61 protein-coding genes and 1 other RNA gene (2 of these 62 cut by a window edge) are annotated in these 57,438 nt (G+C 47.6%); 22 read left to right on the top strand and 40 right to left on the bottom strand.

All coding sequences use genetic code 11. The features are described from left to right. From P402_RS0110130 to P402_RS0110150, 5 genes are all read right to left on the bottom strand, one after another. Window positions 1-413: the 5' portion of a hypothetical protein gene (locus tag P402_RS0110130; RefSeq protein WP_026828576.1), read on the bottom strand. The gene continues 472 nt to the left of window position 1, outside the view; the window shows 413 of its 885 coding nt (coding positions 1-413); it begins with the start codon at window positions 411-413; its stop codon lies beyond the left edge, outside the window. A gap of 146 nt (window positions 414-559) precedes the next feature. Next, complete coding sequence (locus tag P402_RS0110135) at window positions 560-760, bottom strand: hypothetical protein (RefSeq protein ID WP_026828577.1); 201 nt, start codon at window positions 758-760, stop codon at window positions 560-562. Between the two features lie 27 nt (window positions 761-787). Next, complete coding sequence (locus P402_RS0110140; protein ID WP_026828578.1) at window positions 788-1,054, bottom strand: hypothetical protein; 267 nt, start codon at window positions 1,052-1,054, stop codon at window positions 788-790. A 21-nt stretch (window positions 1,055-1,075) separates the two neighbouring features. Next, window positions 1,076-1,492, bottom strand: a complete 417-nt coding sequence (locus P402_RS0110145) for a hypothetical protein (protein ID WP_026828579.1) — start codon at window positions 1,490-1,492, stop codon at window positions 1,076-1,078. 74 nt (window positions 1,493-1,566) lie between these two features. Further along, window positions 1,567-2,505: an SMI1/KNR4 family protein gene (locus P402_RS0110150; protein ID WP_026828580.1), complete on the bottom strand. Its 939-nt coding sequence runs from the start codon at window positions 2,503-2,505 to the stop codon at window positions 1,567-1,569. Between the two features lie 171 nt (window positions 2,506-2,676). Here P402_RS0110150 and P402_RS0110155 point away from each other — a divergent pair, with 171 nt between their 5' ends. Both P402_RS0110155 and P402_RS0110160 read left to right on the top strand, forming a co-directional pair. Continuing rightward, window positions 2,677-3,582 carry an EamA family transporter gene (locus P402_RS0110155; protein ID WP_026828581.1) on the top strand — a complete coding sequence of 302 codons (906 nt, stop codon included), beginning with the start codon at window positions 2,677-2,679 and terminating at the stop codon, window positions 3,580-3,582. 14 nt (window positions 3,583-3,596) lie between these two features. Continuing rightward, window positions 3,597-4,061: a hypothetical protein gene (locus P402_RS0110160; protein ID WP_026828582.1), complete on the top strand. Its 465-nt coding sequence runs from the start codon at window positions 3,597-3,599 to the stop codon at window positions 4,059-4,061. Between the two features lie 83 nt (window positions 4,062-4,144). Here P402_RS0110160 and P402_RS0110165 read toward each other — a convergent pair whose 3' ends face one another. From P402_RS0110165 to P402_RS0110175, 3 genes are all read right to left on the bottom strand, one after another. Further along, window positions 4,145-4,621, bottom strand: coding sequence for a glutathione peroxidase (locus P402_RS0110165; RefSeq protein ID WP_026828583.1), 477 nt, complete (start codon window positions 4,619-4,621; stop codon window positions 4,145-4,147). A 74-nt stretch (window positions 4,622-4,695) separates the two neighbouring features. Further along, a complete protein-coding gene (locus P402_RS0110170) occupies window positions 4,696-4,914 on the bottom strand; it encodes a hypothetical protein (protein ID WP_026828584.1) in 219 nt (72 codons plus the stop codon). 94 nt (window positions 4,915-5,008) lie between these two features. Further along, the gene (locus P402_RS0110175; RefSeq protein WP_026828585.1) at window positions 5,009-5,308 is read right to left on the bottom strand and encodes a hypothetical protein; all 300 of its coding nucleotides are present in this window, start codon (window positions 5,306-5,308) and stop codon (window positions 5,009-5,011) included. Between the two features lie 157 nt (window positions 5,309-5,465). Here P402_RS0110175 and P402_RS0110180 point away from each other — a divergent pair, with 157 nt between their 5' ends. Both P402_RS0110180 and P402_RS0110185 read left to right on the top strand, forming a co-directional pair. Then, entirely contained in the window at window positions 5,466-6,437 is a 972-nt protein-coding gene (locus tag P402_RS0110180; protein WP_026828586.1) for a DUF2268 domain-containing protein, read from the top strand. Window positions 6,438-6,487: 50 nt separating this feature from the next. After that, on the top strand, window positions 6,488-6,925 hold the full coding sequence (locus tag P402_RS0110185) for a hypothetical protein (protein ID WP_026828587.1): 438 nt from the start codon (window positions 6,488-6,490) through the stop codon (window positions 6,923-6,925). A 291-nt stretch (window positions 6,926-7,216) separates the two neighbouring features. On the opposite strand, the gene P402_RS0110190 is transcribed toward P402_RS0110185, so the two are convergent. The 5 genes from P402_RS0110190 to P402_RS0110210 form a co-directional block, all read right to left on the bottom strand. Beyond that, window positions 7,217-7,945, bottom strand: a complete 729-nt coding sequence (locus P402_RS0110190) for a GntR family transcriptional regulator (RefSeq protein ID WP_026828588.1) — start codon at window positions 7,943-7,945, stop codon at window positions 7,217-7,219. 82 nt (window positions 7,946-8,027) lie between these two features. Next, window positions 8,028-9,449, bottom strand: a complete 1,422-nt coding sequence (locus P402_RS0110195; RefSeq protein ID WP_026828589.1) for a glycoside hydrolase family 1 protein — start codon at window positions 9,447-9,449, stop codon at window positions 8,028-8,030. 29 nt (window positions 9,450-9,478) lie between these two features. Beyond that, entirely contained in the window at window positions 9,479-10,816 is a 1,338-nt protein-coding gene (celB, locus tag P402_RS0110200) for a PTS cellobiose transporter subunit IIC (protein ID WP_026828590.1), read from the bottom strand. Window positions 10,817-10,831: 15 nt separating this feature from the next. Further along, entirely contained in the window at window positions 10,832-11,161 is a 330-nt protein-coding gene (locus P402_RS0110205) for a PTS lactose/cellobiose transporter subunit IIA (protein ID WP_034769915.1), read from the bottom strand. Between the two features lie 5 nt (window positions 11,162-11,166). After that, window positions 11,167-11,463 carry a PTS sugar transporter subunit IIB gene (locus P402_RS0110210; RefSeq protein ID WP_026828592.1) on the bottom strand — a complete coding sequence of 99 codons (297 nt, stop codon included), beginning with the start codon at window positions 11,461-11,463 and terminating at the stop codon, window positions 11,167-11,169. Window positions 11,464-11,610: 147 nt separating this feature from the next. On the opposite strand from P402_RS0110210, the gene P402_RS16745 reads away from it, so the two are divergent. Further along, entirely contained in the window at window positions 11,611-13,404 is a 1,794-nt protein-coding gene (locus tag P402_RS16745) for a type I phosphomannose isomerase catalytic subunit (protein ID WP_051525150.1), read from the top strand. Window positions 13,405-13,872: 468 nt separating this feature from the next. On the opposite strand, the gene P402_RS0110225 is transcribed toward P402_RS16745, so the two are convergent. The 3 genes from P402_RS0110225 to P402_RS0110235 are packed head-to-tail and all read right to left on the bottom strand — an operon-like array spanning window position 13,873 to window position 15,595. Beyond that, window positions 13,873-14,424, bottom strand: a complete 552-nt coding sequence (locus P402_RS0110225) for a hypothetical protein (protein WP_026828594.1) — start codon at window positions 14,422-14,424, stop codon at window positions 13,873-13,875. A gap of 47 nt (window positions 14,425-14,471) precedes the next feature. After that, a complete protein-coding gene (locus P402_RS0110230; RefSeq protein ID WP_026828595.1) occupies window positions 14,472-14,945 on the bottom strand; it encodes a GNAT family N-acetyltransferase in 474 nt (157 codons plus the stop codon). Between the two features lie 35 nt (window positions 14,946-14,980). After that, the gene (locus P402_RS0110235) at window positions 14,981-15,595 is read right to left on the bottom strand and encodes an SMI1/KNR4 family protein (RefSeq protein WP_026828596.1); all 615 of its coding nucleotides are present in this window, start codon (window positions 15,593-15,595) and stop codon (window positions 14,981-14,983) included. A 161-nt stretch (window positions 15,596-15,756) separates the two neighbouring features. Between P402_RS0110235 and P402_RS0110240 the strand changes: the two genes are divergently transcribed. Both P402_RS0110240 and P402_RS0110245 read left to right on the top strand, forming a co-directional pair. Further along, the gene (locus P402_RS0110240; protein WP_026828597.1) at window positions 15,757-16,077 is read left to right on the top strand and encodes a hypothetical protein; all 321 of its coding nucleotides are present in this window, start codon (window positions 15,757-15,759) and stop codon (window positions 16,075-16,077) included. A 60-nt stretch (window positions 16,078-16,137) separates the two neighbouring features. Then, window positions 16,138-17,343 carry a hypothetical protein gene (locus P402_RS0110245; protein ID WP_026828598.1) on the top strand — a complete coding sequence of 402 codons (1,206 nt, stop codon included), beginning with the start codon at window positions 16,138-16,140 and terminating at the stop codon, window positions 17,341-17,343. A 370-nt stretch (window positions 17,344-17,713) separates the two neighbouring features. Here P402_RS0110245 and P402_RS0110250 read toward each other — a convergent pair whose 3' ends face one another. Further along, on the bottom strand, window positions 17,714-18,859 hold the full coding sequence (locus P402_RS0110250; protein WP_026828599.1) for a THUMP domain-containing class I SAM-dependent RNA methyltransferase: 1,146 nt from the start codon (window positions 18,857-18,859) through the stop codon (window positions 17,714-17,716). A 109-nt stretch (window positions 18,860-18,968) separates the two neighbouring features. Then, window positions 18,969-19,342, bottom strand: an RNA gene (gene rnpB / locus P402_RS16875) — RNase P RNA component class B. A gap of 134 nt (window positions 19,343-19,476) precedes the next feature. On the opposite strand from rnpB, the gene P402_RS0110255 reads away from it, so the two are divergent. Then, window positions 19,477-19,920 (top strand): hypothetical protein, encoded by a 444-nt coding sequence (locus P402_RS0110255; protein WP_234944590.1) that lies wholly within the window; start codon window positions 19,477-19,479, stop codon window positions 19,918-19,920. A gap of 56 nt (window positions 19,921-19,976) precedes the next feature. Here P402_RS0110255 and P402_RS0110260 read toward each other — a convergent pair whose 3' ends face one another. The 4 genes from P402_RS0110260 to P402_RS0110275 form a co-directional block, all read right to left on the bottom strand. After that, on the bottom strand, window positions 19,977-21,320 hold the full coding sequence (locus tag P402_RS0110260; RefSeq protein WP_026828600.1) for a S8 family peptidase: 1,344 nt from the start codon (window positions 21,318-21,320) through the stop codon (window positions 19,977-19,979). Window positions 21,321-21,380: 60 nt separating this feature from the next. After that, window positions 21,381-21,797 carry a hypothetical protein gene (locus tag P402_RS0110265; RefSeq protein WP_026828601.1) on the bottom strand — a complete coding sequence of 139 codons (417 nt, stop codon included), beginning with the start codon at window positions 21,795-21,797 and terminating at the stop codon, window positions 21,381-21,383. 59 nt (window positions 21,798-21,856) lie between these two features. Next, the gene (locus P402_RS0110270) at window positions 21,857-22,549 is read right to left on the bottom strand and encodes a hypothetical protein (protein ID WP_026828602.1); all 693 of its coding nucleotides are present in this window, start codon (window positions 22,547-22,549) and stop codon (window positions 21,857-21,859) included. 68 nt (window positions 22,550-22,617) lie between these two features. After that, the gene (locus P402_RS0110275) at window positions 22,618-23,613 is read right to left on the bottom strand and encodes a potassium channel family protein (RefSeq protein ID WP_051525151.1); all 996 of its coding nucleotides are present in this window, start codon (window positions 23,611-23,613) and stop codon (window positions 22,618-22,620) included. Between the two features lie 69 nt (window positions 23,614-23,682). On the opposite strand from P402_RS0110275, the gene P402_RS0110280 reads away from it, so the two are divergent. The 3 genes from P402_RS0110280 (at window position 23,683) to P402_RS0110290 (ending at window position 25,148) form a co-directional block, all read left to right on the top strand. Further along, window positions 23,683-23,910, top strand: coding sequence for a DUF1659 domain-containing protein (locus tag P402_RS0110280; protein ID WP_012370146.1), 228 nt, complete (start codon window positions 23,683-23,685; stop codon window positions 23,908-23,910). A 34-nt stretch (window positions 23,911-23,944) separates the two neighbouring features. Next, the gene (locus tag P402_RS0110285; protein WP_012370145.1) at window positions 23,945-24,151 is read left to right on the top strand and encodes a DUF2922 family protein; all 207 of its coding nucleotides are present in this window, start codon (window positions 23,945-23,947) and stop codon (window positions 24,149-24,151) included. A gap of 97 nt (window positions 24,152-24,248) precedes the next feature. Continuing rightward, complete coding sequence (locus P402_RS0110290) at window positions 24,249-25,148, top strand: hypothetical protein (RefSeq protein ID WP_012370144.1); 900 nt, start codon at window positions 24,249-24,251, stop codon at window positions 25,146-25,148. A 146-nt stretch (window positions 25,149-25,294) separates the two neighbouring features. On the opposite strand, the gene P402_RS0110295 is transcribed toward P402_RS0110290, so the two are convergent. Then, window positions 25,295-25,717, bottom strand: coding sequence for a hypothetical protein (locus P402_RS0110295; protein WP_026828604.1), 423 nt, complete (start codon window positions 25,715-25,717; stop codon window positions 25,295-25,297). Between the two features lie 356 nt (window positions 25,718-26,073). Between P402_RS0110295 and P402_RS0110300 the strand changes: the two genes are divergently transcribed. The 3 genes from P402_RS0110300 to P402_RS0110310 all read left to right on the top strand — a co-directional run bounded on the left by P402_RS0110300 (window position 26,074) and on the right by P402_RS0110310 (window position 28,270). Further along, the gene (locus P402_RS0110300) at window positions 26,074-26,757 is read left to right on the top strand and encodes a lytic transglycosylase domain-containing protein (RefSeq protein WP_026828605.1); all 684 of its coding nucleotides are present in this window, start codon (window positions 26,074-26,076) and stop codon (window positions 26,755-26,757) included. A 14-nt stretch (window positions 26,758-26,771) separates the two neighbouring features. After that, the gene (locus P402_RS0110305) at window positions 26,772-27,353 is read left to right on the top strand and encodes a DUF1643 domain-containing protein (RefSeq protein WP_026828606.1); all 582 of its coding nucleotides are present in this window, start codon (window positions 26,772-26,774) and stop codon (window positions 27,351-27,353) included. Between the two features lie 119 nt (window positions 27,354-27,472). Further along, window positions 27,473-28,270, top strand: coding sequence for an SMI1/KNR4 family protein (locus P402_RS0110310; RefSeq protein ID WP_026828607.1), 798 nt, complete (start codon window positions 27,473-27,475; stop codon window positions 28,268-28,270). 183 nt (window positions 28,271-28,453) lie between these two features. Here the strand turns inward: P402_RS0110310 and P402_RS0110315 are convergent, their stop codons facing one another. The 8 genes from P402_RS0110315 to P402_RS0110350 all read right to left on the bottom strand — a co-directional run bounded on the left by P402_RS0110315 (window position 28,454) and on the right by P402_RS0110350 (window position 40,140). Further along, complete coding sequence (locus tag P402_RS0110315) at window positions 28,454-30,829, bottom strand: glycoside hydrolase family 31 protein (protein ID WP_026828608.1); 2,376 nt, start codon at window positions 30,827-30,829, stop codon at window positions 28,454-28,456. 158 nt (window positions 30,830-30,987) lie between these two features. Then, entirely contained in the window at window positions 30,988-32,511 is a 1,524-nt protein-coding gene (locus P402_RS0110320; protein ID WP_026828609.1) for a cardiolipin synthase, read from the bottom strand. Window positions 32,512-32,614: 103 nt separating this feature from the next. Next, on the bottom strand, window positions 32,615-33,739 hold the full coding sequence (locus tag P402_RS0110325) for a GTP-binding protein (protein ID WP_026828610.1): 1,125 nt from the start codon (window positions 33,737-33,739) through the stop codon (window positions 32,615-32,617). Between the two features lie 154 nt (window positions 33,740-33,893). Beyond that, window positions 33,894-34,763 carry an alpha/beta fold hydrolase gene (locus P402_RS0110330; protein WP_026828611.1) on the bottom strand — a complete coding sequence of 290 codons (870 nt, stop codon included), beginning with the start codon at window positions 34,761-34,763 and terminating at the stop codon, window positions 33,894-33,896. Between the two features lie 15 nt (window positions 34,764-34,778). After that, on the bottom strand, window positions 34,779-35,225 hold the full coding sequence (locus P402_RS0110335; protein WP_026828612.1) for a DinB family protein: 447 nt from the start codon (window positions 35,223-35,225) through the stop codon (window positions 34,779-34,781). After that, complete coding sequence (locus P402_RS0110340; RefSeq protein ID WP_026828613.1) at window positions 35,218-35,733, bottom strand: GrpB family protein; 516 nt, start codon at window positions 35,731-35,733, stop codon at window positions 35,218-35,220. The genes P402_RS0110335 and P402_RS0110340 overlap by 8 nt, the downstream gene beginning before the upstream one ends. Window positions 35,734-35,822: 89 nt before the next feature. Then, window positions 35,823-38,540, bottom strand: a complete 2,718-nt coding sequence (locus tag P402_RS0110345) for a bifunctional 2',3'-cyclic-nucleotide 2'-phosphodiesterase/3'-nucleotidase (RefSeq protein ID WP_026828614.1) — start codon at window positions 38,538-38,540, stop codon at window positions 35,823-35,825. A gap of 205 nt (window positions 38,541-38,745) precedes the next feature. Then, window positions 38,746-40,140 carry a hypothetical protein gene (locus tag P402_RS0110350; RefSeq protein WP_026828615.1) on the bottom strand — a complete coding sequence of 465 codons (1,395 nt, stop codon included), beginning with the start codon at window positions 40,138-40,140 and terminating at the stop codon, window positions 38,746-38,748. A 162-nt stretch (window positions 40,141-40,302) separates the two neighbouring features. Here P402_RS0110350 and P402_RS16475 point away from each other — a divergent pair, with 162 nt between their 5' ends. Further along, window positions 40,303-41,340, top strand: coding sequence for a phosphotransferase (locus P402_RS16475; protein ID WP_051525152.1), 1,038 nt, complete (start codon window positions 40,303-40,305; stop codon window positions 41,338-41,340). A 155-nt stretch (window positions 41,341-41,495) separates the two neighbouring features. Here P402_RS16475 and P402_RS0110360 read toward each other — a convergent pair whose 3' ends face one another. After that, window positions 41,496-42,254 (bottom strand): MBL fold metallo-hydrolase, encoded by a 759-nt coding sequence (locus P402_RS0110360; RefSeq protein WP_026828616.1) that lies wholly within the window; start codon window positions 42,252-42,254, stop codon window positions 41,496-41,498. 117 nt (window positions 42,255-42,371) lie between these two features. On the opposite strand from P402_RS0110360, the gene P402_RS0110365 reads away from it, so the two are divergent. Then, window positions 42,372-42,782 (top strand): Lrp/AsnC family transcriptional regulator, encoded by a 411-nt coding sequence (locus P402_RS0110365; RefSeq protein ID WP_026828617.1) that lies wholly within the window; start codon window positions 42,372-42,374, stop codon window positions 42,780-42,782. 96 nt (window positions 42,783-42,878) lie between these two features. Here P402_RS0110365 and adhE read toward each other — a convergent pair whose 3' ends face one another. Next, window positions 42,879-45,473, bottom strand: a complete 2,595-nt coding sequence (adhE, locus tag P402_RS0110370; RefSeq protein ID WP_026828618.1) for a bifunctional acetaldehyde-CoA/alcohol dehydrogenase — start codon at window positions 45,471-45,473, stop codon at window positions 42,879-42,881. A 333-nt stretch (window positions 45,474-45,806) separates the two neighbouring features. On the opposite strand from adhE, the gene P402_RS0110375 reads away from it, so the two are divergent. The 5 genes from P402_RS0110375 (at window position 45,807) to P402_RS0110395 (ending at window position 51,117) form a co-directional block, all read left to right on the top strand. Further along, window positions 45,807-46,358 carry a beta-class carbonic anhydrase gene (locus P402_RS0110375; RefSeq protein WP_026828619.1) on the top strand — a complete coding sequence of 184 codons (552 nt, stop codon included), beginning with the start codon at window positions 45,807-45,809 and terminating at the stop codon, window positions 46,356-46,358. A 150-nt stretch (window positions 46,359-46,508) separates the two neighbouring features. Continuing rightward, window positions 46,509-47,831, top strand: a complete 1,323-nt coding sequence (locus P402_RS0110380) for a Na+/H+ antiporter family protein (protein WP_026828620.1) — start codon at window positions 46,509-46,511, stop codon at window positions 47,829-47,831. A 206-nt stretch (window positions 47,832-48,037) separates the two neighbouring features. Continuing rightward, on the top strand, window positions 48,038-48,631 hold the full coding sequence (locus P402_RS0110385) for a DedA family protein (RefSeq protein ID WP_026828621.1): 594 nt from the start codon (window positions 48,038-48,040) through the stop codon (window positions 48,629-48,631). 58 nt (window positions 48,632-48,689) lie between these two features. After that, window positions 48,690-49,559, top strand: coding sequence for a hypothetical protein (locus tag P402_RS0110390; RefSeq protein WP_026828622.1), 870 nt, complete (start codon window positions 48,690-48,692; stop codon window positions 49,557-49,559). Window positions 49,560-49,752: 193 nt separating this feature from the next. Continuing rightward, window positions 49,753-51,117, top strand: a complete 1,365-nt coding sequence (locus tag P402_RS0110395) for an amino acid permease (RefSeq protein WP_026828623.1) — start codon at window positions 49,753-49,755, stop codon at window positions 51,115-51,117. 47 nt (window positions 51,118-51,164) lie between these two features. Here the strand turns inward: P402_RS0110395 and P402_RS0110400 are convergent, their stop codons facing one another. The 3 genes from P402_RS0110400 to P402_RS0110410 form a co-directional block, all read right to left on the bottom strand. Then, window positions 51,165-51,932 carry an ABC transporter permease gene (locus P402_RS0110400; protein WP_026828624.1) on the bottom strand — a complete coding sequence of 256 codons (768 nt, stop codon included), beginning with the start codon at window positions 51,930-51,932 and terminating at the stop codon, window positions 51,165-51,167. Between the two features lies 1 nt (window position 51,933). Next, window positions 51,934-52,851, bottom strand: a complete 918-nt coding sequence (locus tag P402_RS0110405; RefSeq protein WP_026828625.1) for a daunorubicin resistance protein DrrA family ABC transporter ATP-binding protein — start codon at window positions 52,849-52,851, stop codon at window positions 51,934-51,936. Window positions 52,852-52,973: 122 nt separating this feature from the next. Then, a complete protein-coding gene (locus P402_RS0110410; RefSeq protein ID WP_026828626.1) occupies window positions 52,974-53,795 on the bottom strand; it encodes a transporter substrate-binding domain-containing protein in 822 nt (273 codons plus the stop codon). Window positions 53,796-53,998: 203 nt separating this feature from the next. On the opposite strand from P402_RS0110410, the gene P402_RS0110415 reads away from it, so the two are divergent. Then, window positions 53,999-54,640 carry an SDR family oxidoreductase gene (locus tag P402_RS0110415; protein WP_026828627.1) on the top strand — a complete coding sequence of 214 codons (642 nt, stop codon included), beginning with the start codon at window positions 53,999-54,001 and terminating at the stop codon, window positions 54,638-54,640. Window positions 54,641-54,686: 46 nt separating this feature from the next. Here the strand turns inward: P402_RS0110415 and P402_RS0110420 are convergent, their stop codons facing one another. From P402_RS0110420 to P402_RS0110435, 4 genes are all read right to left on the bottom strand, one after another. Next, window positions 54,687-55,715 (bottom strand): YhgE/Pip domain-containing protein, encoded by a 1,029-nt coding sequence (locus tag P402_RS0110420; protein ID WP_026828628.1) that lies wholly within the window; start codon window positions 55,713-55,715, stop codon window positions 54,687-54,689. Between the two features lie 72 nt (window positions 55,716-55,787). Continuing rightward, on the bottom strand, window positions 55,788-56,210 hold the full coding sequence (locus P402_RS0110425) for a MarR family winged helix-turn-helix transcriptional regulator (RefSeq protein ID WP_026828629.1): 423 nt from the start codon (window positions 56,208-56,210) through the stop codon (window positions 55,788-55,790). A gap of 156 nt (window positions 56,211-56,366) precedes the next feature. Further along, window positions 56,367-56,996, bottom strand: a complete 630-nt coding sequence (locus tag P402_RS17190; protein WP_026828630.1) for a hypothetical protein — start codon at window positions 56,994-56,996, stop codon at window positions 56,367-56,369. Between the two features lie 86 nt (window positions 56,997-57,082). After that, window positions 57,083-57,438, bottom strand: the 3' portion of a protein-coding gene (locus P402_RS0110435; protein ID WP_235188863.1) for a nuclease-related domain-containing protein. 385 nt of this gene lie beyond the right edge of the window; 356 of the gene's 741 nt are visible here — the last part of the coding sequence; its start codon lies beyond the right edge, outside the window; the stop codon is at window positions 57,083-57,085.

The following is a 57,438-nucleotide window of genomic DNA, read 5'->3' on the forward strand; positions in this document are numbered from 1 at the left end:
TTTAACTTTTTATTTACTTTTTTATCCTTATTCACTATTTCTATATTTATTTTTCTTTGAACAATTACCACGTTATCTATAATTGCAACAAACCCAAGATCAATAAGTAATATTAGAAAACCAAAGAATTGGAAGCATAGTAATTCAGTTTTTATAGCCTTTAAAAACATTAATACAGCAATAAGTAATAATGTTATAAACAATATAAAAATCAAATAACCTAAAAGTCCACCCTTTTTAATAGTATAGAATTTTCTTGACTTCCCTTTCTCAATTCCTTTTTTGAACCTTTTTCTATATAGAGCCCTTAAGTTTTGTACCTTACTCCATATGGTATTTATAATTTTTAAAACTATATATGATGTTAAGTGTAATAGTATAACAAATGCTATTATTGAAATGAAAATAAACAAATCTTGATCTCCTCTACTGCTTACTTAAGTGTCTTCATCCAAAAAGTCCGATGAAATGCTCCTTTAAATGGAAGCCATCGGACTTTTTTCTATTGTTTGTTAAATAGCTTTACTTCAGTTGATTCTCAAAGAATTCATGTTACTTTTCAAATCCGTTTCTTACTTCGCTCATATCCCATGACCCAACCATGCAAGATCATTCCAATGATTCCCCATCCCATCATAACGAGCCCGACAAGTGTCAGAGTGATCTTTAAAAACAGCCCCATTTCAGTAACCGATAAAAAATGCATGAATACGATACCGGCCACCGTCAGCATCACTAAAGCAGGAAAATTCTTAATCATTTTGTTTCACTCCTTTAAAAGCTATCTTCATTCTGTCGGCTTTTCAGCTTCTAGTGCTGCTCGTTTTTGTGCTTCTTGTTTAAAGTCCTCATTCCACCAACCGCCGATCAAGAACGTACATCCCACAATCAGCGCGATGACCGGGAAGTAGATCAAATGATATTCTTCGAGTGCCTCTCCATCAAACTTTGGTGACAGTTCGATATAGGCGCTATACATCTGAACGATTAAAAACAAGAAAAAGCTGACAATCAATGACCATATTCCATAGCGGTAACTTGGATTCTTCCACATTTTTATTCCTCCTGGATTGAATTAGTTTAATCTGATTTCTTTATCGCCACCTGCGCTTTCACCTTTATCGTCACGAACAATATAGTCAATGTCATACACACCCGCTGGAATGACACCGGCTTTGACTTTTCTCTTCAGCGTCACCGTTTTATGCGGTTGCACTTCTTTCGACAACCGTTTCGGCTCCACCTTTTCGTACGAGTCATAGACGACTTTTTGCGAATCGTGCTTTCGGACCTTGACGTTGAGCAGATGACCGGCACGAGAGGCGACTTTTACCGGATAATCGCCGGTATTGGTCAGTTTGTATTCAAATACAAACCCGTCTTTGACACTTCCTGTGTACCCCGTTTCGATCGTCTGACTACTCGGTTTCATATCGAGGGACATGCATCCGGCTAAACTGAATAACAACGGAATAATCAGTAGTTTTTTCATTCCCATTCCTCCTTTTCGCATTCGTTTCAAAAGAGTTGAAGAAATGAAGGTGCTCTTTGAACGTAATGCTTTGCTTATTCCCAACCCGGTAATGGACGCGGTAAGTCGTTCACAAAGGCTTGATACCCGTCATACTGCATGATTTGGGTTTGCGGATGTTCTACACGTTTCGCGATCTGTTCACCGGATGCATCTTCACTTTCCCAAAGTGGTGCTTCTTTTTGGAACACATTGATTTCTGTAAAACAGAACTGTGGTTCCTCCAAAGTACTTATAAGAGAACGATGCACCTGTTTCATCGTATCGTAGTCAGATTGCCACCATAAATCAGGTTTTCCATTTTCATATGTATAGAAAGAAACAATAAAACCTCCCCGGCGGTAAATCGGATACTCGATTTCGATCCGGACCCGTTCCTCGGATGCAATCGGTACACCCGCCTGTACCTGTTCGGTGTCTTCTTCGACATAGTAATCGTCTTCCCGGACATCGAAGCTGTTGAATTCCCAGTACATATCACCTTGCGCGATGATCGACCGTTCAAGGAATGTCCCGAAGTTTTGACCGATAGCATCGGTGTCCTCGGTTGACCCTTCGTGATACTTCCAGTACATGTAGGGTGTATCTTCGGTTTTTGCATGATCCGTATGAATCAGAAGATATCCTTCGTTCACTTCTCCGATGATCCAGTAATGATCATAGTCTTCATCGATCAGACCGTCTTCCTTGGCTTCGATCGTCTTTTCCATCACCTCTTCGAGCGGATGTAAGACCAGCCCTTCGTCACCTAACATAAACAGTTTCGCTCCGTCATGCAGTTCAAGAAAAGTCTGATATTCGCTCGGTAACGGTTGCTTGAACTCGGCTTCGAACGCTTGAAGTGTTTCCGGTTTGACCGGTTTTGGCAGATGGAACGTGGCTTGACCGATTGAATTGTAACTTCGCTGGATGAACGTCGATCCATGGCTGATTTTCTGTTTGAGTCCATCGAGGACAACTGCGATTTGATTCATCATATCCATCCTTTTGTTTCTCTATGTATGAGCAGTCTTACCTCATCTTCATTTAGTCTACCATTTTACCAATAATTTGGTCGATTTTTCCTTCCAGTTTCTGTGGCATTCTTTTTCTAATCAAAAATGATCCTCAAACAGTATCTATGTCTATTAATCCGGAGGTAAACCATGCAAAAACAGTCTTCGATGTTGCTGATTTTACTGGCGGCGATGCTCTGGGGAACAACCGGCACGTCACAAGCCTTTGCGCCGGAAGCCGCTCATCCGATTGCGATTGGCGCCGTCCGCTTGGCGGTCGGCGGATTATTTTTACTCAGTCTCGTCTTATTGACGGGAAAGTTGACGCTGAAAGACTGGCCGCTGCCAACGATTTTTCTTGCTGCGCTCAGCATGGCCGCCTATCAGCCGTTGTTCTTTTCCGCTGTCCTCATGACCGGTGTCGCCGTCGGAACGGTCGTCGCAATCGGCAGTGCGCCGATTTTTTCCGGATTGATTGAATGGATTGTCTTAAAAAATCGACCGGGCACGATTTGGTGGCTGTCGACATTGCTTTCGATTGCCGGTTGTTTACTGTTGGTCATGAATCAGGCATCCGTTTCAGTCAATCCATTCGGGATCGTGCTCGCACTCGGTGCCGGCATGTCCTTTGCCATCTACACGTTTGTCAGCCGGGACTTAGTGAAAACACACCCTCCGCTATCCGTCGTCGCGGTCGTGTTTACACTCAGCGCTCTCTTGTTATCGCCACTGTTATTCCTGTTTGATCTGTCATGGGTGTTCAGTCTGCGCGGTGCCGGCATCAGTCTCCATCTTGGTGTCCTTGCAACAGGTGTTGCCTACTTGTTGTTTGCACGAGGTCTTGCGCACGTTTCGTCATCGACAGCCGTCACGCTGTCGCTTGGTGAACCGTTGACCGCTGCTTTACTCGGCGTCTTTGTCCTCGGGGAAACGCTCAGTCTGTTATCGTGGGTCGGCATTTCGCTTTTATTCTGCGGTATCGGACTACTCGTCTGGTCGTCGCGTTCGACACGTCAGTCGGACATACTCGAACTCGCCAAGGAAAAACACTCTTAAGGAGGGAATCAGTCATGCATATCACATTCGAGAAACTGACGTACCGGGAAGACTATCAAATTGCACTTGATCACTTTATAATCGATCGGGCCAATGGCAATCGATTAACGTTTTACTTCCGCGGTCATACGGACGAAACCATGATTATCAGCGGTGATTACGCCTGCAATTATTTTGAACTGTCGTTTGAAGCAGACAGCGTCCTGCTTCGATCGTCGGATTTGCATGAACTGGATGACGGGGTGGAGTTTAATACGGTTCCGCTCGTCCTGTATAAGGATTCGGCACTCCTGACTTTTGCGACGGCCTGGATGGGGCTGAAGCGGGACCCGTCGCGAGACTGGACGCATTACGCCATTCGAGCCTTCGAACAGGACTTTCATATCCTGTCCCCGCGTCCGCCCGTTTTTACGGACCTCGGTCATAAGATGAGTGACTATATCGTTAAACAGACGTTTGATCCGCCAACGAATATTTGATAAAAAAAAGCCCTACCTCGCCAAAGGTAGGGTGATGCGACTCGTCCCGCCCGACGGCTTGCGCCGGACGGGACGTGGTTTAATTATACATAGCGCACCAGTGTTATTTCAATCGTCTGGATCGAATCAACCGGCGCAAACCGTTTGACGACCCGCCCTTGACGATCGACGAGAAACTTCGTGAAGTTCCACTTGATGTTCGACGACAATAGTCCACCCTGCTGCTGCTTTAAATACGTATACAACCGGTGTTCTGCCGGGCCGTTGACGTCAATCTTCTGAAACATCGGAAACGTCACACCGTAATTCCGCTGGCAAAACTGCATCGTTTCTTGCTGATCGGCAAATTCCTGATTGTTGAACTGGTCACACGGAAATCCAAGGACCTTGACGCCTTGATCGGCATACTTGTCGTACAACCGTTGCAAATCCCCAAACTGACCGACAAGTCCGCATTTACTGGCTGTATTGACGATGAGAAGTACCTCTCCGGCGTAATCCTGCAAGGAAATGGTCTGTCCGGTTGCGTCTTTCACCTCGATCTCATAGAGCGATGGCATCCCGTCGCACCCCCTTTTCTGTCAGTATACGCCGCTGAAAAAGCTCCGTCTTTTTTGAACACGCAACCAGTTGCTTACCAGATGGATTCTTCCCGGCCACTCAGCTTAATGACAAACGGCATGATCAATAGAAAAAACAGGCTGACGTATCCGAGTGACAGGTAATGTTGCGTATCTTTTGAAAGATACTGCTTCTTGCCGCAGTTCGGGCAGTCCTTGCCGTGGTTTGCAAAACCGACAGCCAGTACGTCCTTTGTTTTCCACTTGTAGTCGCAATTTGTACATCGTACCATCTCATCATCCCCTTTCCTCTTTTTACCTGTTTCTTTAAACAAAGGTTTCATAATTATGATGACTGGTTGAGAAATGTTAATCGGCGAAACATGCTCATTCCTTAGATTTAAAGCTTCTCCCCACTTCCTGAAATGCTTTGATCCAATCTCGAAAATCGTCGTCTACATGAAAATACTCGTCCGGGCTATTTTGCAAATCCATTCCATAGACTGTCGTTAGACAACGAAAGACGGCCAACTCCTCCTTCGTCAATGGCCTGCCTTCTTTCTCTTCCATCCACTCCAAATCCGCCATCCGTTCATATGCCCACTCGGCTACTTCCTCTCGTGTCAGTTGTTTTTCCAGGACCTGTTCCAGTTTTTTTATCACTTCATCGATTTGAATAGTTCTCATGTCAGCATCTCCTAATTAAATAATCATATGAATAATTCAGGGATTAAATCCTTTTATTTTTATGGTATAATTTTACATATGATGTTCTGAACTTTATCCTTATCGATCAACAAGAACATTCATAAGTCTAACGAATTCGAAATGGAGGTCATTCCCTTTGAAAAAAATAATCGCTCCTTTACTTTGTATCCCGTTCCTGCTGTTAGCAGCCTGTACAGACGAAACAGAAAAAACAGTGACGCACTCCGAAAGTAAAAAATTTAAACCGGAAACCGTAAAGATCGGCGAGGATGGTGAATTAAACATCGTGCCGCTTTATGCGCCCTATCAAACTTATTTGAAAGCATCGCTTAAAGCCGATACTTCAGAAACGGATACAAAAAATTACGCAGAATACGTCCTTCGTTACATAGATAAGATTGGAGAGAAGGAAAACTTTGATCCGACCACCCTAGAGACTTTCTTTATGTTGAAGGCGACAGCTTACGAGCAGGATCTGCTGAACCAAACGAATGAATTGATGAAACAGCATGACGAAATCAAAGATATCATTACAAAAAACTATATCGCTTCCTATGAAGCGCTCCCTAAAAAGAAAGCTACGATTTTCATCGCACCGTCCAATCCGGAATTTTGGTCAATGACGGATCCTTTGGCCGGAGTGTCCGGAGCAGCTTTTCAAGACTCGATTATCATTCAACTAAATCCAAACTTCGATAAAGAAGTTTTAGCCTATACGATTGCGCATGAATATCATCACCTGGTTTTAAATGATACACCGGAGTTAAGCAGAATTGACACATCCCTTGATTCGGTCATCTTCGAAGGAAAAGCAGATGCCTTTGCCGATCAGATCGTCACGGAAGTCTCGCCTCCTTGGAATATACCGATGGATGATACAACCAAAAAACATGTGTCACGTCTGATTGGGAATGGTGAAGCCAATTATCAGGAGATTACAATGGGGAACACTGAAAAAGACATTCCTTTATGGAGCCGTTACTCTTTAGGTCGCGATATCTTGACGCATCATCTGAAAGCAAACCCTGATCTCGCCATCAAAACATGGACGTATGAAGAGAATCACGCTATTTTGAAGGGATATAAGTATCAAAAGCTCATTGAATGAAAAGACTTTTGACACACAAGAATGCCACGTGCAAAGGAGGACAGTTTCAAATGCGTAAATTTATATTAATCGGCTTTGTGATTATCATCATTGCTTTTTTCGTTCAATTCGAACCCTTCCGTGATGAACCACCAGATCCCCGTGTCGAGATACAGGGAAAAAGTGTTCCAACGGTCCAAGGGACATTTTGCTGGAGTGGCATGTTTAGCGGCCAATGCGTAGACAAAATCTATGTAGACGGTTTACACATGACTGAAAAAAGTAAACCGGTCACCGTCATGCCGAACAAGAAAATCCAGATTTCCTTCGATCCAGAACCTGATACAATCAAAATCCTTCGATTTAACAAGGAGACCGGTAACAAGGTTACGTTAAAAAATAATCAACTCGTAACACCGAAAGAAGCCGGAACATATGCCTATGAACTTCAAGCAAGATGGTCTGAGAATGGCGATGGTCAGTTTGCTTTCTTAATCAAGGTAGATTGAAGGGTGAATTGAATAACGGTATCGCACCGGTAACTATCCTCTGATTACTGACATCTAAGATGAGAAGGTCGTGACCTTGATTATTAAAATCGGTATTTTCATGATATCTATAAATCAGGGAGCTGAGACTTACGTGTGCGTAAGTATATAAACACATAAAAAAACAGGCTGTATACATTTCGATGTCGAAAATGAATACAGCCTGTTTTTTAATGACATTTAACTTGTGATCGACTATTGAGTGCCCGTTTACCCTAGTTGAGCTCTTTGAGATAACTTACCTATTCTTTTTTAGCGACCGATATGAACAGACGTAAATACAAATTTATCATATCGATGCCGCGAAAATGAATATTCGAACGGTTTTCCGTTTCCGAGAAAGACGACTTGTTCGACTTCAATCACGGGATCGGTTTCTTCGTTCCCTAGATATTCACGATCCCACTGGTTCGGTTTGTCTGCGCGAATCATCTTGTGTGAACTGGTGATCGTATAGCCGAGTTCTTCTTGAATGTACCGGTAAATCGAACTGTCCAGAATTTCTTTCGTCAATCCGGTGATCAGTGATGAAGGCATAAACGTATGTTCAATGACATATGGTTCCTCTTCCACATACCGGACACGTCGTATCTCGTAGACCGGATCGGTTTTCTCAATCATCAAGTGCCGGGCGACTTCCGCTTCCGGGAAGCGGACCTCGAACTGCAAGACTTCACTTTTCACTGCCCGCTCCCCGAGCAGTTTCGTCAACCCCTGCGATTCTTTATTCAATACATTGATTCTTCCCTGCGAAAAATTCGATGGCAGGATGAACGTGCCTTGCCCTCGTTGCCGGTAGATGATGCCTTCCAGTACTAAAATTTCCAGTGCGCGTTTCATCGTCATTCGACTGACTTCGAATTCCTGTCCCAACTGAATCTCATCCGGCATGGCTTCCTCGACATCATATCCGCCGTTGAGGATTCGTTCGCGTAACTCATCCGCGATTTTTTCATACTTTGGTTTCTTTTTTGTAGACATGATTCCACCCCATGTATAGACATATAAGAATAATATAACAAAAAAAGATAATCAGGGCTAGATATCCCCTGATTATCTTCCTTCATTTTATGAAACCATCCTCTTCTATCAATTGCTTGAACCAATGTCCACTCTTTTTGACCGTTCTGGTCTGACTGGCCAAGTCCACCCCGACGAAGCCATATCGGTTTTTATACGCATTGCTCCATGACCAGTTATCCATGAACGTCCAAAGATGATACCCTTTGACGTTCGCACCTTCTTGTAAGGCAAGATGGACCCACTTGAGATGCTCCGCGATGAAATCAATCCGGTAATCATCCTGAATGCTTCCGTCCGCATCACGATACCGTTCTTCTCCCTCGACGCCCATGCCGTTCTCCGAAATGAAGCACTCGATGTTTCCATAGTTCTCACGCAAGTTCGTCAAGATGTCATAGACACCCTTCTCGTAAATTTCCCATCCCCTGTGACGGTTCATTTTACGTCCCGGCATCTCGTAATAATCGAACAGATGCTCCGGCATGAACGGTGCTGCGGGGTTCGGCAGATGCTCCTTCACCTTGATCCGTCTCGGCTGGTAATAGTTAATACCGAGCAGGTCGACCGTATAGGTCGCAATCATCTGCCGGTCCGTTTCTTCCATGTCCGGTAGAGCGTTTTGTTCCTCTAACAGATTGATCAGTTCTTGCGGGAAGGTCCCGAGCACGGATGGATCCAGGAAGGAACGGTTGAACAGGATGTCCGCCAAGTGAGCAGCTTGGACGTCCGCCTCATTCTGGCTTCTCGGATAAGAAGGGGTCAGGTTCAGAATGATACCGATCTTGCCCGCCTGGTCTGATTCCTTATATGCTTTGATTGCCAGTGCACTGGATAAGATCGAATGATAAGCGACCTGGACGGCTCTTTTGAAGTCCACTACATTCGGATAATGGAAATCATACAGATAGCCACCTTCGACCGGGACGATCGGTTCGTTATGCGTGAACCATTTCGATACGCGGTCACCGAACAACTCGAAGCAAGTCTTGGCATAGTCGACGAAATGCAGGACGACGTCCCGGCTCTCCCATCCACCTTTTTGTTGCAGCGCAAGCGGCATATCGAAATGGTATAGATTGACGAATGGTTCGATATCCGCCTGGATCAGCTCATCGATCACACGATTATAGAAGTCCACGGCCAATGGATTGATTTTCCCTTCACCTGTCGGGAACAGCCGTGACCAGGAAATCGACAGTCGGAAAGAGTTGTGTCCCAGTTCCTTCATCAAAGCGATATCCTCTTCGTACCGGTGATAAAAATTAGACGCTACGTTCGCACTGACCCCGTCAAAGAATCGGTTGGGCTCTTGCTCGTACCAGTAGTCCCAAATGTTCGGACCCTTTCCCGCTTCATCTGCCGCCCCTTCCATTTGCGTGGCGGAGGCAGCCGTTCCCCACCAAAAGTCAGTCGGAAAGGTATACTTTTTTGTTTGTCCGGTCATGTTTTCAATCTGATTCATCGTATGCACATCCTATCTGTAGTTTTCACTCAACCGATTTGTTGATCTTTTTCCTGTATGGTCTTCGCCTCTGCTCTCTCCTTTTTCAGGTTCAGACGATCGATGAAGACAAGGAATGGGAACCACACGGCCATGATGATCGCGAAGTTGACGAGTTGTAATAATCCGCCGGCCAGGGAATTCGTCGCCATCATCCCGCTGATGAACATCGGAACGGTCCACGGGACGGCGACACCGGTCGGAGGCGGAACGAGACCTGTTGACATGGCGAAGTACGTCACGGTGACGGTAATCATCGGAGCGAAAATCCAAGGGATCATGATCAGTGGGTTCATGACAATCGGTAGTCCGAAAATCATTGGTTCATTAACGTTAAAGATACCCGGTCCGATTGACAACTTCCCGATTTGTTTTAATTGTTTGGAACGCATGAACAACAGGATGGCGACGACGACAGCCAGGGTCGAACCTGATCCGCCGATCCCGACAGTGTAGATTTCGATGAACTGTTTGCTGATGATGTTCGGGATTTCTCCATTTGACGTGTAGGCGTTCAGATTTTCGAGTGACAGCGTATTCCAGATCGGATCCATCACCGAGTTGACGATGACCTGACCGTGGAGACCGAAGAACCAGAAGAGCTGGACAAAGAAGATGGCAATCAAGGTCGGGACGAGTCCGTTTCCTAGATTGACGAGCGGCTTTTGGACAAGGTCAAAAATGAGATCGTGTAAGTTCGTGTTCAAAAGAGAAGTGACCGCAATGTTGATCATGAGGAAGGTAGTGAGGGTCAACAAGGCCGGGATGAGAGCTGAAAAAGATTTGGCGACCGCAGTCGGCACGCCGGCCGGCATTTTGATCGTCCAGTTCTTCTGGACGACGAAGCGGTAGATTTCTCCTGCCAAGAATCCGGTGATCATGGCAAGGAACATGCCTTTCGCACCTAAGCGGTCGAGCGGGATGACGTTTCCGACCGGACCTGTGACATTTTCAACTGAAACAAAAAATGGAGTAAGTAATAAGAACGAGACTAAAGCAATGACACCACCGAATACGGCTTCGACTTCGTAACTTTTAGAAAGATAATAGCCAATTCCAAATACCACAAACAATGACATGATTCCCATCGTCGCGGACGGTGCATTCCCGAGTGACGTCTTGAAGGCATCGAGTACGCCAGGAGACATGAACTTATCAAGAAACGGTAGATTCGCGACGACGACGATCAACGAACCGAACATCGTAATCGGAAAAGCAAGCATGAACGCATCACGTAACGTTTGCAGGTAACGACTGTTATTCAAAAATGCCGCCATCGGCATCAGGAAACGACTCAACAGGTCGAACCACTTACTATTCTCAGTCATCTCAAACACTCCTTCTTATTTTTTAGAAAACTTATGTTCCATGAGCTCGATGAGCCCCGAGGTTAAATCAAGCATCGTCTGAGTCGACATCAAGTGGTCCTCTGCATGCAGCAGTAATAGGGACAACGTTGCCGGTTCACCGTTCGCTTCCTTTTGCACTTGTCCAAAGTGAACCTGGTGCGCTTCCTGCAGTTGCGAACGTGCACTGGACAGCAATTGATCAAACTCTTCAAAGGTACCGTCTTTATACACTTCGATTGCCTCACGGATCGTACTTCTTGCATTCCCGCTGTGCAAAATCATCATGAACGCTACTTGTTCAATCGTCTGTTCATTCGTTGGCATATCATTCACCCCATCAATTTTACGGCTTGTTCGTACGCCGCTTTTCCGTCAGCCATTCCATACGCCATCATATCGATCACTTCGACCGGCTTATCTGTCGCCTTTTGAAATTTCGATAATAGAAAACGCATCTGAGGTCCAATCAGGATGACATCGGCACCATCCATCTCTTTCATTGCCTGATCTTGTCCTACTGCCCAAATCTTGGCTTCTTCTCCGATTCCCTTCGCATGTTCCTGCATTTTCGATACGAGGATACTCGTCGACATTCCCGAGCTGCACGCCAACATAATTTTTTTCATTTAAAATTCCTCCTTTTTTGAAATCGCTTACAAGTTTGATTATACGGATTTATTCTTTCATGTCTATACTTGATAATTATTTTGTTTATTTTTATTTTTTAAAAGTGTAGAGTTGTTATTGAAAATAGATTGAAGGAGGAATAAGACATGCAGGAACCGATTTTTTTCGAACCCGTCGCAAAAGAGCGAATTTGGGGTGGTCAGAAGCTTCGACAGTATGGTTTCCCCGTTTCAGACGAACGACGTATAGGTGAAGTCTGGACGATTGCCAGTCATCCGAACGGCATGACGACCGTTCAATCCAGAACACTGACAGGTCTTACGCTGGAAGAATTATGGTCAAATCACCCTGAAATTTTTGGAATGGAGACGCACTCCGACTTCCCGCTTTTACTGAAGTGGATCGATGCCTCGACGGATTTATCGGTCCAAGTCCACCCGACCGACGCGGATGCGAGACGCTATGAAGACCAGCCGTTCGGTAAGAATGAATGTTGGTACATCATCGATTGTCCTGAGAACGCTACTCTCATCTACGGTCATTCCCTGTCTTCGCCATCCGAACTTGATACGGCAGTCGACCAGGGAACCTTAGTCCAATCGCTGAAGCACATCCCAGTCTCAAAAGGTGATTTCTTCTATGTACCGGCCGGAACGGTCCATGCTTTGACGAAAGGCTGTGTCGTCCTCGAAATCCAACAAAGTTCAGATACGACTTACCGGCTATATGATTATGATCGTCTCGATCCTGTGACAGGAATGAAACGTCCGCTTCATCTCGATCAAGCCCGACGCGTCATCCGTTTCCCGCATTTTCACTACGCGGAACCTCCTGTTTTCTTGTCTTCCTTCCGCAAAAGATTGACGCAGACACCTGATTTCTTCGTCGAAGAATGGGCCATCCGCCAGACACATACCTTGGAGTCATCCCCTTTGTTCCAAATCATTACGGTCATCGAAGGAACGATTGAATTGAATGGTGTTAAATTATCAGTTGGCACAACGGTCCTCTTACCTGCTAATAGCGAGCATACTGTCTCCGGAACAGGACTTCTGATCGTCACCGGTCCCTCACTAAAAATAACGCGTCCGCTCCGGATCGGGATCGATTTAGGTGGCACCCAGACACGCGTCGCCGTCGTCAATCAGGATACTATCATTAAACAGCTATCGTTTCCGACACGTCCGGCAGCTGGTCCGGAACAAACTATCTCTCACATCAAACAAGCCATTCAACTGTTCTCGGACGAATTCCAGCTGACGACAATCGGTATCGCAGCCCCCGGGCCGCTCGATACCAAGACGGGACATCTCCTGTCTCCTCCGAACTTGCCGGGTTGGGATGACGTCGATCTCGTCACCCCTCTATCCTCGACGTTCGACATCCCGGTGTCGCTTGAGAATGATGCGAATGCCGCAGCCCTCGGCGAAGCTCTATTCGGAGCGGGTCAATCGTACTCTTCCGTCTATTACGTGACCGTCAGTACGGGTATAGGCGGCGGATATGTGTATGAGAAAAAACTCATTCGTGGGGCGCACGGGTACGCAGGAGAAATCGGCAATACGATCATCGATTCATCCGGTCCGGCACATCCTGTGCTTAATGCCGGTTCGCTTGAAGGACTGGCCAGCGGCACGGCTCTTCAATCACGCGCTTTAGAAAAGCGGGCGTCGTCCATCGAACGGTTACTCGAGGACCCGCAGGAACGGACCCGTTTCATCAACCACCTGGCGACAGGACTCGCCAATATCATTCATACGATTGATCCAGATGTCATCGTCATCGGCGGTGGGGTTACCGGATCAGCCGATTTGTATTGGGAAGAGTTGCTTGAAGCTGTCAGCGGATTAGTCTATCCGTCGCTCCGATCTAGTATCGATATCCGTCTCGCGACACTGGAGGGTCATGCCGGAGTCATCGGAGCGGCATATCTAGAGTGATTTGCCCCTCACAGATGTTCTCGATCTCTCAGAGATATCGACTCGAGGATTTGATTCATTTCACAACCTAAATATCGCCATTTTCCGTTTGATAGGTATAATGAATTATGAATCTATATTGGAGTTGATCCCATGCCTCAAACATTGTTTTATGTTTCCCTGCTCAATAGCATCTACATCGTAACCAACCTTCTTACTTATTCAGATAGTATCTTCAACGCACCGCTTGGTTTAACGACCCTGATCGCCATAGTCTTGTTAGTACTGAACAACAGATTAAAGAAAACTGCATACTCCACATTCATTAAAACTACAGATGTCCTTAGTTTTATTAACATCCTGATTGGATTTTCGCTGATTGTTTTTATCTAGGAATCTAAAAAAGATGAGCGTATACATCAAGTTGATGTGTACGCTCATCTTTTACGAATTATGTAGACTGATCTTACTTTTGTTTTTGAATCAGTTTTAGTCATCGATGATTTCCCTGTCTTGAAACGGATGCTCCGTAAAGTTTGCAATAAAATCAAAACCGGCAGCATCGTGGTCAATCATCAGATAGTAGATATCCTTCGAAGGAATTGAAAAATCAAACGCAAACAACAGCCAGTCATCCGAGTCATTGATAATGGATATATCTTTTTCCGTTGTGATTAAAACATTTCGCCCGTTATATGCATCAAAATAAGCTAGCGGGAGAAGCTGTTCGACTTCTTCGAGCGAACAGATCTCAAGAAGATAATGGTATCGTCCTCTTGATAACTTGGTCGTTTTTCCTACTTTTGAAAGGCTGATTTCTGAAACGCCACCAAAAGCATGTATATAGAGCGGATACCGGTCCAGTCCCAAAATGAAGTCCTTCAGCAGAAAAAACGCCCCATCTTGATATTTATCTGCTCCAGGAGATGCAGACTCATAATCTTTATCATCAAAAAAGGCATAGAATTGTGTGTCTCCTTGAAATGTGGTTTCCCATTTAAACGTATCGTCTAATCCTCCTAATACTCGGTACAAAATCATCGACTCGACTCCCTCGTTGTCCGTCCACATTAACTACTGTTCCATATTCATTTCATGATTCCTGTATGCAGACGCATTTTGACGAATTCATAACTTCCGCCGTTCGTTTCCTGTTGAAACCGTTCAACCGGTTCAAAACCGCTTTTCGCATACAGCCGGATGGCCCGTTCGTTAAAGGTTGCGACGGCTAATTCGATGTAGCGCGGTTGATACTTTTGAATCGCAAAGGCGAGACCACTTTTCAAGAACGCTGGACCGTTTCCCTGTCCCGTCAAATCTGGTCGCATTCCCAGTGCCAACTCAAGACTATTCTGTCCAGGCTCAAATACAAAAAATCCGATTAGTTTTGTTTCATCCATCACCGCATAATAATGTTCCGTCCGTTGATCGGGATCCAAAAATTCTGCCAAGTCGTCCTGATCGTTCGGCATATCATAAAAGGCAAAGTCGCCTTCGTATGTCCATTCATAGGCAATCTCTTCCGCCTGACTTTGTGTCAGTGGCAGATAAGTATAGCTCATCACGCATTCTCCTTTTTAAAACTACTCACAATGTTTTATTTCTTATCTTCAAGATAAAGTGTTTCGTCGACTTCTTCATACGTTAAAGTATCATCATATATTACAGTCATTTCAAGGTCTTCTGACCACTCCCAAAAGTAATCGCCCTGTGCAATAATAGCGCGTTCTAAAAAACATTCGAAATTCAAATTTAATGGAACAGCCATATCCAGACCATCTGATGGATGCATAACTGTGATATATGGTTTTTTAAAGGATCCTTCTGCATCCGCACATTGATTTTTATCAATTAAAATCCAATCCTCATCTATTTGACCTATGATCCAGAAGTTTCCTTCTGAGAGGAGACCGTCTTCTGAATGGTGTTCTTCTGACATTTCGAGCATTTCCTTAAGAGGAAACAATTCTAGAATTAAATCAGATTCAGTTCTAAATAAGCCACATCCATCATGCAACGTTAAAAAATGTTTATAGTCTTTCGGCAAAGTAAAATTATTTTCAGGCAAGCAGGATTCAATTTCTTGAGAAGTTAAAGGTTTATTAAAACTACAAGTTGCCCATCCGTTTCTACCGTATCTTCCCATAATAAATCTCGGCTCATCTTTAAACATTTGTTTGAGCAAAGTCAATGTTCTTTCAATCGGTTTCATCTTATATCCTCCTCAATTTTCGAACTGCTCCTATTTACAAGTATTCTCTTCATTCTATACCTTTAATTGGAAATAAAGATACCAACTTCTCGCGTTTATGATATGATCAACTCAATAAAAAAATACATATATTACCTTTTTAAAAGAACGGAGGATTTTGAATGAGTGGTGATGGACTAGTTTGGAGTGTTCTAATATCAATCTTAATCGTTTTGAATTTGTCGGCTGTTCTTTTATACAGGAAAGGTAAAATGCCTTTATGGGGATCCGGCTTAATAATCGGAATTCTTGGACCAATCACTGCTTTAATATCAGGTTCTATCTTTTTAAAAATAGATCACAGTATGGGTGGAGACGGTTTTGGGGCTGCTTTTTCAGCTGCTTTTATCGGATTCGTTATCGTTGGTAACGGAATCCTATATCTTATTGTTGGTCTTGCAATAGTGATTACGAACTTCATTAGAAAACGTCAACTAAATTAATGATGATGAAATCTCAAAATATTCATATCTAAAAATGAAAAATAAGGAGGACTTCATATTTTGAAAGAACGAAAACGTTCGGATCGGTATTCATCAGGACTTAATGGGAAAGGGACGCTACTAGCTATTTTGATTGTAATTTCCATAGGAGCAGTTGGGAGTATGGCGAACAATGACGAAACGGATGAAGTGAAAGAACCCAAGCAAGAAGCGAAAGCAGAGGATAAAAAAGAATCAGTCGATCAAGGAATGTCTGAAAAGAAAATTAAAACTACCGTTAAAGTGCAATCACCTAGCGATGTGAGCAATCTAAATGAAATACAACAAGCTGTGAATACGGGAGAAGATGACTTGCGAGACGCCATCGATTCAACAAATCAATTTGTAGACGATCTCGTGACAAAGCAAGAAGCCTTACGTAAATCTAAAAATTTCGCTATTCAAGATTTCCAGAAAACCATCACCGATGATGTCGTGGAAAAGCTCGATAATCAAATTTCATTGTTGAATGATGCAGCTCAAACTGCTCATTCCATGGCAACTGGCGTTTTCTTGAACAACCAAAAAAACATTTCAGTCGAAGGAACTGAAAATCTTGATTTTGTGAAGCTTGAACAGTTAGCAGACAATTTTAATTCAATGGCGTTTAGCTTAGAGACATACGGGATGGCTCTTAGTTTTGAATCGTGGGAAGAAGCCTCTACTTACCTACCAAGCCGTCGGGAAGAATCGCTTCTCGCTATTCCTTTGAACGAAGCAATTCTTGACGCCCCTTCCGGAGATGCTTTAGAAGGAACTACTGATGCTTCTGAAATAATGAGTGAAGACGATGGAGAATTAATTGCAGAGCTTTTAGACGGTCAATTCCAACTTACAACTATGCTAAAAGAAGCTGATGAAATATATTACCAAATGTCGCTCGAATATCCAGCAGAAGGTGACGAGATGACAACGGGTGATGCCCTTTCCATTATGATAAATGGTATGTCTGAGAAAATTATCAGCATACAGAAGTCACCAACAGCTGACGGCAGCATTAAATATACTGCCAACTCCTTATCAGCGACGGTCATCAAGATGCAATCTACCGTAGCAAATTTAATTAGTTCAGAGAAACTATTTAAAAGTGATGAAATGTCGGCACGTCAAGATGGATATTATCGAGGGCAAGAAGCGATTCAAAAGCTTACAGAGCTAAACAGCAGTATGGATACTGCTGAATTTTCACGACTAGATTTATCCACACCGGATATTGATGGGGTTTGATGAGACGAGGAAGTGAATTCACTCTCCTAGTCTGTGCTGGCGTGACCATTTCATACCTCTGTGTTCTGACTTAAGTCGACGTTATCTTCAATTGCCAAGGATTTCGATACACGCACGACACTTTACTGCTCAAAGTCAGGATTCATGCGAAGGTCATCCAAGAATAATTTTGTAATCCGGATGTCAAAACTGTGACGAATAAGTACGCGTATTCCATTCACACCTTACAGGAAAATATGGCTTCTCAGTTCGCGTCTTCATTGGACGACAAAAAAGCCGCTCAACCGAGCGGCTCCTGACATTTTGGCGAAAAAAATTAAAAAGTTGGAACTGAGTGGGAACTGGCGACTTCCCTATCCTTGAAAACCGCTTAAGACTGCGGTCTTTTCCGGCGGAGACCATAATATTGATAAAATTGTACTTCAATATTCCCGTTATACAGCTTACGGCGTTTTGTCGCCGGGCGGCCGAATGCTTTTTCGAACTCGACGTACGACGTGATCATGTAAACACTGTAATACGGGAATTCACGGAATGCATTACCGATCTTCCGGTACAGCTGATGGACTTCGCGTGCGTCCTCAAGACGCTCTCCGTACGGCGGGTTCCCGATGATGACACCAAAGTCTTCCTTCGGCTTGAAGTCAGCCGCGTCACGTTGCATGACGTTGATCGCGTCCCGGACGTCTGCGAGCTCGGCGTTTTGTTTTGCGAGCTTGACCATCTCCGGATCCGTATCGTTGGCATAGATTTTGAGCGGTTTGTCCCACTCAGCTTTGTCGTTTGCTTCCTTGATTGCATCAAACCAGGCTTTTTTTGGAATGCAGGCCCATTCCTGCGAAGCGAATTCGCGGTTGATCCCCGGTGCGATATTCCGACCGATCATTGCCGCTTCAATCGCCAATGTTCCCGAACCCGTAAAGACGTCATAAAGCGGCATATCCGGCTTCCAGTTCGTCAGCATCAGCATTGCCGCGGCCATCGTCTCTTTCAGTGGTGCCGCCGAGTGGAACTCGCGGTAGCCGCGTTTATGCAGCGCATCGCCTGACGTATCGATCGTCAGCGTCGCGATATCTTTTAAGAGCGCGACTTCGATCGGGAAGCTGGCACCGGTTTTCGGTAACCACTCATCGCCCATGTTGTACGCTTCCTGCATGTGCGAGACGATCGCTTTTTCCGTGATCTTCTGACAGTCACGGATCGAGAACAACTTTGATTTGACCGAGCGGCCGTTGACGACGTAGTTCGCTTCCCACGGCAACAGTTCGCTCCACGGGAGGTCTTTGACCTGATCAAATAATTTTTCGAATGATGTCGCTTTAAATTCCGCAACGACGAGTTTGACGCGGTCTGCCGTCCGTAACCAGAGGTTGAGACGGGGAATGTCTTCGAGCTCACAATCGATGTAGACTTTTCCGTCCTCGACCGTACACTCGTATCCTAAATCGCGGACTTCCTTGGCGACGAGGGATTCGATTCCCATTGCCGCCGTCGCGATGACTAAACGTTTTGCCATGATTGTTCACGCTCCTACCTGTTTTTAAAATTTCCAATTTCAGTTCAATAAAAAAAGAGCCCAGTTGGACCTGGACTCTCGTTCAAAGTAAAAATAACAGCCTATGTGGTCCTGTAAGCCATGTTCTGTTCCCTAGTGTTGCAAACGGTTTGACCCTCACACGTGGGCGACAATCATCTATCTCCGTATTTACATACGCTCTCCTTCGCGTTCAGTTCCGCTCCGGAAATTCCCCTACCAAATTTGGGTTTCTCGCTCGTGGGGTTTACCTCGTTCCACCCTTACTGTTTCCAGTAAGGCTCCGTCACTGTGGCACTTTCAAGAAGTTTCGGCCATATCCGAAGACTTAGGCGTTCCTTCTGCCGTCAGCACGACGCTGCCTACACTTATCTTTTCGTGTAGCACGATCACTACAACCATCGCAGGTTGTGCGAGCATGGACTTTCCTCAAAGCACCGAAGTGCCCCGCAATTGTCCGAACCAACATAGTCACTGCTTAACAGTGTAGCGCACGCGAGCGTTTCTAGCAAGAGGTATTTCTCGTTTGATGGGCGGAAAAGTTGCAATTCTTCCTGATTTTACGGTATAGTACAATGGTTCAGAAAGGGGCATATACCATGAAAAAAAGACGCTCTGGTACGAACCAGCGTACCGTACGGAAGTTGACGTTCTTGATCGAGATTGATGAAATCAAGGCCCTTCATCTCCGGAACGGCATTTTTGCCTTTTACCGCAAGGGTGAACTCATCCATGCGTTCGAGCCATTTAATGTAAAACAACCTGATGCATTTTCGAAACGGAGTTACCATTTTGACCAGCATGACATCTTACTGATGAATGAACGGTTCCCGCAACAGATTCCGCTGTACGACGAAGCGATGACGTTACGGTCGTGGGCGAATCAAGTCGAATACGGCTTGTATCAGCTGATCGATTCAGGACGCCTGTCGTTCATCCATGAAGACGATACCGGCTACAAAATGGAAGCAACGATTCAGTGGACCGGCGAAGCGCTAGACGTTCCGACGCCCATCTATAAAAAAGGAAAAGACCCAAAGTAAATACTTTGAGTCCCTAACGAGCTGTCTCCCCTAAGGTGAGACGGCTTTTTTTGTTGTTATTTGACGGTGATGACCCGCTCCGTCACGCGTGTATGACGCCCGCTCGACGTCGCAAAGACGAGTTTATACGTCCCTGCTTCTTTTAAAGCGTACGTATACTTATGGGTACCGTTCCGCAGATAGTCATTCGTAAACGTCTTGACGACTTTACCGTCCTTGTACAGACGGGTCAGCGTCTTCGCGTTCGAATACTCGTCAAAGTAAAGCGCGAACGGCTGATTCGGCTTCAAGACGGACGGGACGGACACTTTCGAGACCGGTGACGGAATCGTCGCAAGCATCCCGGCATTCAAACGACCTGTCCCGTAATGCAGTGACGTATCGCCGGTCTTTTTCGCCGCAGCCGCATACAGCTTACTGCGGAGCGTACTGTTCGTAATGAACGGATTCTTCGATTTCGCAAGGGCAATGACACCGCTGACGATCGGTGTTGCCATCGATGTCCCGTCGAGATAACCGTACTTGTTGCCGACCATCGTCGAGTAGACGCCCTCACCCGGTGCCATGATGTTCAGCCCTTTCCCGTAGTTCGAGAACGTCGAAGCCCGACCGAGCGTCCCGACCGAACCAACGGCAATGACCGAGTTCATCGAGGCCGGGAATAACAGTTTATTGCGTCCGTCGTTCCCGGCTGCACTGACGACGATGATGTTTTTCGCTTCCGCTTTTTTGATTGCGGCTTCCATGTACGGATCGTATTCGTATTGACCAAGCGACAGATTGATCACGTCGGCGCCTTGGGAAATGGCATACAATACGCCGTCCCCGATATCGATCGAACTGGCAAAGTCGCCGTCAAAGACGTCAGCGCCAATCAGTTTGACACCGGATGCGACCCCAACCGTTCCTTTGCCGTCTTCCGCTGCCGCGATGATTCCTGCGACATGCGTCCCGTGATCGTCCGGTTTCCGGATGCCGGAAATCGTCGTCGTCTTATAGATGACATTTTTGAACTCCGAATGATTGACATCAATCGCATCATCGATGACCGCAACACGAACGTCCGATTTACCACGACTGTATTTCCAGTAAGTAGGAATACGCGATTGGTCGAGATATGTCTGTTGCAATTGAGCGGAATCCGTCGCCTTTTCGACGACACTGACCGGAATCAGATCGGCTTCGACATCCGCCTTGTCGATGTGCGGCAACGGTTCGACGAGTGAAAATCCGTCCTGTTTCAATTCCCGAACTTCCTGAAGTCCCTGTTCCGCAAGCCATGTTTGTTTCTGTTGTTCATTAAACGTCGGATCATACTGCACATATTGAGAATTAGCGAACGCAGAAGTAGGTAACCCTACGACGACAGCAAATGTGAGTAGTGCAAGTTTCTTTTTCAATGTGGACCCTGCCCTTCTCTTTTTACACGCCGATTCTATTGATGTGCTGATCCAAACGGACTAAAAAAATGGAACCGTCCCATCGGACTCTTCGCTGACTTCAAATGGAATGATTTTTCCGATCGTGACATAGGAGTAATAACGGACGAGAACGGCACGCCAACGTTTGGCATCAATCCCGGTCAAATCTTCTCCGAGCGGTGATCCGTCAAACGTCTCGAACTGTTGGCAGAAGAAGGCTTCCTCTGCCTCGCTCCACGTCACGGCTTCTCCGATAAAACCGGTGGAAAACCGGACAAAATCAGCAATCGACGGACCAATCACTTCAGACGGCAAACGTTCGCTCATCCGTCCGACCAGCTCATACCGATCGCGTTCCGCCTGCTCTGCTTCTTCTAATGAATGGCACAGCAAGACTTCCCGGTTGATCTCCACTAAAACGACATAATCACCTCGCGGCAAATTGACGTGTATCATCCCTACACCCCTTGGATTAAATTCGTGTAGTATCTAGATGTCACTTTCTATGAGTTAATTTATAATGTCCATTTTCGATCAAACATCAATTCTATCGGTTCGTTATCCTTAGACTTTAACATACGAACCCGTGTCGTATCAATTTGATCGAGTAAATCCGCATCGCCGAGTGATCGGATGACCGGTACGTCCGACTGCTCAATCCGTGACCGGAACGGTGTCAGTAAATCCTGTTGACCACTGGCGAGCGCGTACCAAGCGAGGCGGGCAAACGGTTCATCCTTCGCCGTCTCCAAAGCGTAGCTCTCAAAAATGTCTGGTAAGTAACTGGAAAATTGTTCAAGTGCATCAATTCGTTCTGCGAGATCGAGTACCGTCAACCAACTTGGTAACGACAATAACGATTCACTTGACCACCAATCAATCAAATCAATATGTTCTTTAAACAACTGTTGTGCTTCTGTCCGGTCGATGAAATGGTGCATCGTCTGAATCAATTCGTTCCAGGCAATCGACCAGTATTCTTCCGACGGATTAGCGGAGATGAAGAATTGACGATAAACCGTCAACAGTTCCGAGACTTCCTGTAACGTTTCGACTTCGAGCCGTTGATTTAACCGACTAACTGCTTTTGTGAAATAACTTGGCTCTAACGTCAACGCCATATAAAGTAATTTCGGAACATCTTTTAATTCCCCTTGATCGACCGTCTCAAATAATTCCTGAATCCATTCTGGTTGTGAGTTTGTCATACACTTTTCTCCTCTGCATAGTAAATGTATTTACTATACCCGAAAAAGAATTAATGTAATCCTATTCCTCAGACAGCTCCAATCCGCTGCGCGGTTTCTTCACTGCATAGGACGATCAGTGTCGTATTCGGAGGAATCGGTTCGTTTAACCGCCGATTCAAATCGAGCCGTTTACCGTCCGATAAAATCGTCACCCCGTCTTCGAGCAGGATATGAAAGGCATCACGAAACGTCTGCCACTCGGGTTTAGCGGGAAGCGAAAACATCCCGTCCCCGTCTTTCGTCAAGAGATTCGTCACGACTTTCGAGACACCGGGATGGTAGGCGGCGAGTATCGCCATTCGGGCGACTGTTTCGTCGCCGAGCAACACTTCATCGACTTTGACCTGTTCAAAACTGTCGAGATGTTCCTCGAGCATCATCTCGACAATCGTATAGATGTTCGGATTCGCCCGTTCGATGCTCGCCGCGATCAACAGCGTCCGGCCGTCAGCAAGCGCCGGTGGAATCGAATGATCGGCGAGGACGATCGCCCGGGTCGCTTTTTTGATATTCGCCCGCTGTAACGTCGCGTCCAGCGCCGGGTCACCGCTGACATAATGGAACCGCGGATGACTGAACGGTTCCCGCTCGAGATCATCGATCAGGATGACGTCTGTTGTTTCAAGCAATTCGTCGATGACGTGTTTTGAACGGCGGCTGTAGCCGAAGACTAACGTATGTCCCGTCTCTTTCACTTGCAATAACCCTCTTTCCTTTTGATTGCGAATCAATTGGACTCCGTCGACGAGTTTTGAAATCAGACCGCCGACGATCCCGATGCCGAAGATGAAGACGAAGATTGTCATGAAACGTCCGAAATCCGTATTCGGGAAAAAGTCCCCGTACCCGACGGTCACGACCGTCGTCATCGTCCAGTAGACGGCCCGGAAGTAAGAGCCGAACGTGTCCGGTTCCGCCAGATACATGATTAAGGCGACACCGAACACAAACAGAAACGACGCATAGGCGAGCGTCCGCATCCTCAAAAAGGACATCCGTCGTAAAAAACGTAACCAGACCATACTTTTTTTCACCCTTTCCGAACATTTCCTGTTTTCGTCCTGTCAATAAGGGCGAAGGAGGTGATACACATGACACAAGCTGAAGAAATCAAAACCAGTTTAGTCGTCGTCTTCGAACGAAACGACAAGGTGACACCAAACGGGGATGCTGTTCTCGCCCGCCGTCGCTTTAACGGTCTGCGGTCCGATCTTGAACCGCAAGTCGTCGCGTCAATCGGTCAGGCAATCGGTAAGATGCTTGCCGGCTCGTACACACACACGGAAATCAGCCGTGATTTCGCTTTACTTAACGCTTAAGGCACTTCACTACACCAATTAAAGGAGGAATTTGATGGAACACACGATTGTTCTGACATTCGATACGTTACTCAAAAAACCGTACCGCTTACGCCTGACGGGTGCGAAACCCGATACGTCGGTCACCGAGATCAAGGCACTCGGACAGCTGATGGTCGACCACGACCCGTTCCATGACGGGCTCGTCAAGTTGAGCCAGGCCGAGTTGCAAAACAGTTCGGAATCCGCCTACGTCATTTAAGCGGAGAAAAACTCATCGTCATCATCACCCGTAGAGGTGATGGTGACTTTTTTTTGGTATACTAGAAACATCAAGCAACTGGAAAGGAAGTCAATTTATGGCCAAACGCCCTCTTACGCCCCGCGAATGTGAACTCGTCGTCAGCAGCCTCTACGTGATGGAGCTGATTCCATTCGAAGGAATCATGGAACGACTCGAATCAATCACACTCCGCGATATCATCGGACCGGTCGCTGCCGGCGAGATGTCCCGGGAGCAGGCTGCCGATGCCCTCGATCAATACATCAAAGTGCGCCGCCGCCGTTTCCGTAACGTCCCGCCGGAACACCTTTGGTCGCTCGACGACCGGATGGAGCAAGAAGCGTTACGGATGATCCGCAAACGTGCGCCGTTGACGGCCGGTGAAAAACTCCAACCGAAAGCGATCCCGTTCGAAATGGGCGATACGGTCGAAATGACGGTGACGGAAGTCCAGGAACGTAACGGAAAAGTCAACGTCATCGGCAAGGTCGGCCAAGTGACGGCCAAACTGCCCGTCGCCAACCGGCAAGCGGTCAAAAGCAGCAAGACGATGTCCGCCTGGATCACCGGAATCGAAAAGAAACCGGCCTTGATCCATCTGTCGACGTCCGATTACGGAAAACATCAACCGTCCGCTGACGTCAAAGAAGCCTATGTCACGGCCATTGCTTCACTCCGGGAGTACTTCGAGACGATGACGGTCCCGTCGACGGAAGAAGTCGATCTCGCGAAGTCACTCTTCCAACGGATGATCCGCCGTGATCAAAACGACTGGTTCACGGTCTACGTCGCGATGGGACGTCCGCAGCTCGACCACGTCCGGCGCTGGGTCAAAGTCATCCAGATGCTCGGCAAGTCTCTTCGCGGTGACGAGGAAGCGACCCGTATGCTTGCCTCGCAAGAAGACCGGTTCTTCAAGGATGCCTTGCTCCGGGCGTGTCGGGCGGCTGAAAAAAACTTCTCGAACCCTATGTAATGCTTTCGACTACAAGGAAGCCTTTTCCTCGTCTGTTTCCAAAATCATTTTTTCAATGACGGTCCCTTCATCTGCTTCTACGGTGAGGGACCGTTTTGTCGTCTACCAAAAAAAAGACCGCCGGCGTCGGCCGGCGGTCTAACGAATTATGTGATATCAACTGTTGATTCAAGTGCCCGGCAGGTCCGGCGCACGGTCGGAAGGAAATCCGTCCGTTTGGCGACCCCACCCTCAATCAAAAAGTGCTGGATGCCTTTCGTACGTTGAATGGCCGTCAAGACGGTGACCAGTTCGATGAACCAGTTCGAAATCAATTCCACGACCTGTTCATCAAATGCTGCTGCTCCATACACATCATACCCGTTCTCGCAGAGATGGTTCGGGAAACGTTCCTTGAACCGAAAAATCAGTGTAGCCGTTGTTGGAATGTAAAAGTGATCGAAGATGATCCGTTGTTCTTGATCTGTTTCTTTCTCCGTCAGTCCATCCATCATCAACTTCGGTTGACTCCCGATATTCAGAGTCCAACTTGTTTTCTTTCGTTCGCCAGTGGAAGTGATCGTTCGCATGGTTTCGTCCATCTCCTTTGATGTGTAAGCGTTTACCTCTTCATTTTACAAGCCCATCGACGATTCCTGCAACCGTCAAAATCTTAAAAAATGAACGATGACTTCATCTGACATTCAGTCTATCAAATTTCGCTTGTTTTGACGATGTCAGTAATTAACAACTTCTTTACTCGTTACAACCAGATTTAATCGGAAACCCCTTCTTAAAATGAAGCTTTGCGACAGGATTTCCGTTATTCTCTCGTAGCATGTGACCGCTCTCACCGTTGCACGGGAACGGACTTCACAAAAAAACTATTAGCCGCTTGCGAAATATGATACCATTCAGTGGAATCACAGAAAGAGGAGAGAACAAAATGCGAAAAGTTTTTCGATTAAGCATCTTGTTCGTACTGATCGTCCTCATCGGTAGTAGCATCATCTACTGGCAAAACCGGGAACGTGTCCAAAATGAACTGTATCGCACCTATTATGGACAGTACGGTGTCCCAGCCGAGAATATCGACATCTACGAACAAGCCGGTGACCGCTACGAGGTCGATTGGAAGTTACTTGCCGCGATTCATCGCGTCGAGACGATCTTCTCGAAATCGTCCGCCATGCAGTCTTCCGTCGGTGCAATCGGCCCTTTCCAGTTCATGCCGAAGACATGGGTCGGTTGGGGGTATGAAGGCGGAACGTCACTTGGCGACATCGAGCATGACGGGATTGACTTGACCGATCCGGAAGCCATCAAACAATATGGCGGACTTGGTGTCGATGCGAACGGAGACGGCAAAGCCGATCCGACGGATTTGACGGACAGCGCTCACACGGCCGCGAAGTACCTCAATCAGCACGACGTCACGACACGCTCTGACCGAGGAACGCTTGAATCTGCCCTGTTTGAATACAATCGCAGTGAACAGTATGTCATTGACGTCCTCGACCAATACGATGCCTATCAACAACAAATCGAGCCGATTGATGCGAACGATCTCGATTTCAAGAAACAGACACTTGCCCAACTCCTTCGCATCAGTTTACGTTTGACCAACTAAAAGGAGGCACCACCATGACACAACCCGATCGTTCGTCCTTGACGATTGAGGAATCGTCGATCCGCGTCCAAACGACGTTTGACGAAGCAAAAACAAAACGCTATCTGCGGAGTTACATCTTTGACGACGTGACGGACGGCGCATACGTCGCCGCCCTGATTTACACGCCGCGGACGACGGATGCCTTTTTATCCGGGACGACGACGCAACGCGCGTATAATTTGATGAAAAAGCATATCGAAGATCCGATCAAACAATACGACATCATCAGTCTGATGCCGGACCTGCTCGTCAGCGAAGACTTGCCGTTCGCGCAAGCCAGTTTCGACGAAATCAATTACGAGTTCGTCGAACAGACGTTACGTCAGGTCAAGGAGACGAATGGTGTCGTCTTGTGCGGCTGGGGTTCGCCCGGTCGCCTGATGCACCATTTGCCGGCCTACGAAAAGCTGTTTGACCAGTATGCCGACGTTCTGTATTGTTCCGGCATCACCTCAAAAGGGGAACCGAACCATCTCCGGTTGACCGTCGACGACAGTCCGATGATCACCTATCAGGATATGAAGTTAAAAGCGAAGAAGTTAAAGCGTAAATGATAGTACTTTAAAGGTGTTCTTTCCGTCAGTTGCGGAAGAACACCTTTCTTGTATACTGTTTTTTTATATCTTGCAAAAATGCTACCAATTAAATACTACTAGAAAGAAGGTTAGATACTTTGAAGTTTTGGAATGAAGAGGAAGAGTTGAAAGCACCTGCTTTACTTAAAGCGGACATCCACAGGATTCAACAGGAACTTGCTGGTCATTTTCCTGAAGCCTACATAGAAAAATTATCAGAACAAAATGGAGGATCTGTCGTTTTTAATGCTGTTTCAGTGGATTTTGAAAACACTTGGTCAGATCAGGACACTCAACCGTTTTTGCCCTTCTCCTTCATACAACCGTTATCTTACGATGTTTACCAATCAAACGTAGGTACTTTACGAGAATGGGATGTAACCGGAAAAAAGATGATTTTTGCCAATGGTGGTGGCAGTTACTTCTACTATTTCAATTTTGAAGACAATGCACACGAACCGTCCGTCTGGTGTCTGGATATCTCAGTTATTTCTAATCATTTTGTGGCAAGCTCCTTTGACGAATTACTGATGAAGTTGTCTGTCCAGGAAGGTGAACCGATTGATGCAACTGACGCTTCTGTGAGTTTTTTGACGATGGAAGAAATCCTTGAATTAATTAATCACGGCGATGAGGATGACACTTTACTTGCGCACTCCCATTGGATGGTGATTGGTCAAGAACCGGAACGATTGGTACGTGAATTGATGCAACGGATTGAACAGAGTAATAATGAAGATCAGATTGACAGTTATGCGGGATACCTAGCCGAGACAATGATCAATCATTCAGAAAAACTGAAGAATTCTCTTGAAGACGTCATCGACTTATTGAAGAGCAAACATCTTATTACAGATTTGAGTGATCTTATCGAATGGTTGGATGAAGAAATGTGACAAAAACGGATCTTGAAGTTTTGTGCAATGCTGATTGACCAATTGATGTTTGCATAAAAAAGAAGCGATGGACGTGTCCATCGCTACTTTTGTCCTGTTTGCAAATCTCACTACTCTTCATCCGACTCCTACAGGGAAAAGCGGATGAAAAGACAGTGAGATATCGCAATAACTCAATTGTTTTTAGAACAACATGATCTCAAGCAGGCAGTCGACGAGATCCTTCTCAAGATTTAGCGCCTGCAACTGATGCATCAAGTTGACCGGTTCCAAACGTTGGGACAACAACCGGTACAAACGGTCCTTCAGATCATAGCCGATCTCCGCCTGATCAAGGAACGTATACAACCGTTCCATCCGGTTATCGTTCGTCGACATGTCGACCTGAAGCGACAAGACTTGCGTCTCACCGAGTTCACCAAGATCAACCGACAATGATTGAGTCTGATGATCATAACGGCTCGGCAGGACTTTCCCGTCCCGTGAGACGTGTCCTTCGTTGACACCACGCAAGATCAGTGTCACTTCACGTTTTTCCGGCAACAACTCCCGTTTGCCGAACGGGGTCGCAATCGTCAAAGTCCGGGCCGCCCAGTCGAGTTCAAATGCCGTCTCGACATTTTCCCCGTCCCGGTGCGCGACACCGACATTGTCATCTTCAAACAATGTGAACCGGTTTGACGCCCCCGGGAAGACAAGCAGTTCGAGATGATCCGGATTATCGAGCGCATTCGAATGTTCGAGGTGCTGACCGAGCGGAACAATTGCGCCGGCTTTCGCGAGCACCCCTTGATCGTCAAGCTTTCGGAACAGACGCATCTGTTTGCCGCCCGTATAACGGTGACCGGTGAAGAAATCAAACCATTCGCCTTCCGGCAACCAGGCCGTCGTCGCTGCGACGTGCAGCTTCGGATTCATCGGTTCGACGATCGGTGTGACCATCAATTCCGTCCCGAAGTAATACTGGTTCGGAACGGCATACGCCAGTTCCTCTTCCGGATGTTCGTAATACATCGGCGAGACGAGCGGTAAGCCGTCAAAGTGATTGCGGGCGTTCATCGTATAGATGTACGGCACGAGCTGATGACGAAGTCGTAAATACTTCTTCATCACTTGTTCCGACTCGACCGAGTACCGCCACGGCTCTTTCCCGTTGAAGATACTCATCGTACTGTGCAGACGCATAATCGGGCTGAAGACGCCGTACTGGAGCCAACGCGTCGACAGTTCGTCGTCCTTCTCCCCACGCTGGTGACCGCCGATATCATGACTCCACCAGCCGTAGCCGATGTTTGAGGCCGTCGCCGTGAAATACGGTTGGAATTTCAGCGATGCCCAGGAAATCAACGTATCGCCCGAGAAACCGACCGGATAGCGGTGACTGCCGGGTCCGGCATACCGCGAGAAGATCAACGGACGATTGCCGTCCCGCGCGATGTCGAGGGCATGGTAATGATTGAGCATCCAGAGCGGATCAAGCCCCTTCATCTTCGAGTTTGCGCCCTGTTGCCAGTCAATCCACCAGAAGTCGACCCCATCGGCTTCATGCGGGTGATGCAGCTTCGTAAAATAGTTTTCGATGAAATCGCGGTCTGAGAAGTCGAACGGAATCCGGTCTTCCGTATCCGGGTCAACCCCCATCGCAACAGCCATCGCCTCATACGCTTCTTCGAATCCACGGACACCGTCGGCCGGGTGCAGGTTGAGTGTCACCATCCGGTCGTCATCCTTTAACCATTGCAGGAACCCTTTTGGATCCGGGAACAGATCGCGGTTCCACGTGTAGCCTGTCCAGCCGCTGCCGTATTTCTCCGGAATGTCCGTCACGTGCCAGTCCATGTCGATGACGCTGACCGAAAACGGGACGTCCTCTGCCTTGAAGCGGGTCATCAAATCCTTGTATTCTTTTTCGTTATAGCGCCAGTAGCGGCTCCACCAGTTCCCGAGCACTTGCCGCGGTAACATCGGAGTCGGACCGGTCAACCGGTAAAAGTCTTTTAATGCCTGTTTGTAGTCGTGACCATAACCGAAATAATAGATGTCCTGCGCCCCTTCTTGACGGGGTTCGACGAAATGGTCTTCCGTCAGGACGAATGACGCCGAGTCATCGATGGCCGCATAGCCTTGACGGGAGATGATTCCTTCTTCGAGCGGAATCTCACCGTCGGCATGATCAAGCGTCCGCGCCGTCCCTTTGAGGGTCCGGAGCGGTCCGCCGTACGTGTAGCGGCTGTAATACGTACTGAAGTTTCCAAGGACGTCGATGTAGAGGGTGTTCGACGCAAACGGTCCTTTTGTATAATGCAAATGGACGTGTTCCGTGATGATTTGCAACTCCGTTTCGTCTTCGACGATCCGGTACGACGGCACCGGGAAATCACGGTACCAAACGGTTTGCGTCGGCCGATCTTCGAATTGTCCGTCCGCTGCGTACTCGAGTCGAATTAGGCGACTGGTGAGAACGGTGAAGCGGTATGTGTCGCCTTGGACAATTGCTTCCGGTCGTGCCAATGGTTTCATGTCTCGGGTATAGAAATGGGATTCGTCAATTGTGCGCATACGGGATCAGGACGCGAACGCCCTTGTCACTTCCTTCCAAAAATTAAGTGTGCAACCGATTACACTATTAGTGTATAAGAGTTGTTGTTCCCGTTTCAAGTGACAGTTAATCAAAAAACGCACCAGTCCTTTGAAAATCAAGGACGATGCGCTTGTGATCATAACAATGGTGAAATCAAACGGGAGAACGATTCAAAGATCCGGAACCGCATCGGACGTTTGACATAATCCGCCGAAGACAACTGAATCGAGACGTCGAAATCATCGATGAAATCGCGTTCGAGCCGGGCCGCACTCTCGGAATCATACATAAAGGCCATCAGTTCGTAGTTCAAAACGAAGCTCCGGATATCCATGTTCGCCGTTCCGACGACGGCAATCTTTCCATCGACGAGGAACAGTTTGGCATGGATGAAGTGCCGGTTATACGTATAAATTTTGACTCCATCTTTTAACAAAGGTCCGAAATAGGACCGGGTTCCATAGTAGGAGGTAAAACTGTCTCCCTTACCCGGTGTTAAAATCCGGACGTCCAGTCCTGCACGGGCCGCGAGACGCAGCAATGTCATCGTCTCGTTATCCGGAATCAGATACGGAGTCGAAATCCAGATCGACCGCTGTGCCGAGATGATGGCAGCAATTAACGCGTTCCGGATGGCCGGATCTTTTGACGTCGGTCCACTCGTCACGACCTGGACTGCACCGTCCGACTCGACATCATGTTTCGGGAAGTAATGTTCGATTGCGCCCTCACCAGCAAACGTTTCCCACGTATCACTGCCTTCGAGATGGGCGTATAACCAATCATCGAGGAACGTCGCCTGCAATTCCTTGACGGCCCGTCCTTCGAGCCGAAGGTGGGTATCGCGCCAAAAACCGAACTTCTTACTTTTCCCGTCGTACTCGTCGCCGACGTTCAGTCCACCGGTAAAGCCGATCTTCCCGTCAATGACGACGATTTTCCGGTGATTGCGGAAGTTCGCCGTGAAGATGAATAACGGACTTGAAATCGGGTCGTAGGCGGCAATCTTCGCCCCGGCTTCCCGGAGCGGTTTTAAAAAGCCTTCCCCGAGCATGTAACTCCCGAGCCCGTCAAACATGAACCGGACTTCGACACCGGCGTTTAACCGGTCAATCAATGCTTCGCGGATTGCCTGTCCGGTCTCATCGTTCCGGTAAATGTAGTATTGGATGTGGACATGATGCTGCGCGGAACGAATCATCCGGAGAATTTCCGGGAACGTCTCGTTACCGTTCGTCAGGATTTGACTGGCAGTATGGACATCAACGCCACCGCCGCCAAAGTTCCGAATCGTATTGGCCAGCTTCAGGTGATTCGGCGGCAACTCACTGACCGCAAGCGACCGGACGGGACGAATTGCCTGTTTCAGCAATGTCCGCTCGTCATGCGATCGCCGGTTCCGGCGGCGGCGGCGCGGATTGCGCCCGAACATCATCCAGATGATGACGCCAAGAATCGGTAAGAAAATCAAAACTAAAAACCAGGCAATCGTCGATTCCGCTGTCCGGTTTTCGATGAAGATAATCATGATGACGGCAAGCGGTACGACGGTCGCGGAAATCGTCAGCACATAAAATAAATAGCCCAATTGGTATAGCCCCCAAATGATTCCACCGGCAACTAAAAACACGAGCGCGAACTGTAAAATCCGATTGCGCACTAGACTTCCTCCTCTGCAACGTACTCTATTCTTTTCATTCCCTGTCTCCTTTAAAAATATAGCAAAAAAAGAAACCACGGATGTGATTTCTTGAAAAGTTGACCTATTTTGAAAAATTCATGTCGTACAGCTCGCGTCCCGGAATCGGATCATTCAGGCTCGTCCAGTTCGTTTCGTGCTCTTGAACAAGGCAAGCGTCAAACTCCACTTCGAGTGCCTGCTGATCAAAGCCGATCCCAATCAGAACGAGTTCGGTCCGGCGATCCGCGACTGATTCGAAGCGTCCGGCATATTCCATATTCGAGGCATATCCCGCCTGATGGAACAACAAAGCGATTTCCGGGCGGGTCGCAAGATACAAGAAGCCTTTGGCACGAACGACTTCTTCCGGCCACGCCTCAATCAAGGCCAACAACCGTTCTGGATGAAACGGAACATCGCGCTTGTAGACAAACGAACTGATCCCGTATTCTTCTGTTTCCGGAACGTGTTCCTCGGCATTCAGCTCGCGGATCCAGCCGGCGCTTGCTGCCGCCTGTTCGAAATCAAACAGATCAACGTCCAGAATCTCGGACGGATCAACCTGCCCATGTGTCGTCTCGATCAGTTTGGCAAGCGGATTGAGTGCCTTTAAGTAGCCGGTGACATCGTGCTTTTCCTGCATGGTCAACCGGTCGATTTTGTTCAATAAAATGATATCGGCGAACTCGATCTGATCGACGAGGAGATCAACGACTTCCCGGACATCCGTCTCGTCGACCGCCTGTTGCCTTTCAATCAACGATTCACCGGACTCAAAGTCTTTCAGGAATCGATAGCCGTCGATGACCGTTACCATCGCATTGATTTTTGTCGTCTCCGTCAAATCAATCTGACTGTCTTCATCGAGGTATGTAAACGTCTGAGCAACCGGAATCGGTTCCGAAATGCCACTCGATTCGATGACGATGCCGTCGATATTGCCCTGCTCGACGAGCCGTCGGACTTCGAGTAATAGATCGTCCCGCAACGTACAACAGATGCAACCGTTCGATAACGTCACGAATGATTCTTCCGTCCGCGAAAAACCGCCTTGTTCGATCAACACGGCGTCGATGTTGACTTCGCTCATATCGTTGACGATGATGGCAAGCTTGCGCCCTTGCCGGTTGTTTAATAAATGATTTAATACAGTTGTCTTACCGGCACCAAGATAACCGGACAGGACCGTGATGGGGATCGGATGCATAGTCATTACTCCTTTTTAGTCAAATCGGAATCATTACGTTTTAAATAGTAATCGTTCCGATTTACTCTGTCAACTGCTGTTTTACAACATGAAAAAACTCCCGCTTCCATGACGGTTCTCGACGCGTCACAGAAACGGGATGTCTGGATCAGACTTATTTAAAAAAGGCAGTTCGGATCAAGCGGACGATCGTTCCGGCGGCTTCCTCCGAAAATCCGGCAATCGTATAATGATTCGTGTCCGGAATGACATGGAATTCCGCGTCCGGCAGACTCGCAGCAAACCGTTCATGTGCGGCATTAATCCGCTTCGTCAGTTCCGGGTTCAGCCAGTTTTCCGGCATCCCGCCGGCCCAGTCCGAAGCGGATAACACGAGAACCGGCGGCACAATATGCTCGACGACTTCCAGGACGTGCTGATTATTCGCTTCGACTGCCTGCCACTCGTCCAGCGTCCCCCGCCAGTGGTTTTTCCGTGCCATGTTGCGCCACATCGGAATCCGATCGGCCTCCGGCAGGCTGGTGAACATCCGTGCGCCGAGGTCATCCGGAATCAACCAGGCGAGTGGCCGGACATGACTCAAGACATACAAAAAGCGGTTCCATTCCTCCTGCGTCCGCTCATACCAATTTGGTAGTTCGGCATCAACTTCCGGATGCGACGGATCAAGCAGGACAATCCCTGCCGTCTCGTCCGGTCGGCGGCGTCCGAGTTCAAGCGAGATATAGGCACCGAGGGAATGCCCGATGAAGACGAACGGTCCTTTGATGTCCAGCAAATCAAGGACCCGTTCCAGTTCATCCGCTTGTTGCGTAAACAACCGTTTCGTTTTACCGCGGGTCGATCGGCCGTAACCGAGCCGCGAATATTCGAAAACGCGACCCTGTTTCAATAATTCCCCGCGGAGCCAGCCCCATTGGTAATGACTCGACATCATTCCGTGATCGAGGATGAACGTCACATTCCCCGTCCCTGTCAAGCGTGTATCAAAGCGGCCGTCTGCTGTATCTACAATCCTTTCCATTTCAACACTCTCCTATTATTCAAACAAATTCAACTTGATGTCATAACCAAGCAGGTTCAAGTAATCAAATAACTGTGACCGGTGATGATACAAATGGACGGCTGCTTCCATCAGCCAACCGGCTGAGCTGTCGGAGACGCCCCAGTAGGTCGGTTCCGTCGCAAAACCACTTGCAAGCCGGTCTTGATAATACTGCCACGACCGGTCCAAGCGGTCGATCAGCTGACCGGGCGGCACGGGAACGGCATAAAACTGTGCCATTTCGTCCGCCGTCGCTCCGGTCGCAATCCGTAAATCGGCTTCAAGCAACACAGCAAGATGCACCGCTACTTCATAGACGGACCGCTTGCCGGGAATCGGATGTTTGTCCCAGTCTTCCGGCTGAATCAGCCGGATCAACGCACGTGTCGTCCGGACACCGACACCAACGTGCCGGTCAAGTGCCTGTTGCCAGTCATTCATGCGACCACCAGACCAGTGCCCGTTGCTCCATCGCTTTGACAAAGGAGTCCTTGCCGGCAATGTAGGCACTGATGTCTTCCGGATACCGTACCGCCAGTTGCTCTTTGATTGTACTGTACGCTTCGACTTCCTGCGGATGTTCTCGCAAGTAATCGCGAAAGACGACGTGACGCATGATTTCCGGATTGCCGGTCGCATAAAGATGAATGTGGTGCGTCCGGTCGTCGCCGCCTTTTCGGTAATAGCGGCGCCCGGGCATCCCGAACTCCCCTTTGGTTTCATAGCCAATCTGTTCCATCGCTACGTCAAATGCTTCAATCCCGTCAAGTGAATCGACGACCGGCAGGATATCGAGTATCGGTTTTGCCGATAATCCCGGGACCGATGTACTGCCGATATGATGAACTGCAAGCAGACGGTCGCCGAAAATCGTCTCCAACTGCTCTTTTGCCTGTTGAAACGCTTCTGGCCAGGACGACTGATATGGTGTGACGATGACTTGCCGCATGGTATCCTCTCCCCTCTTAACTAGTATGCCAGTTTTTTCCTCAAAACCAAAACGACTCCTCAGATGAGAAGCCGTTTTGGTTTGTTGTCTTATTTTTTCGTGATGAAGTAACGCGATTGATCGAGACGGTCCGATGCTGTGTAGATGTTCATTTTGTATGAACCCGTCGCCAGACCTGTCCGCATTTTGAGGACGTAGTTGCCGTGGTTGTCGGCAACGTCCTGCGCAATCAATTTGTAGCCGCTGCTTGTTTTTTCGAACAAGCGGACGATTTGACGTTTTTCGACTTTGCCCGTCAATGTCTTTTTACCCGCCCATTTTTTGACCGGATACGTATTTTTGATCGTAAATGACGCTTTTTTCGTAATCTTGTTTGAGATGTCCGTCGACTTGACTGTGTACGTGCCCGTCATCAGACCGTTTTTGACCGGAATCTTGAAGCCGCTTGCCGTCGTTTTCGCTTTCGCGATTTTCGTCGACCCTTTATAGAGCGTGACATCAAGTCCTTCCGTTGCTTTTCCTGTCAAGACCGTCGAACCGTAGACGGCTGACTTCTTGTCGATGGCCGGCGTCGCGACGACACCTGTCCCGACCGTGACCATCGTTTCTTTTTTCATGAAACCGAGCTCCGAGACAACCGTCAATTTGTCACGCAGTTTGACCGGACGGACGGTAACGGCATACTTGCCGGTTTCGTCGGCTGTCGTCGTGCCAAGGACCGTCGTGCCGCGTTTGACTGTAACTTTTGCTCCGGCGACCGCTTTACCGGTAACGACTTTTGCTCCCGGTTTGACAGCGCTGACACTGACATTAAAGTCTTTCATCGGCACATCGAGTTTGAACTTCAGGAACGTTCCTGTCTCACCAGCGCGTTTAACCCCTGTGTTCGTGATGCCTTCATACCGTTTCGTGTAGTCTGCAGCCGCTTCCGCTGAATCAAAGTCCACCGTGATCGGTTTGCTGGCAACGAGTGACCAGTTGTTGTCCGCTTGATAATCAACCGGCTGTTTTGCTTTGATGAAGTCCGAGATGACGTTGCGTGTCTCGTAAGCTGATTTGTAAACGATTTTCTTCCCTTGACCAAGACCCGGGAAAGTCGCACTGCCGGCACGGTAGTTGTTCGTTGCGACGAGGAACTCCTGATCGTCCGTGATTTCCTTGCCTTGGTACTTGATGTTTTGAACACGGCTCGCGTCTTCCTTGACGACCACACCGTTGTAGTCAAACTTCGCCGGTTTCGTGATGTCGATATCATACGTCAAGCCGTCGAGAATATCGAAGTTATAGCTGCGGAACTCTTTGTTCAGCAAGTCTGTCTTCGCATCCGTCACTTCATTGAATTGACCGGCTGACATCTCGAGCCAGTTTTTGACGTCGGCTCCTGTCACTTTGACGACTTCGAGTGTATTCGGATAAACGTAAAGATCGGCAACGTTTTTCAACGCAATCGGCCCTTTTTTGATCAACGTATAGTCAGACGCGTTGACTTGATTGCGGCCGCCTGTTTTGAATGGTGCACCGGCAGATAAGAGCGGTAAATCTTTATATTGGGCGAGATCCGCATTTTCTTTGAGTTGTTTCTCGACGTACCATTTTTGCGCGTTCGTGACGAACTGGACTGAATCGTCATCTTGAACGAGAGCAAAGAAGCTTTGGATGTCATCGTTGATCGTTCCGACCTGTTGGCGGATGTAAGCGAGTGTGCCTTCATGCGCTTTTTCAATTAATTTAACAGCACCGGCATCTGCCGCCGTGTCTTTCGTGACGTCTGCCAGTTTTGATCCGGCTGTATCGACGACCCACTTGTCGCCGTCTTGTTTTAATTGAAGATCGATGACGCCAACATTTTTTCCTTGCGTGTTGGCCATGACGACCGGTTTACCGTTGATGAGACCGTTTGCTGCGTCGACGTTCGGTAAGTTATTGAACGCTGATGTCTTGTCCGGGAATTTTCCGTGCTGGTGACCGGTCATCAAGACATCGATGTCCGCGATTTTTGTCAACGCGTACCCGACGTTTTCATCGCCGTCTTTTTGATCCGCTGTATCCCCGATTCCTGTATGGGCAAGTGCGACGACGACGTCTGCACCGGCGTCTTTTAATTTTTTCGCCGTTGCTTTAGCGACCGGAACGATATCTTCCGCTGTCACTTTCCCTGTCAGGTTGCCGGCATCCCACGCCATGATTTGTGGTGTGACGACCCCGAAGACACCGACTTTGACCGTCTTCATCTGACCGTTTTGGTCTTTGACTTGACGTTCGATGATTTGATAATCCTTCCCGTCCGTGTTGAACTCGGAAACAATCGGTTTTTTCGTAACAGCATCGAGGACATTCGAGTTCACGAATTTGATTTCGCCGCTTGATGCTTTCATCGCTGACTTCAGGAAGTCGAGTCCGAAGTTGAACTCGTGGTTCCCGAGTGTGACTGCGTCATAACCGATGTATTCCATCAATTCGTACATCGGGTGTTTCCCTTTGTTGCCTTTGTCGTATTGATTTTTGACGTAATCGCCAAATGGTGTCCCTTGTAATGTATCGCCATTGTCGAATACGAAGCTGTTGGCTTCGCCGACGACGTTTTGTTCCTGTTTGATGACGGTCGCAGCTTTGACAAGACCAATCGTCTCATCTTGCGCATCCTTGAAGTAATCGTAGTTCATCGAGTTTGTATGTAAATCAGTGGTCTCTAAAAAACGAAGTTTGACGACGCTGTTGTCGGCGGCGAGTGTCTTGACTTGAATGACGGGCGCAAGCATCGGTGCGATCAACGTGCTGGCAATGACGATTTTCGTGACTTGTTTCATCTGATTTCCCCCTAAGTATAAATGACTGCTCAACTAATTTAACACGCTTTCATTGTAGCTTATAGCGACTTTGAATAGGTCGGACATCCGTCTTATTTAACCTGCTTAACTAATTCCAAATACTGGCTTAATAATCTTCAAACAGCCTTTACATGTTAAATCAAAAAACGCCGCCCTTCCCTCTCAGGTCGACCGGCGTCATTGGTTATACAGTTGGTTTTCGTTTGATGATAAATCCAATCAATCCGGCAATCAATGCCATCCCCGCAGCGTAGAGCGGCGTCAGTCCGGTCGGTTGCTGTGAAAACTGCAACAGCGCTTCATTGCGCCAAGCGACAGTAAAGTCTGCCGTAGTTGCTTGAGCGACAAGGAAACTCGTGACACCGATCAGGACTGCGAAAACAATCGGATCAAGAATTGTCTTGAATGCCCGGATACTGGCAAACAGATACAGAATAAACGGAATCAGAATCAAGATCCAGTACGCACTTTCCGAGTTGACCGGCTCCGGCGTGACTCCTGCTGATTCGGCATCAAGCGCTTGAATCGTCTGCCTTGCGATACCGTAATCAATTGGTTCAAGATTCAACCGGGTATCGGATAAATCGGGACGTTCACCGCCGAGAATCGTCAACAGTTGTTCTGCCACCCGATCCGTATCGATTTCTGCCAAAACATCTTCAATCGATTGATTTAATTGACCGGTCGAGGTTTCACCGTTCAGCATCGTCACCGGTACATCAACGTCCGCACCGAGCACATTCGCTTTGTAGGCAATCTGCCCACCGTGCAACAAGTCGTACATTCCGCCGCTTCCGGCATCCAGACTCGCGACGGTCAAGGCCGTCCGAAGTGCCGAATCCCCGTCATACTGCGTTTCATCTGTGACGACGAGATACAGTTGGAGGCAACTCGCGAACATTAAGACAAGCAAGCTGCCACGGGCTGCTGCCGATAAACCGGACAACCCTTGCGGATACAGTGCCAGATAACTTAACGCAATCACGATGCCGAGCGCAAGCAACCCTTGTGTCAACACACCGTCCTGGAACGATAAAAAGGAAATCGAGTCACTGCGCTGAACGAGCATGAACCAACCGATCCAAGCAGTCACTAAAAAACTGACGGACCGGACTGTCCAGCCGAGCCGGTTTGCTTTGATCCGCATCAGTAAAAAGAGAATAAAAACAAATACGATACCGAATACAGACAGCAAAAGGGAACCATATGTCACGTCGAACGTCAGCGGTGACAAGACTTGATTCAAATCAATCCCAAAGATCGACAGGACATCTCCGGCCGAACTGGCTCCGAGTACTTGGTTGATGATTGCTTCCCGGACGGCAGACGGCATCGTCACGTCGAGGCCACCGATGAACAGCAACATCAGTGTGACCGTCACGTCATTACTGCCCCAGGTGACACCCGCATCCTGCATTTGCTTCACGAGTGACTGATAATCGCTTGAGGACTCGATTTGTCCGGTCACGACTGTCATCAGACCAAATAAGACGGCAAAGAAGATCAGACCAAACCCGATCCCGAATATAAGATCCATAATTGAGAAACGCCTGTTGCGCCGCTCTTGTCGTTGTTCCATCGTCAATCCCTCCTTTTCCTTTGTTTGATTATTCCTGTTCTATGCCGTTCAGAAACGCCAGTCGCCTAATTTCAATGACTTCTGGTCATTTCCGTACGATATACTCTAATTATAACCAAATCTGTATGGAAGAGGAATTTCGATTTCATAAGGAGGAACGACGTGACGACAACAGAAAACGCTTCAACACTATTTAAGACTATCAGCAGACGATTCAAGCTCGGGGAGTTACTGACGGATCCGGATCCTCTGTCCGGTGGTCTGTTGCACAAGATGTTTCTTCTTCAAACGACGACCGGAACGTATGCAATAAAGTTACTGAATCCGATCATCCTCTCTCGTCCGACTGCACGGCAAAACTTCATCGATTCGGAACGGATTGTCACGGCTTTAGCTGGCGAAGTCTCTGCCTTGCCCGCCCTCACGATCAATGGATCCGCCTTACACCAAATCGGTACACAATATTATCTCGTCTTCCCATGGGTGGACAGGTTGACGTTGCCGATTCACCAAGTCACACCAAACCACACTGAACTGATCGGTAAACAGTTGGCGCAGATTCATACTGCGGACCTGTCCTCGCTGCCGATTCAACAAACCGCTGCATCACCTGAGTCTCCGGTTCCATGGGACACATTCGCAGAAAAAATCCGCCAGCAAGGCCACACACTGCTAGAACCTTATTGGACGGACTTAAAACGAATCAAACGTTGGGACAACGAGGCGTCTTCTGCCCTAAAACAATTGCGAGGAACATCGGTTCTCAGTCACCGCGATTTGGATGCCAAAAACGTGTTATGGAAGTCCGGTGCACCGATTCTCATCGACTGGGAATCGGCCGGTCCGATTCATCCGATGCACGATTTTTTAGAAACGATCCTTTATTGGTCGCTCGATGAGCAAAATCATGTGCGACGAGACCATTTCGAGGCATTCGTCAAAGGGTATCATGCGGCAGGCGGTCGACTTGACTATCCTCTTGAGCCAGCTCTGTCCGCTGGATACGCGAGTAAACTCGGATGGCTTGCCTATAGTCTGTCCAAAGCCCTTCGCCTTGAGACCGTAACTGAACAGGAGCAACAAGTTGCCGTTCAACAGGTGCTCGAGACGTTAAAAGCGCTCGAAGATTACGAAGTCCTTTGCCCGGTGATCCGAGAGTGGTGGCAAGATCATCCCGAGAACACCTCTCGTACGATTTAAGAAGGAGTTAAACTTATATATCTATATGTCGATGGATCACACTTACCTCATGACGCTGATTGAAATGAATCGATACGCTAAAGCAAAAACCTTGTTTGATACGTATGAGATCAATGAAGTTTCAAGTGCATCGCCTCCGGGAACGCGACTTATACTTAAAACACAAAACGTTCGCCATCTTCCGGCACGATCAATTGAGCAGAAAAGTGATGTTCGTCAGCAAACGTTCTTAAATCTGTTCGAGACAATGCCCAATGGTTCACAGCTTCCATATGCACAGAAAGAATTTTTGCGGTTGGTGCGGCCTCGTGGACAGCTAAGACGTCTTCTGCTCCCATGACGAGCGATCCCCCTTCATCAAACTGGTTATCGCCCGCGTTGACGACGATGACTTCCGGTTGATGCTGCTCGATCACTTTCTCCACTTCTTTATACCAGACCGTATCTCCGGCAATATAAACTGTTTTTTCATCCTCATGCTTAAAGACGACCCCACACACCGAACCGGCGATTTCTAAAATGGGGCCTCTGCCATGTTCCCCTTTTGTTTTAATCAATTGAATTCCTTCAAAAACGGTATTTTCTTCTAAGACTTCGACGTTTTGGAATCCGCTGTTTTTTATTTCTTGAGCATCTTGTTCATTCTGAGTAAACAACGGGATATCTTTTGATAACGACTCTTTCGCCACATCATCCCAGTGATCGAGATGTAAATGCGTGACAATGACCGCATCTGCATCAATAATGGAGTCGAGCGAAGCCGGTAAGTCGACCAACGGATTTTTTTGATCTTGTCGTGCCGAATTCGGAAATGCCGGATAGGCTCCCTTATTTGCTAAAAACGGGTCAATCAAAAATGTTTTACCGGCATAGTCCAGTTTTAACGTTGCATTACGGATATGTTGAATGTTCATGTGTTCCACTCCTTTTCGTTGTTAGGAGCCTAGTATATAATTTGAATGTCATCCCGATACAGGGCTTACTGAAGGTCTTTTTGCTGTTTTACTTTACTTATGAAGGGATTGGAAATCGTGTTCGATCAAACGGACTTACAAATCATCGACGAGCTGTCACAAAACAGCCGGATCACGATGAAAGAATTGGGTCAAAAAATTCACTTAAGTGGACCCGCAACATCTGCCCGGGTCTTGAAATTAGAGGAACAGGGTATAATCGAAGGATATACGATTCTTCTCAACCCCTTAAAGATGGGGTATACGATCCATGCGATGATCAGTATTTATACGAAAGATACCCACCATCAACCGTATCTCTCGTTTCTCAAGAAACATCCGTTGTATGTTCTGAATAATTATAAAATCAGCGGGGACAGTTGTTACCTGCTCGAATGTCGCTTTCCATCTAACAAGGAACTGGATTCGTTTTTAACGGAATTAAATGAGCATGTGAACTATCAATTATCGATTGTGATTAACAAATGAGTGAACGCGACTTCACGATTATGAACACACGAAAGCCTTGCCTCCGTTAACCGGAAGCAAGGCTCTTTTGAATTGCCATGATGTTTTTCTCTCTATTTAGATACCTTCGTAAGCAGATTCCATGATTTGACGGAGTTCCGTCACGAGCGGCATTTTTGGATTCGCTGTCGTACATTGATCCTCAAACGCATCGACGGCCATCTTGTCGAGTTTCGCTTCAAAATCGGCTTTTTTTATGCCTTGGGCTTTGAACGACATCTTGATGTTGAGGCGTTGTCCGAGTTCACTGACAGCTTGGATAAACGATTCAACCCCTTGTTCCGTCGTTGTTGCCGGCAGACCGAGGTAACGGGCGATTTCCGCATAGCGTTCATCTGCAATGAACGACTCGTATTTCGGGAAAGCTGCAAGTTTTGTTGGTTTTGATGCATTGTAACGAATGACGTGCGGCATCAGGATCGCATTCGTCCGACCGTGTGGTGTGTGGAACTCCCCACCGATTTTGTGCGCGATTGAGTGGTTGATGCCGAGGAAGGCATTCGCAAACGCCATTCCGGCCATCGTTGAAGCATTGTGGACTTTTTCGCGTGCTTCGGCGTCTGAACCGTTATCATATGCACGTGGCAAGTACTCAAAGATCATCTTGATTGCTTTTAACGCCAGTCCATCCGTGTAGTCGTTCGCAAGCACAGAGACAAAGGCTTCCGTCGCGTGTGTCAAGACGTCCATCCCAGTATCCGCCGTGATTGAGGCAGGCACCGTCATGACGAACTCCGGATCAACGATCGCAACGTCTGGTGTCAACGCATAGTCAGCAATCGGATACTTGACGTTTTTCTCTTTATCGGTGATGACGGTGAACGGTGTGACTTCTGAACCCGTACCGGAAGTTGTCGGAATGGCGACGAACTTCGCTTTGTTGCCGAGTTCCGGGAACTTATAGGCCCGTTTGCGGATATCCATGAATTTTTGGCGCAGATTCGAGAATGTTTCGTTTGGTTGCTCATAGAATAACCACATGCCTTTCGCAGCATCCATTGCAGATCCCCCACCGAGGGCGATGATCAAGTCCGGTTTGAAATCGTGCATCGCTTGCGCACCGATCTGAACAGTCGTCACGGATGGATCCGGTTCGACTTGGTCAAAGATCCGGTAGCTGACGCCTGCCGGCAAGTTACGGATGACTTTGTCGGCATAGCCGAACTCGACCATCGATTGATCGGTGACGATCAATGCCCGGGAGACATTTTGAATTGATTTCAAGTATTGAACGGAGTTTTTTTCAAAGAAAATCTTTTCCGGTACTTTGAACCACTGCATGTTCACGCGTCGTCTCGCCACCTTCTTGACATTGAGTAGATGTTTCGCCGTTACGTTTTCAGAGACCGAGTTTTTCCCGTATGATCCGCAGCCGAGTGTCAGCGATGGTGTCAATTCATTGTAGAGATCGCCGATTCCACCGTGTGCCGATGGGCTGTTGACGAGAATCCGACACGCCTTCATCCGGAGACCAAACGCTGTCATCAACTCATCATTCGTCGTATGAATGACCGCCGTGTGACCAAGTCCACCGATTTCAAGCATCCGTTCGGCGACGTGGAAGGCATCATTCGTTGAGGCGACACTGTAAGCACCGAGGACCGGGCTTAATTTTTCGTGTGACAACGGTTCTTCTGCACCGACTTTTTCGAGTTCTGCGACAAGCATGACCGTGTTGCTCGGAACATCGATGCCGGCTTTTGCTGCGATCCATGTCGCTGGTTTCCCGACGATGTCCGCATTGACGGCACATGTATCGGTTTTGATAACGAGCGCTTCGAGACGTTTTTTCTCGTCCGGCGTACAGAAGTAGCAACCGAGTGCTTCCATTTCTGCCCGCACTTCGGCATAGATCTCTTGATCGACGATGACCGCTTGCTCGGACGCACAAATCATTCCGTTATCAAATGTTTTGGAGAGAACCAAATCACTGACGGCGCGTTTGATTTTAGCTGATTTTTCGATGTAACACGGTACATTACCCGGTCCGACACCAAGTGCTGGTTTACCGGTTGAGTAAGCGGATTTGACCATGCCGGCTCCACCTGTCGCGAGGACCATTGCGATATCAGTGTGATTCATCAAGACTTTTGTTGCTTCAAGTGACGGTTGTTCGACCCACTGGATACAATCTTTTGGTGCACCGGCTTTGACGGCAGCGTCACGTAATGTTTTGGCTGCTTCGAGTGAACATTGTTGCGCTGACGGATGGAACGCGAACACAATCGGGTTACGCGTTTTGATCGCGATTAATGCTTTGAACATCGTTGTTGATGTCGGATTCGTCACCGGTGTGACGCCACACACGACGCCGACCGGTTCTGCGATGTAGGTGATGCCGTTTTGAACATCCTCTTCTAAAATTCCGACCGTTTTTTCATCACGAAGACTATTGTAGATGTATTCTGTTGCGAACATGTTTTTGATCATTTTATCTTCAAAGACACCACGACCTGTTTCTTCAACTGCGAGACGTGCCAGTTCGACGTGACGTTCAAGACCGGCAAGTGCCATGTCCCGGACGATCGCATCGATTTTCGTTTGATCAAATGTCAGTAATTCTTGAAGTGCCGTTTGACCTTTGGCGACGATTTGATTGATTGCTTGTTCGACAGGTGAGACATCTTGTTTGATTTTTTCTTTGACAGCCATGTTAGGTTTCCTCCCTATTTTGGAACGAATCTGAGTCTGCATTTCCCTACTGCATGTTAGGAATGCCAAGCTGATTTTAAATAGTTTGTGCTTTCCTTCACAAATCAATCATACCGCCTTTTGTTACATTTGTGCATGGCTATCCTGTGAACTATTTCACATGGATGAGAGCGTTTTCAAAGAAACAACCTGTTCTGACGCAAGGATTCGCTTTTTTGTCCCGCTCCTGTGATAACTGTCACAGCAATCGATGAATCTGCTTGTCTGACCAATCGTTCATCGTGTACGCTAGAAATAGTTCCATCATTCATTTGTCTTAAAGGAGGAAGTTTCATGTCAGTCGTTAATCAAATGCTTGCGTTTAATCAACAGTTCGTCGAAGAGAAACAATACGAACCATTCATCTCGGATAAGTTCCCGGATAAGAAGGTTGTGATTCTGACCTGTATGGATGCACGTTTGACGGAGCTCCTTCCCCACGCACTTGGTCTGAAAAACGGTGATGCGAAAATCATCAAAAATGCCGGGGCTGTCCTGTCCCATCCATTCGGATCCGTCATGCGGTCGATTCTCGTCGCCCTTTATGCCCTCGGAGCGGAAGAAGTCATTGTCATCGGACATCATGACTGCGGCATGAGCACAATCGATCCGGCGAAGATGATTGCCGAAATGCAGGACCGTGGAATCAATGAACAGGTGTTGCACACACTCGATGCTTCCGGCGTCGACTTGAAGCAATGGTTGCGCGGCTTCACATCCGTCGAAGAAAATGTCAGCCACTCGGTTGGATTGATTAAAAACCATCCGCTGTTGCCGCCGGGTACGGAAGTCCACGGACTCGTCATCGATCCGGGAACGGGAAAACTCGATCAAGTCGATTGCTGAATCACGTTTTAATGAAGAAGAAAGGTATGACCGGCCTCAATCTGACGTCGGTCATACCTTTTTTTGTTTTTTTCTTGACAGTCAAAAGAACGGTCTGTATGATACTTTAGTATAGTACAGTGATACCAAAAGAAAGTGTGGTTTTAGTTCATGTTTAATGCAGTCATTATTGCCGTTGCTCTATTATTTCTTTTAGCCATCTTCCGGGTCCATATCGTCCTCGCGATGGTTCTCAGTGCCGTCGCCGGCGGACTGATCGGCGGTCTCGGCATCAACAAGACGATCGCGACGTTCGCTGAAGGACTTGGCGCCGGGGCCGAAATCGCCCTCAGTTATGCCTTACTTGGTGCGTTTGCTGTCGCCTTGTCAAAAACCGGTCTTCCGGATGCCTTGGCACACGCCTTGATCAAACGTTCGAAAGGATCCGCTGACGCAGCGTCAGTCAAGAAGTTAAAAGGCTTTATCGTCTTTGCAATCTTGTTACTCGCGATCAGCTCACAAAACGTTTTACCGATTCACATCGCGTTCATCCCGATCATCATTCCACCGCTCCTTGGTCTGTTTAATGAGATGAAGATTGACCGCCGCCTGATTGCCATCGTCATGACGTTTGGTCTTGTCACACCGTACATGTTCCTGCCGGTCGGCTTCGGGGATATCTACTTGAACCAGATCCTTTTGCCGAACATTTCGAAAAACGGAATGGACACGGCTGGTGCTTCCGTCATTCAGGCAATGGCGATTCCGGCACTCGGAATGCTCGTTGGTCTGTTGATCGGTCTTTACGTTTACCGGAAACCACGGGAATACGAAATGCGGAATATCGCTCCGGACGACTATGAGATTCCTGTCATCACGAAAACAAAACTGTTCCTCAGCGGACTCGTCGTCCTCGCGACGCTCGCCGTCCAGTTGACGACCGAATCGATGATTTTCGCTGCGACAACAGGTCTCGTCCTGTTTCTACTTCTTCGTCTCGTCCGCTTCAGCGAAGCAGACGATGTCATCACCCGCGGTATGCGGATGATGTCGTTCATCGGGTTCGTCATGATTTCAGCGAACGGATTTTCGAACGTCCTCCGGAAAACCGGTGACATCGATCCGCTCGTTGAGAATTCAAAAGCCTTGATGGGCGATTCCCAACTCGTTGCCGCTTTCGTCATGCTGTTGATCGGACTGCTCGTCACAATGGGGATTGGTTCGAGTTTCTCGACGGTTCCTGTCATCGCTGCGATTTTCGTCCCGCTTTGTGTCCAGTACGGATTCAGTCTGGAAGCGACGATTGCTATCATCGGGACAGCCGGTGCCCTTGGCGACGCCGGAAGCCCGGCATCCGATTCGACGCTCGGTCCGACAAGTGGACTGAACGCCGACGGACAGCATGATCACATGCGCGAAACCGTCATCCCGACGTTCCTGCACTACAATCTGCCGCTGCTCGTTTTCGGAACGATTGCCGCGATGGTGTTATAAACCGTTCATTGTATGATGGAACCAACACCTGTTGAGGTGTTGGTCCTTTTTTTCCTTCATTTGAAAGTTTTGCAGTTCAATCTGTCAGATTGACCCCAAACATTCCATATGTATATTTGATTCGCAAGATTAACGAATTTTTCTTCCATTTTCCCACTTTCTTCTCTAATATAAAGGAATGAAGTGAAGCAGAAGGAGTGTTCCATGTGTTATCTCAAGTTGTTAATAACGTTTTATTATATCTCGCTGACTTAGGTTATTTCGGAATCGCCCTTGGATTAATGATTGAAATCATTCCGAGCGAAATCGTCTTGTCTTATGGCGGATTCATGATTTCCCAAGGAACGATCGGTTGGCCGCTCGCCGTTGTCGCTGCCGTCATTGGTGGTTTGTTCTCGCAACTCTTTTTGTACTGGTTTGCCCGCTATGGCGGTCGACCATTGATTTTAAAATACGGAAAGTACCTGCTGATCACGGAACACCACCTCGATCTCGCAGAACGCTGGTTCTTGAAATACGGGCAAGGCGTCATCTTCGGAGCCCGCTTCATTCCGGTCGTCCGTCATGCGATTTCGATTCCAGCCGGTCTCGCCAAAATGGACCAAACAAAATTCTCACTGTATACCGTCCTTGCCATCATTCCCTGGTCAATTCTTTTCCTCTACCTCGGAGAGACGCTCGGCACGAATTGGCGTTCGATCAAAGAAGTAGCCGCACCTTATACGAATGGTGTCCTGATTGCTGCTGTCGTTATGATTCTTGTCTATGTCTTCCTTAAAAAACGTCAACGTACAACCTGATTCAAGTTTTGCAGTCTGTCCCCCGCGGCAGACTGTTTTTAAAAAGGAGCGACTTATCTTGGATACTTCCAACACATTAAAAATTCACCTTGATCGCGTTACGGCGTCTCAAGTTACTGGAAAACACGTTGCCACGGGACTGACGATTTCAGGACAAATCATGATGATCGAAGAAATTTATGATGCGAAACGCCATAGAAATGTCCTGCATGTCCACCGCTTGTATGACCAATGGCGGACAACGACGATTGTCGCTCAGGCCGAAACCGATTTCAGTTATGTCGACTCGTTTTCCGACGGCCGGATTCTACTCGTCGCCTCCCGTTGTGACGATGATATCGACGGTTCCTGGTTGCCGAACGCCTTTGTTTACGATCAAGCCGGTCATCTCCTCGACAGCTATTGTCTTGATGACGGGATTCAAAACGTCCATGTCGATGAAAAAAATCAGATTTGGGTCAGTTACTTCGATGAAGGTGTGTTTGCCGATATCGCGACCAATTCGATTGGTTCATTTGGGTTGGCTGTTTTTGATGAATTTGGAGAAGCCGTCTTTAAGAACAAGAAGTATCCGATTGATGATTGTTATGCGCTGAACGTCTGTGCGTCGGATGATGCCTGGTTCTTCTATCATCCGGATTACCGTGTCGTCCACTTTCATCAAGGCAACAGTACGAGTTACCAAGTCCCGCTCCGTCACTTTTCGGACTTCGTCGTTCAAGGCGAGTATTTGATTTCGACGGACAATGAGCATACGTATTTGTTACAACTGGAAGGTGATGCCTACGTCGAGAAGGCCCGCATCCTGTTCGAGTCGGAACAAGGTTCACCGCTTCAAGGAACCATCAAGATGCGCCAGAACCGGATTGTTCTTTCTACAGAAACCCGTCTCTATGCAGGAACGTTCACAGATTTCATTCCGGAATGACCAATCGTCGGACCGCTTCGTTTTGAAGCGGTTCGACTTTTTCATTTCCTTTCATTTTTTATCAAGAAAACTCAAAAATTTTCAGAAAAAGCTTTCTATTCTCTTTTTTAAAATAGTATACTCATGTCTATAGTGTTTCGAACTGGTCTTACAAGTTCGACAGTTATCAATTTTTTGGTACATGGGGGTACTTATGGATTCGAATTTAAAGCGGGAACTGACAGCACGACAAGTACAAATGATTGCCTTAGGGGGGACAATCGGCGTTGGTCTATTTCTTGGATCGTCGAGTACGATTGCCTGGACCGGTCCATCCGTCATTCTTGCCTATATGATGGCAGGAGCTTTTATCTTTTTAATCATGCGAGCCTTAGGTGAGATGGTCTACACCCATCCACATACGGGATCATATGCAAAGTTCGCGAATGATTATATTCATCCGGCAGCTGGCTTCATGACAGCGAGCAGCAACATCTTCAACTGGGTGATCGTCGGGATGAGTGAAGTCATTGCCGTCGGTGCCTACATGCGATTCTGGTGGCCGGATTTACCGACCTGGATTCCGGGTGTCGTCGTCATCGTCATCCTGACACTGGCGAATCTTGCATCGGTCAAAATGTTCGGTGAACTCGAATTTTGGTTCGCCTCCGTCAAAGTCGTGACAATCATCCTGATGATCATCGCCGGTCTCGGCCTCATTCTGTTTGGTTTCGGAAACGACGGGACACCAATCGGCTTCTCCAATCTTTGGTCGCACGGCGGCTTCTTCACGAACGGCTTCAGCGGCTTCTTCTTTGCCCTTTCGATCGTTTTTGCGTCTTACATCGGTGTCGAGTTGATCGGCGTAACCGCCGGAGAGACAAAGGATCCGGAAACGAATATCACCCGTGCCATCAACGGTGTTATCTGGCGAATCCTGATTTTCTACGTCGGAGCGATTTTCATCATCGTCACCGTCTATCCGTGGGATCAGCTCGCGGATATCGGCAGCCCGTTTGTTGCGACGTTCGCGAAAGTCGGGATTACAGCAGCGGCTGCCGTCATCAACGTCGTCGTCATCACCGCCGCGATGTCCGGATGTAACTCGGGCATCTTCAGCTCGAGCCGGATGGTCTACACGCTTGCAGAAAAAGGACAGATGCCGTCGCTTTTCCTGAAGGTCAATAAAAACGGCATTCCCCTGTATACGGTACTTGCCGTATCAGCCGGTATCTTCGTCGGTGTCATCCTCGACATCGTCCTGCCGCTATTCCTCGGAAAAGACACGAACATCTTCGTCTACGTCTACAGTGCCTCGGTCTTACCGGGAATGGTACCGTGGTTCGCGATTTTGATCAGCCACATCCAGTACCGGAAAATCGAAGCGGACCGGATGGCCGATCACCCGTTTAAGATGCCCGGCGCACCGTATACGAACTACATCACGATTGTGATGCTGTTGATTGTTCTCGTCGGCATGTTATTCAACGACGAGACCCGTGTCTCGATCCTGATCGGAATCGTGTTCTTGATTCTATCCGGTATCTATTACGTGGTTCGCACGCCTAAATCATCTTAAAAAAAAGAACGCTGTAACCGGCTGAAATAGCCGGATACAGCGTTTTGTCATTTCTTCAAGGCCCCTCTCGCATTTAATGCCGCAAATACGACCATCGCAATGCTCAAAACGGCGGCGACGATGACGCCCTGCGTATAAACACTCCAATCAATCGTCTCACGTAACAGAACAGCCCGCATCCCTTCCATGATATAGGTCGTCGGGTTGAGTGTTGCTGCGATTTTTAACCACTCCGCTTCAATCAACTCTTTCGGGACAAATGTCGTCGATAAGAAAATCAGCGGGAAAAACAGCAAGGTTCCGGCTTGTGCCGCCTGGGCATTCCGAGTTTTCAAGGCGACACCGACAGAATAACCGGCAAAGGCGAGACCAAATCCCAATGCGAGGACAATCGTCAGGAAAAAGCCGCTGATACCCGCCGGAATCGACAAACCGAGCAAAAAGCCCATTCCAAAAATCAGTAAGGTCTGCACGAATAATTGCAACATCCCAGCAAGCATCGGACCGAGAACAATCGCCGTCCGTGAAACCGGCGTCAACAGCAAGCGTGCGAAATAACCGCTCTCGATATCTTTGACGAGTGCCTGTCCCGCTCCCCCGGCTCCGCCGACGGCCCCGGATACGATTGAGACCGGCAGGATGAAGTTCAAGTAGTCGACGCCACCAAACTGGGGCAGACTGGAGATACCGGACAGCCCGCTCGTATAGACGAGCAGGAAAAAGACGCTGATGATCAAGTTCGGGATGAATGAGAACGGATTCCGTAATGTTACGAGCAGACTACGTTTCGTCAATATCAAGGTTTCCCGCCACATATCAGCTCTCCTCCTTATAGGCCTGACCTGTCAGCTGGATGAAGACATCATCGAGCGACGGCTGTTTGACGACAAGCGAACGCGCCGTCAAATGCTGTTCATCCAAATAGCGGACGACCTGCTTCAGCGTCTCTGTCCCGTTTGACGGCAAAATGATCAGGCCCTTCTCGATCTTACCGTCAAATGCCTGCCGGAAAGCTTCGGTCGACTGTTCTCCTTCAAGTACCACTTCAATCCGTTCTTTCCCGTTCAGTGCTTTCAGTTCTGCCGCCGTCCCCTCGGCAATCAGCTTCCCATCATTGATGATCGCGATCCGGTCTGCCAGCTGGTCGGCTTCTTCCAGGTATTGTGTCGTCAAAAAAATCGTCGTCCCGTATTCTTCATTTAAGCGCCGGACTTCCGTCCAGATTTGCTGGCGGCTCGCCGGGTCGAGACCGGTCGTCGGTTCATCCAAAAACAGCACAGTCGGCTGATGGACAAGGGTCAAAGCTAAATCAAGCCGACGTTTCATTCCGCCAGAGTACGTTCCGGCACGGCGTTTCCCGTCTGCCGATAATCCGACCAGCTCAAGCAGTTCACGGGCCCGCTCAACTGCCTTGTCGTGCGAAAAGCCAAACAGTTTCCCTTGCAGCACGAGTAACTCTTCACCCGTCAAATCATTGTCGATCCCGGTTTCCTGTAAGGCGACACCGATTTGCAACCGGACATCTTTTTGATTTCGCTTAATGTCGTACTGGTTAATCGTTGCACTGCCGGAAGAGACGGCAATCAACGTCGTCAGCATTTGGACCGTCGTCGACTTGCCGGCACCGTTCGGTCCCAGAAAGGCAAAAATCTCTCCTTTGTCGACATGAAAGGAAATCTGATCCACGACTTTTTTCCCGTTATATTCCTTCGTCAACTGATCTACTTCAATCATGCTCATCCGTCCTTCCTCTTGACAGTAAATCGTTCAGTCACTTCCTTACCTTTACCCGTTTTTTGACCGATTGCACAAAAAGGGGCAAACCCAAAGTTGGATTTGCCCATCAATTTTTTCAGTTAGATGACATCATGTACGATAGAAGCCACAGACCATTTTTCTTTTAAGACTCGAATCCGTTCCTGTCCGTCATAGGAGTTCATCCACAGATTCATGACGTCGAGGACTTCGGTCTGTCGATCCTGGATCAGGTAACTCTTTTCAGCCGGAATCCACTTCTCACTGATTTTCGGAGCCCCGAGTCGCTGATCGAGCGATGCATAATAAATCGCTTCGACGGTATCGGTAATCATGACATCAACTTCTCCGGCCGCAACAGCTGCCGGGATCGCCAAGTTATCGGTGTACATGACGATATGCGCCTGATCAAACGTCTGCCGGACGAACTGTTCATTTGTCCCTCCCGGATTTAAGCCAATCGTCACATCCGGACGATTGATTGCCTCGATCGACGTTAACAGATTGAGGTCCGTCGACCGGACAAGCGGCGTCTTTTGAAACGACAAATAACTTTTTGTAAAGTCGCCGACGATTTCCCGTTCAATGTTTTTCGTGACGCCACCGACGACCATATGGAATTTCCCGGCACGTAAGTCACGTGTCAGCGTCCCCCATGTCGTCGGGACGAACTCGACTTCAAGCCCCGCTTCTTCCGCAAACGATCGGATGACATCGATGTCGAACCCTTCATATTGATTGGTCTGACGGTTCAGGTACGTAAACGGCTTATAATCGCCGGTTGTTCCGACGACAATCTTCTTCGTCGTGAAGACATTTTGTTTGCCGACGCTGAATGAACCGGCGACGTCCTTTAATCGTGTCGCTATCATGAGACCGGAAAGCAACAGACTTCCTCCAAGCGCTAACCCTCGTTTATTCACTCTGCTCGCTTCCTCTCTCTGTCTGACGCTGTGTTTTGTATAATACTCAAAACAGTATCATATTGTTCTAACTGTTCCAACAATTTTTTGATTATTTCGTCAAAATGAGGCGATGTTCTTTCATCAAGTCCTCTTGATTGCAGGATACACCTACTTTCTTCCATACTGATAAAGAACGATTCAATGAATGGGAGGAATGGAAGATGAGTAACGTATTCATTATTGGCGCAAACGGTAAAGTCGGTCGACAGGTGGCGAAGCAATTAAGCGGATCGAGTCACGATGTCCGTGTCGGCCTGCGCTCAAAAGAGCAATTCGCAGATTTTGAAGCACTTGGGGCAACACCGGTTTTTCTCGATCTTGAGCAGGAAGTCGCGTCGATTCAAGATGCCATCCAAGGCAGTGACATCGTCATCTTCACAGCAGGCTCCGGCGGTCACACCGGTGCCGATAAAACCATTTTGATTGATCTCGACGGAGCGGCAAAATCGATTGCGGCAGCAGAAGGCATCCAAGCGAGCCAGTTCATCATGGTCAGCGCCTTAAATGCTGATTCGCCGGAAACATGGTCCGACAGCATGAAACCGTACTATGTCGCGAAGCATTATGCGGATCGTCTGTTGCGTGAAAGTTCGCTTGCCTATACAATCCTGCGTCCGGGTGGTCTGACGGACGAGGCAGGAACGGGAGCGGTAACGACGGATCCGACATCGACGGACGAAACAACGATTGCCCGGGAAGATGTCGCCCGTGTCGTCGTCGCGTCGATCGGCCAACAGTCGGCCTACCATCAAACGATTCCCTTATTAACGGGTGACACAGTGATTACTGAACTGTTTGCTTAACTAAAAAACGAGCTTGATCCGACCGGATCAAGCTCGTTTTTTTGATTCAGGAAGCCTGTTTGACTTCGACGATATGCGCCTGTTCCCGGCGGAGCGCTGTCAACATCAGTGTGACGATAAGTGTCACGAGCAAAATGATCGCCAATCGCAGGAGGTAGGTTGAGATGTCCCCGTCAAAATACAGTAACCGGGTTAACCCACCGACCGCATTCGGAACCGGCAGATAATGACCAATCGTCTGATAAAACGGAGCGAGCATCGAAGACGGAACGATATTGCCCGCCGTCATTAACTGAAACGGAATCAATGCGACATTTACAAGCGGTGCAATCGGGCCAAAAATCGTGAAGTTCATCTGCGTGACGCTGATACACGTTGCCGTCAGCAACAATTGGAACGCCCAAACTTTCAAGAAAGATGTCTCGATATCGGCAAACGCAAACGCAAGCGATACCATGACGAGTGGAACGATCAGCAGGACGATACCGTGCAACAGTTGTTTGCTCCAAAAGAGTGACCATTTTGAAAACCGTTTTTGGAGAATTTGTGTCACGAGATTAAACTGGATTCCCATCGTCATGACGGCAATATAAATCACGAAGCCAAGTAACAACGGTAGCATCGACATCGAGAAATCAGACACCTGGTGCTCGATGATGATATCCGAACGTACAGCCGGCTGTCCGTTTACGCCTTGCGTGATTTCAGCCGTCGCCTGTTTCAGAATACCGTTCGCAAACTCGGCATTCGCTTGGTTGACGTGAAACGTCATTTGTTTTGCATCGGTCAAGTCCACAGCAAGCACCATCTCGACTTTTCCGGCATCCAGTTGTTTCAGACCTTCCGTTTCGGACGAAACGGCTTTGACAGTAAACGGACTATCATCTTTGAGATTGTTATACAGTCCTTCCGTCGTCGTGTCTTTAACGACAGCGACCCGTAACTGATCCAGCCGGTCGGTCGCCCCATGGTAACCGGTCATCCAGACGACAAGGAATAAGACCGGAACAATCAAGGCAAACATTAGCCCGACTTTCGTTTGTGTGATGGACCATACTGATTTAAAACTCTTCATTTACTTACGCTCCCTTTTATATGCATTACTTATAATAGCATGTGCAACTATCAGTTCAAAAAGAGAAACCACTTACGTCACATTTTTGTAAATGGTCTCGAGTGTCTTGATGAATTGTTTGATCTCTTTTTTCGTCAAACCGGAAAACGCCTGCTGCTGGAGTTCATCGAGCGTCGGTTCGAGCAGCTGAATCGTTTGGATGCCTTCTTTCGTCGTCAACAAAATGAAGGCTCTCCGGTCTCTAGGATCCGCCGAACGAATGACAAGCCCTTTCTTGACCAGCTTATCAAGAATCTTACCAACCGTCGTCTGATCCCGCTCGGTCGTCAATGCCAACTGTTTTTGTGAAATTCCTTCTTGTTTATGCAGCTCACTCAACACTGAAAATTGTTCCGGCGTCAGACCATGTTGTTCCATCCGTTTCGTGGCCGCCCGTTTAAAAGACAGATAGCTGCGTGACAATTGCATACCCAGTGACCAATCCGCTTCTTTCATGAAGACTCCCCACTTTCGGCATAATAGTTGCACTACTTATTATTCGAACTTATTTACTATATGCCGGAACCGGTGGATTGTCAAATTGTTCTTTTCTTCTAAAAAAACAGTTGTTGATACGAAGTATTACTTCTCAACAACTGTTTCTTCTTTTATTCACTTCATCGGAATCAGTTTTACGGCTTCTTCAGTAATCAGCGTATCACCATCTTCAGCGTAAAATGTGTAATCTCCGCTACCATCAGCTCCGAGAATTGTGTTTACTTTTAAATCCCCGCTCGCACTATGTACTACGAAGTTAGATCCTGAACCGATATTTGTAGCTTTGTATCGTGAAACGGGTAGATCAATACCCACTGTATATTGTCCAGCATTTAATATTTTAGGATCATCCATTTTTTCTCGTACTTGCATACTTAATTGTTTTAATAAATTTTCCTTAGTTTTAATTTGATTCTTAATCTTAGTATAATTGCCATCAACTTTTTCGAAGTCATCTTCTTTTGCTTGCAGTTTAGCTTCAGCATTAACGATATCAGATTTTAACGCATCGCGCTGATCAATCATATCTAATACTGATTGATAATCTTCCATTGCACTTGCTTTTCCTTCCTCTGCATCCTCTCTGACTGATTTTAGTTTTTTAATTTCGTTTTCAAGTCCAGTTATATCGACTTCTTTTCCGTGCAGTTTCGCTTTTGCTTCATACGTACCAACTCCACCGCCAATGAAAAGAGCAGCTAAAATAGCAATTACAATAAATATGTTTCTTTTTATGTTCTTCATTTTTCTCTCCTAATTATCATTCTGATCGGAATTTCTTTGTAGTAAATTTTTAACATTCCAAAATGATTAGATTTTGCATATTTTTATTAAGTAAACGATTTAATCGACTCGATATGTGCATCCTTCACTTCTTGCTCGACTTGAGATTGTTGCTTGAGTTGTTTGTAAACAGCATCGACCTGTGCTGGTGTCAAACGATCGACAGTCGCCAGTTTCTTGATTGTCCGCCGTAAATCATTACGCTTAATGACATGGACGTGACTGGAGTCCACAGTAATTTTTTTGAGTTCACAACGTTCACTGAAGACGATGACCGACTGGAATACTTCTTCTCCGACCGTCCCCTCCAAAAATCGTTCCATGCTCTTCAGGTGTTGTTCATTTTGTTTAATCGGATTATAAAATTTTTGTTTGTAGCGATTTTTAAACATCTGCGTCCACT

The organism is Exiguobacterium sibiricum 7-3 (assembly GCF_000620865.1).
Lineage (GTDB): Bacteria > Bacillota > Bacilli > Exiguobacteriales > Exiguobacteriaceae > Exiguobacterium_A > Exiguobacterium_A sibiricum_A.

Bases quoted from the DNA above. Each gene is read 5' to 3' on its own strand.
- P402_RS0110135 (WP_026828577.1), bottom strand. From the start codon at position 760: ATGATTAAGAATTTTCCTGCTTTAGTGATGCTGACGGTGGCCGGTATC.
- P402_RS0110140 (WP_026828578.1), bottom strand. From the start codon at position 1,054: ATGTGGAAGAATCCAAGTTACCGCTATGGAATATGGTCATTGATTGTC.
- P402_RS0110145 (WP_026828579.1), bottom strand. From the start codon at position 1,492: ATGAAAAAACTACTGATTATTCCGTTGTTATTCAGTTTAGCCGGATGC.
- P402_RS0110150 (WP_026828580.1), bottom strand. From the start codon at position 2,505: ATGAATCAAATCGCAGTTGTCCTCGATGGACTCAAACAGAAAATCAGC.
- P402_RS0110155 (WP_026828581.1), top strand. From the start codon at position 2,677: ATGCAAAAACAGTCTTCGATGTTGCTGATTTTACTGGCGGCGATGCTC.
- P402_RS0110160 (WP_026828582.1), top strand. From the start codon at position 3,597: ATGCATATCACATTCGAGAAACTGACGTACCGGGAAGACTATCAAATT.
- P402_RS0110165 (WP_026828583.1), bottom strand. From the start codon at position 4,621: ATGCCATCGCTCTATGAGATCGAGGTGAAAGACGCAACCGGACAGACC.
- P402_RS0110170 (WP_026828584.1), bottom strand. From the start codon at position 4,914: ATGGTACGATGTACAAATTGCGACTACAAGTGGAAAACAAAGGACGTA.
- P402_RS0110175 (WP_026828585.1), bottom strand. From the start codon at position 5,308: ATGAGAACTATTCAAATCGATGAAGTGATAAAAAAACTGGAACAGGTC.
- P402_RS0110185 (WP_026828587.1), top strand. From the start codon at position 6,488: ATGCGTAAATTTATATTAATCGGCTTTGTGATTATCATCATTGCTTTT.
- P402_RS0110190 (WP_026828588.1), bottom strand. From the start codon at position 7,945: ATGTCTACAAAAAAGAAACCAAAGTATGAAAAAATCGCGGATGAGTTA.
- P402_RS0110195 (WP_026828589.1), bottom strand. From the start codon at position 9,449: ATGAATCAGATTGAAAACATGACCGGACAAACAAAAAAGTATACCTTT.
- celB (WP_026828590.1), bottom strand. From the start codon at position 10,816: ATGACTGAGAATAGTAAGTGGTTCGACCTGTTGAGTCGTTTCCTGATG.
- P402_RS0110205 (WP_034769915.1), bottom strand. From the start codon at position 11,161: ATGCCAACGAATGAACAGACGATTGAACAAGTAGCGTTCATGATGATT.
- P402_RS0110210 (WP_026828592.1), bottom strand. From the start codon at position 11,463: ATGAAAAAAATTATGTTGGCGTGCAGCTCGGGAATGTCGACGAGTATC.
- P402_RS16745 (WP_051525150.1), top strand. From the start codon at position 11,611: ATGCAGGAACCGATTTTTTTCGAACCCGTCGCAAAAGAGCGAATTTGG.
- P402_RS0110225 (WP_026828594.1), bottom strand. From the start codon at position 14,424: ATGATTTTGTACCGAGTATTAGGAGGATTAGACGATACGTTTAAATGG.
- P402_RS0110230 (WP_026828595.1), bottom strand. From the start codon at position 14,945: ATGAGCTATACTTATCTGCCACTGACACAAAGTCAGGCGGAAGAGATT.
- P402_RS0110235 (WP_026828596.1), bottom strand. From the start codon at position 15,595: ATGAAACCGATTGAAAGAACATTGACTTTGCTCAAACAAATGTTTAAA.
- P402_RS0110240 (WP_026828597.1), top strand. From the start codon at position 15,757: ATGAGTGGTGATGGACTAGTTTGGAGTGTTCTAATATCAATCTTAATC.
- P402_RS0110250 (WP_026828599.1), bottom strand. From the start codon at position 18,859: ATGGCAAAACGTTTAGTCATCGCGACGGCGGCAATGGGAATCGAATCC.
- P402_RS0110255 (WP_234944590.1), top strand. From the start codon at position 19,477: ATGAAAAAAAGACGCTCTGGTACGAACCAGCGTACCGTACGGAAGTTG.
- P402_RS0110265 (WP_026828601.1), bottom strand. From the start codon at position 21,797: ATGATACACGTCAATTTGCCGCGAGGTGATTATGTCGTTTTAGTGGAG.
- P402_RS0110270 (WP_026828602.1), bottom strand. From the start codon at position 22,549: ATGACAAACTCACAACCAGAATGGATTCAGGAATTATTTGAGACGGTC.
- P402_RS0110275 (WP_051525151.1), bottom strand. From the start codon at position 23,613: ATGGTCTGGTTACGTTTTTTACGACGGATGTCCTTTTTGAGGATGCGG.
- P402_RS0110280 (WP_012370146.1), top strand. From the start codon at position 23,683: ATGACACAAGCTGAAGAAATCAAAACCAGTTTAGTCGTCGTCTTCGAA.
- P402_RS0110285 (WP_012370145.1), top strand. From the start codon at position 23,945: ATGGAACACACGATTGTTCTGACATTCGATACGTTACTCAAAAAACCG.
- P402_RS0110290 (WP_012370144.1), top strand. From the start codon at position 24,249: ATGGCCAAACGCCCTCTTACGCCCCGCGAATGTGAACTCGTCGTCAGC.
- P402_RS0110295 (WP_026828604.1), bottom strand. From the start codon at position 25,717: ATGCGAACGATCACTTCCACTGGCGAACGAAAGAAAACAAGTTGGACT.
- P402_RS0110300 (WP_026828605.1), top strand. From the start codon at position 26,074: ATGCGAAAAGTTTTTCGATTAAGCATCTTGTTCGTACTGATCGTCCTC.
- P402_RS0110305 (WP_026828606.1), top strand. From the start codon at position 26,772: ATGACACAACCCGATCGTTCGTCCTTGACGATTGAGGAATCGTCGATC.
- P402_RS0110315 (WP_026828608.1), bottom strand. From the start codon at position 30,829: ATGCGCACAATTGACGAATCCCATTTCTATACCCGAGACATGAAACCA.
- P402_RS0110325 (WP_026828610.1), bottom strand. From the start codon at position 33,739: ATGCATCCGATCCCCATCACGGTCCTGTCCGGTTATCTTGGTGCCGGT.
- P402_RS0110330 (WP_026828611.1), bottom strand. From the start codon at position 34,763: ATGGAAAGGATTGTAGATACAGCAGACGGCCGCTTTGATACACGCTTG.
- P402_RS0110335 (WP_026828612.1), bottom strand. From the start codon at position 35,225: ATGAATGACTGGCAACAGGCACTTGACCGGCACGTTGGTGTCGGTGTC.
- P402_RS0110340 (WP_026828613.1), bottom strand. From the start codon at position 35,733: ATGCGGCAAGTCATCGTCACACCATATCAGTCGTCCTGGCCAGAAGCG.
- P402_RS0110345 (WP_026828614.1), bottom strand. From the start codon at position 38,540: ATGAAACAAGTCACGAAAATCGTCATTGCCAGCACGTTGATCGCACCG.
- P402_RS0110350 (WP_026828615.1), bottom strand. From the start codon at position 40,140: ATGGAACAACGACAAGAGCGGCGCAACAGGCGTTTCTCAATTATGGAT.
- P402_RS0110360 (WP_026828616.1), bottom strand. From the start codon at position 42,254: ATGAACATTCAACATATCCGTAATGCAACGTTAAAACTGGACTATGCC.
- adhE (WP_026828618.1), bottom strand. From the start codon at position 45,473: ATGGCTGTCAAAGAAAAAATCAAACAAGATGTCTCACCTGTCGAACAA.
- P402_RS0110375 (WP_026828619.1), top strand. From the start codon at position 45,807: ATGTCAGTCGTTAATCAAATGCTTGCGTTTAATCAACAGTTCGTCGAA.
- P402_RS0110380 (WP_026828620.1), top strand. From the start codon at position 46,509: ATGTTTAATGCAGTCATTATTGCCGTTGCTCTATTATTTCTTTTAGCC.
- P402_RS0110395 (WP_026828623.1), top strand. From the start codon at position 49,753: ATGGATTCGAATTTAAAGCGGGAACTGACAGCACGACAAGTACAAATG.
- P402_RS0110400 (WP_026828624.1), bottom strand. From the start codon at position 51,932: ATGTGGCGGGAAACCTTGATATTGACGAAACGTAGTCTGCTCGTAACA.
- P402_RS0110405 (WP_026828625.1), bottom strand. From the start codon at position 52,851: ATGATTGAAGTAGATCAGTTGACGAAGGAATATAACGGGAAAAAAGTC.
- P402_RS0110415 (WP_026828627.1), top strand. From the start codon at position 53,999: ATGAGTAACGTATTCATTATTGGCGCAAACGGTAAAGTCGGTCGACAG.
- P402_RS0110420 (WP_026828628.1), bottom strand. From the start codon at position 55,715: ATGAAGAGTTTTAAATCAGTATGGTCCATCACACAAACGAAAGTCGGG.
- P402_RS0110425 (WP_026828629.1), bottom strand. From the start codon at position 56,210: ATGAAAGAAGCGGATTGGTCACTGGGTATGCAATTGTCACGCAGCTAT.
- P402_RS17190 (WP_026828630.1), bottom strand. From the start codon at position 56,996: ATGAAGAACATAAAAAGAAACATATTTATTGTAATTGCTATTTTAGCT.